Raw genomic sequence first — 56,113 nt, 5'->3', positions numbered from 1 at the left:
GGTCTGCCGCTCTTCCAATAACGTTGACGGCCTCGCGCCGCGCGGTTTCGGCGACATCGTTCTTTGCCAACCGCGCTTCTGCTGATTCTCGTTCAACCGCCATCCCTGCACGAACACGACTTGTCAAGTTAAGTTGTTTAGCCATTAGCAATCATCCCCGCATCATCTTCCGCATTCAACATTTCAACGATTTCCTCGTAGAGCGAGTTAATTTCAACTCGCGCAGGTTTTACCCCGCGCACACCGCGGACATCAAATACAGTGCGGCCGAGAGCCGCAGCCTGAGGGTAGACTTCCCGGTGGCGGACATTAGTTTTCAATAGAGAAACATTGCTTTCCTGCAGAACATCACTCATTTGCCGATGCAATAAAGTCTTAGAATTAGACTTACTTACCAGGATCGCAAATTTGCCCTGGCTGTTATGTACCCGTGTCCGCTCGATGAGCGCCATCATCCCTTCGCTGCTCCACAAATCCAGTGGAGACGCGTTAGTCGGCACAATTGTCGCGTCGGCCACAGCAAGCACACGCCCCGTTGTCAGGTCATCGATATTCGGCGGGCAATCAACGATGACAATCTCATAGTCGTCGGCCAACCGCCCAATCTCGTTACCGATATTTTTTTCAAGCTTGCGAACAGCGCCGACTCTAAACGGAAGTGGTGTAGCCGGGTCAGCGGTTGCTGCCCAACTCATGCATGACTGCTGCCCATCCGCATCGGCAACAAAAACCTTGTAACCCGCAGCACTAAAGGCGCCGGCCAGATTCATGGTCGTTGTGGTTTTCCCCACGCCGCCCTTCTGATTTGCAATTGCAATCACTAAACCCATATTGCACTCCTATGCTGAATGCATTTGTAAAGTTCCAAACTTTCCTGCTCATGGCCATTCTAGTAGGCGTTCGCGCGGAAATCTAGAAACCACTTTAACTTTTCTCGGCAATGTCCAAACGTCATCAGGCTAAATCAACCAGACTTCACCAAAACGTCTCGGGGACTCCACCGTTGCCGCTGCTACCACGTGGTAGTGGCAACGTTTGGCCCTTCAAATTACCAGCCTGAACAATATGACCTACCACGTGGTAGAGATGGCAACGACATACGAGCCCGACCGTGTCAGATATGAATACGGATTTGGGGAGGGCCTAAACGCCTTGGCAATATTGTGAGTAGCGCGGATAGAGTCTCAGAGGACGCTGCGGACTGGCGAACGATAATTGACAGTCCAGACGCCCTCTACCACGTGGTAGCCGCCCTTAGTTGGCGCTGAGTCGAGAAAAAAAGTCGTCCAAGATCTCGCAACTTAGCCTGCTTCTTTTACCGACACTTGCACGATCCGAGCATGGATTGATAGCGAAAAGAAATGGTGGCTTTAGGCATCGACACGTCGGGCGGGTACACACCTCAAACGCCTTCGAGCATCCGACTTTTTTATATATTATTTTTATCAAAGTCGGCCAGTACGCTTTAAAAAATCAACAAAACTTGCTCGTGCTAGCGGATGTGTAACATCGGGCGCGCTTCCGAGCGTGATCTTCCTAGCCTGTCGAAAGTGCTTACCCTCGGGCGAGCCCAGGAACATATCCCAGAGAGTTTGTTTTTCTTCCTGATGAAGTGAGCTCCAATACTCATCCATCTGATTGGTCTGACTCTTTCGTGCTTCGTTTCTCTTCCGCTCAATTGCCTCCTCTCGACGCTGAGCATCCTCCAATTGAGCTGCCTGTTGGCGACGTTCCCTAAAGACCGCCAGCTCCGCCTTCTCGCTGTTCGTCAATAAGTAGCGATCTTCCGTGTCACGAAGAGCGCTCTTGAACAACGACAACCAATTTTTGACCGGAGCCTTTTGCTTATTCAAGACGTAGCGGAAGAGGAGAACGTCTGCAATTGCCTCAATGCGTTCGATCGGAAAAGACTCTGCAATCTCTTTAACCTGCTTTTGATTAAGAGCAAATTCTTCTCGGAGTTCCTTGTACCTCGCAGGATCAAGATACGCGCCCTCGAGCGCCAACTGAGTCTTTGGATTTTGAACGATAACGAAGTTCAACGATGTTACGAAACGCTTTTCCCGGCCATATCTCACGGTTGCAAAGATGTCGCCCAAGGACTCAAGCTCTGTAAGGGCGGGCTGGATGACGCGCATACTCAGTCGCTTAAATTCAAGGTACTCATCGCTGGCAACACCCATACGTTCGCGAAACTCGTTGAGAGTCATGTATCCAGTCTCACCACGCCACAGATTTTCCCGCAGAAGCTCATACAAACTTAACGAGTACTTGCTTTTGAACTTCGCGTTCATGCGCATGGAAACATGGTGGTAACGATCCGGAGCCGCGTACAGTTTCAGAAGAAACGCTGGAATTTTGTAGTGAAGTGAAGTTCCTTCAATCAAAACGTCTTGGACCATCTGGGTCGAGAACCACCGATCGCCGTCCGGAATTTGCATCAGAGATTGCTGCATCTCCGTCAACGACTCTTTCAGATAGGAATAGTCGTTCACATTGTGATCGACGAGCCACGACAAATAATCTAACGACACCGAAAACACCTGCTGCGTCGTCATCGTCGGGCGAGCGACGAAAATGAGGGCGTTGTGAAGCTTACTTTGCAGTAACTTCAACGGATTAACGAAGCGGACCCTCTGGCTGACCTTTTTTAGAAGAAGTTCCTCTTTAATCTGGACAATTGGCGTTCCTTCTCGGAAGAGGTCGAGACTCTGTTGGAAGTTACGACGACCTTCTGATTCGTTACTGAGATAAAACCGCGTCATGTCGCCTGAAGAGAGTCGTTCCAGCAGCTTGGCCTCGTCCTCAGCGGTGAGCACATCGGCGACATCACCTCCAATCTGCGCAAGGGAAGACTGGTCAGAATTGTCCCAATCAACTACTTGGACAATCTCCTGCGATGTGGCCGCTACCTGAGACTCGTCCGCGCCTTCGCCCATAGAAGCCCGATTGATTTTTTTGTTTTTTGCGTTCATAGACACTCCGCCACACTATGAGCGGTAATATGCTTCGCTTTAAGCCCCATGTCAAAGAATTATCCGTAGTCTTCAACGACTCCGGCGTGAAAGGACCCCATATGGTCCCCCATAACCGTAGTCCTCTAGAGAGCGAAGATTGGATTTGGCAGCTGACAGGCTGGCTGGGTCGCCTAGATTAGCTTCGTCGAGGCGCACCCACTCCCTACAAACGTAGTCTTTGGAACCGATCGTTGTTGTTGGAAGGTGGCAACAACTGCGAGATCGACGAAATTCACGAGTCCCACCGGCGAAATGAGACTCTTCCCCGCAAAGACTACAGCTATGGGTCGATTCGGCTTTGTGGCTCTCCTGGTCTCGATCACAGAGAAGCCGCGATCTCATTCGAAAAAGGCGCGGTGTCCGCCTTGCGGCCGGTTGCCTATCCTGAAGCCCACGTCTATACGGAGAGGTAGTACGAATGTCCGTCTCAGGTCTACATTTATAGGGCGCTCCCAGAGAAAGAGCCCTATAAACGTAGTCCTTTTGCCATAAAAAGACCGGCGAGGTATGCATCTCCCCTATGAATGTGGTCTTTAGGCCGTAGAAATGTGCCCACGAGGTGTGACCAAGGGTCCGCTTGAAGGTCCACTGTCCTTGCAAGAGAGCGTAGAAGACTCAGCGGATGCTTGTCGGCAAAAATTCTGGACGATTCTAATCTAAGAGTATAAAAATCTAATCTAATCGTTAACGTCGCGTAACTGGCTGATTTTTATACGAAAATACAGTGGCAAGACTACGTTTATGGTTCACCTACGACCCATAGATGTAGTTCAGGTGCCAAAGTCTACTTTTCTAGGACAAATCAGGACCACGTCCATCCGGCCTTGAGACTACGTTCGTAAGTTGAGACCACGCCTATAGGTGTGGTCCTCAGGCCGGGTTAGCACAGGCGCTTTATCCAGAAGAGAGCTTATGTGGACCGTCGGATCCGCGAGCACGGGAATTTCGACCATCTGGCGTTTGCGGAGCAATCACCGCGGACCATCGTCGCGATAAAAAGCACGCGTGCAACTTTCAAGTCTGGCGAATCTGCCCTAATACTTTCTCTGCCCAAACGACAAGCATGTGCATCTTCACGTCAAGTTTTCCTGCGTCCGCGTCGCAGTGCAATTCAATAACGAAGCGGTCCCCAGCTTTTCGAACTTTCAGATCAACGCCATTTTTCTTCACTCCGGCGAGCCGTGCTAGAAGTTGCTTAGGTGGCAATCGGGGGATCAAATTCGTTGCTTCCTGTGCCGCCTTTTTTAGTGCTTCCTCCCCTCTGAGGGCGATTATGTGCAGCAGTTCTTGCCCAACCTTTCTTGTAAGTTGGTGATCAGCAAATAGCGCGGTCACTTCTTTGGGGAGTGCAGCGACAGCCTCTGCCTCGACAATTCTTTGTCGGGAAATGTCTAGGACGATTGCAGCCTGTCGCATTGAGGTCCACGCACCTTTAGCAAGCCCCTCTGCATAGGTCGCGTGGAGGACAAGTGGAGTAGTGCTTCTTGTTACCCTTCGCCGCGCCGCTTGATATTTTTCGGCCCTTAAGTTGGCGACTACGCACGCTGCAATTCGACGTGAACGATGGATCGCAAGCGGGTGTCAGCGCCGACGTCATCTTCAACAGGATCCAGAACGGTCTGCAGAAATATGCGATCAGCTTCGCATCGCCGACCTCGCTCGCGACGGCGGCAGGCTCAGTTGGCCTGTCGGTGCTGCGACCCGGTTCGCCGTTCGAAGGCACGAACGCGGTGATCAGCGGCATCAACACCTATGGCAAGACGGTTCAGGACAACACCCAAACCAAGATGACGCTCAATGGTCTGCCGGTTTCGGTCGGGTCGTTCGAGACGAAGGGCTATCTCGCGTCCACCACGCCCGGCACTGGATCGTTGACCGGTACATCGGGCGGTTCAGTTGGTTTGCAGCCCGGATCGGTCACGGTCGGCGACTTTGTGAACATTCTTCCGTCCGTCAACGACCACAACCAGATCATCCTTTCGTACTGGAGCGACAACTCGAAGCTCAATGGTCCGTTCCAGACGATCAGCGCGGGGTCGGGCACGAGCCTCCAGACGATTCAGTTGCCGGACATCGTGGGTAGCAAGGACGATCAGACGATCGCGCTCTCGGACGGCCAAACCATTGTGCTGTACGGCGCGGTCACGAATCACTATGACGGCGCGAGCAACAACGGCATCGCTGGCCTGTCGGGCGCATGGAACAAGGCGAAAACCTTCCAGGTGATCATGCTCACGGCCACCGTCGTGCCGTCGATGTGAGCGCTGCGATGCATTTCGAACCGATTCCGGGAGAGAAGGGCGCGCGGCTTGTATTTGGGCTCGAGTGGCGTGCCTATGCGAACAAGGGCGCTGCCGGCGAACGTCGGCGATATGCGAGCGGCTTTGCGGCTACGCACTTCGTCGAGTTGAAGTTTAAGGAAGAGACGGTCGGTGGCTTTTGTAGAGTACTGCGGCATGGGACGGTGCCCCGTGCAGCGCAATGGGCTTCGGCGATCGCATCGCGAAGCCCCTCGCCTTGAAGCAAGATGAGTTCGCCGCGATTGAGCAGCGTGAGACAGAATGACTCGTAGGTTCTTCCGGGTCGCTTGCCGTCCGGAAACGCCTTCTCGCCCCACTCTTTCACAACGCCAAACTGCGGCCGTTCGTGCCGCCTCGGCAGTGCCGCCTTTGCCACTCGCTCTAGGGAGCGAACGTCACTCTCAATCACTACCGTATGGTCGACCTGCGAACGCTGCACCTGTGACCACGTTTGTTTGCCGCGCGGAGCGTCTGCGGGTTCGCCTTCGATCGCTACCTCAGATCGCGCCGAACGAATTGCTGTCGCAATCGCATCCGTCAGCGATCCGCGGTGCTCGTGGGTGACGGCCCAGTGCGGCGAGAGAGCCGGAATCAACTTCATACCGACCGCTGTTTCACGCAGCTCAAAGTCAAACGCTGGATGAAACTGCACGACGATGTCCCCCTCGTCGCGAAACAGCGTCGCCTCGCCAGCGATGATCGTCCTGGTCGGCGCCGCGTTGCTGACGGTGCAGGGTATCAAGGAGGATATGGGGTAAGTCACCAAGCGAAAGGAGATCCGAGGAGAGCCGCGGGTCGAGTTGTGCCTCGGGCGAGGGGAACATGCCGGCCCCGGAGACGGGCCACATTGCAGGTAGACGAGACCGCAAAAATGCGAGTTGGAGTTTTCTCAATGGCATCAGTAAACAAAGTGATCCTCGTCGGCAACCTCGGCGCAGATCCTGAGACCCGTTATCTTCCGAGCGGCGACGCAGTATCCAACATCCGGCTCGCAACCACCGACCGGTACAAGGTCAAGTCGTCGGGGGAGATGAAGGAATTGACAGAATGGCACGGCGTTTCGTTCTTCGGGCGTCTCGCCGAAGTCGTAAGCAAATATCTCAATAAGGGCGCGTCGGTCTACATCGAAGGCAGAATCCGCACACGCAAGTGGACGGACCAAGCCGGGGCCGAAAAGTACTCGACCGAGATCGTTGCCGATCAGATGCAAATGTTGGGCGGCAAGCCTAGTGGTGATCGCGGCGAGCGGGGCGCCCAACGCGATGAATTCGAGTCGCATCAGCCTTCGCGGCCGTTGAATCGACCGGCCCCACAAGGGAACAAGGCGCCGACGCCTTCGGAATCGTTCGGCGGTGGCTTTTCGGAATCCGATGACATCCCGTTCTGAGATTGCGTAACCAAAAAGTGTAAAGATCAACCCCGCCTTTGTGCGGGGTTTTTCTTTGTCTATATGGATTCGAGCGACCTAAACAACCAGCAACATTGACCGTAGGTGTACCGCGGCGACCCATACTGTTTTGTTGGTATCAGTTACCGTAAATCGAAATTCTCGAAACCTCCGCCGGGGGTGGGTTTGCGGTTCTCAGGGAAGAAAAAAATGTAAACATCTTCTAGTGTTGAAGTCGAGCATTGGGGGAGGCAATCGTGCATCCGCAGTTCCATGTCGTTTTAGTTTGTCACTCAGACGGAGAACGGTTGCCGATATTGCTGGATGGATATCGACAGCCCATAGCATGGATCAACAACTATGTAATCCGTCGGTTGCGCCCACGGCTAGCTGTCAGCAGCCTTGTCAAAACGCTTTATGTACTGGGCCAGTTTTGGCAATGGGCGTGCATCGAAGCATTTCCCCTCGAGATGCGGCTTGTCTCAGGGGACGGACTCACCCCAGATGAAATTGTCAGCAGGATTTACCCGTTCCTGCGTCGCAACTTCGGCGCAGCAGATAAGGTTCGCAAACTGGTTGTCGCACCCGACACCGTAGTGTTCCGGCTCAATGTCGTACTGCGCTTCGTCGTCTGGCATCTTGAGCGCGCGATTGCATTGACGGCGCCAGGCAGCCAGGAACTCGCCGATGCTCGGGAGCGACTGGCAGTCATAAGACGGACCTTCGCAACTGCCGCGCGAACACGACTACCGACTGCCGTGCACACCGAGCCGCTCACGGATGTTCAATTGCAACGGCTGCTGCAGGTTTGTCGTCCCGACTGCAATGAAAACCCCTGGAAGAAGCCCTATTGGAATCGCAACTTCCTGATAGTGCTGATGCTCGTCACGCTCGGAATCAGGCGCGGCGAATTGCTCAAGCTTCGGCTATCTGACTGCCTTCTTTCCAGAGCAAGTCCCGAGATTCGGGTCGAGCGATCGCCCGACGATCCAGTTGATCCGCGCAGGCATGAACCACAGGTCAAAACCGAGTCGCGGCATTTGCCGTGCGACACGTCGCTTGCCCGATATCTGAACGAATACATCTGCCGCGTGCGGCGGATGATTCCTGGCGCGAACAAAAGTCCCTATCTGTTTCTGAGCCGCGACGGGCAGCCGATGAGTCTAGCGCGTGTGAATGGTCTACTGGCGCAGGTGGGGCACGTTCACTCAGAGTTCGTCGACCTGCATCCCCACTGTCTGCGAAGCACGTGTGCTACAAACTTCCGTGCAACGGCGCAGCGAAACGGCGTGGATGAAGACCGCATTGACAAGGACATGATGTATTTCTTTGGCTGGCGTTCATCTGGCTCGGTGGCGCCCTACATCGAAGCAGCGATCCGACAGGAATCGCGTGAGATCAGCCTACGCTATCAGACGTCACTCTTTGGCCAAAACGCATTGAGGAGACATAGGTGACGAACGGTGATGTCAACCACGCGCTGGCCGCGACGCTTGCCCGGTTCAACCTTCCAACGTTGCCAAATTCTGTCATTGACCGGGACGGCCGACGTATCAGCATGACTGAATCGCGCTGGAGACTCAATACCGTTACAGATCATGTGTCCATCGACTGGGCCGACTTCTCCGACGCCAATCCAATCGTGAACTACGCACTGAGGAGATGGGCCGTACATCTGCTCACCCAACAAGCAAGCGCGAGTGTTGCCAACGCGGTATCAGAGACGGCGGCAACTATAAGCGGACGTAGACGCAATACAAATGCATCGTCCGGAGAACTGCGCGCGCATTGGCAAGAGATGAAAACCATCATCGAGCCCGACAGGTTGTGTCCAGCTTTGTGCACCCTCGTAGTCAAAGCTATTCAGGTATTGCGGGCCCGCAAGGCGATGTCGAGCTTCTATCGATTGCGTCTGTGGTACTTGTGGTCGGCTGAAATGCTGCATTGCCTGGGGTTCGATCACCAATTTGCGCAAGAGCTCAACGAAATATGGGTTCCAGGCCAACCTTCGCGCCTGGCTGTAGAACTGGAAGACGAGGACTGTGGACCGCTCTGTGATACGGAGGTAACGCTATTACGCAAGGCGCTGGCCGATGACCAGTCGATGACCCGATCCAGCCTCCTACAGCGCGCGGCCATTGCACTCTGTCTGGCGCTTGGCAGAAATCCAGCAAACTTCTGCCTGCTTCGGGAGACTGACCTTCATAACATCGTCGAGGGCTATGACGTGCCGCCTCAATGGGTGCTGTCCATTCCGCGCATCAAGAAGTCTGGCATGGGACCCCGTCAGGTCTTCGTAGAGGAGCGTATCAGCGACGATCTGGCGAAGCTGCTCCGGGATCTGATTGCGAGTAACGCGTCCATTGACTGCGGAGGCTGCCCAAGGCCGATCTTCATGCGAAGGCGGCCAGACAGTTGGCTCGCCGGCACAGATATCGGCGAATACGCTTACCACATCTCAAGTCAACAGTTTGCACAACTGGTCCGATCCTTCTCGTTGAGAGCCGGACTGGTCTCACCGCGTACTTTGCGGTCGCTGCAACTGACACCACGGCGCCTGCGCTACACCTTCGCCACGACGATGGTCGAACTGGGTGTGTCCCGAAAAGTGCTCGCTGTCATGCTCGATCACTCGGATACTCAGCACGTGAGGGTCTACTACGCGCTGAAAGGAAGGCAACTGACCAGAATTCTCGATCAGGCCGCAGCGTTGAAGCTTGGGCCGCTGATGAGGTTGTTCCGGGGCACGCTGGTACCGTCTCCTAGTTGGGCTGTGAATGGCTCCGACCCGCAGAAAATTATCCGGTTCACAGGGGATGTGTCCGCGGTGCGGCCGATTGAAATCGGTGCATGCGGACAGGAGCATCTGTGCACGCTCGATCCGCCATTCTCCTGCTACTTGTGCCCAAAATTCCAGCCCTACGTAGAGGCCGATCATCAGGCGGTGTTCGACGAACTTATTGCTAGCCGCGAGCATCGTCGGATCAGGTACGGGTCGCGCGTTTCGATACAACTCGATGACGTTATCTACGCGGTAGCGCAGGTGGTCCTGGAGGTCGACGAACATGTTCGCAAGCCTCGAAAAAAAGCGTAAGTCGATGGCTGCACCCGCTTGCGCGGTTGGCGCACCGTCGGCGAACTGGTTGATCAATCAGGCTTCGCTCATTGCCGCGGCCAGGTCCGCGGTGCCCTTTGCCGGTGTAGCCTGGAGCAGTCCGGTCTGGGATGTGTCGGAGACCTATCGGCATCGTACCCGGGCGTACCAGATAGACAGGCCAATACGGAGGATAGTCTTTACCCGGCACGGTCTCGGGCCTCACTTACTAGGACCGCCCCTGCACGGCGTCTTTGCCGATGTAGTGAAGTCGCTCGTGTGTCTAAGACATCGCCAGCGGGGACAGTCAGCGAATAGCCACATGTTGTTCGTACGAGCAACGCGGTATGTGTTCGATGCGCTAGGCGACTGCGAGTACGACATCAGTGAACTGAGCGGCGATCATCTCGACGCTGCAGCCGCAAAGGTGCAAGGACGTGAAAAAGAGTCGACGGCGTATAAGGTCGTTGGACACATAGAGGAGTTTGCCGACGCGCTCGACCGAAACGGACTCTGTCGGTTGCGACTTGACTGGCGATGCAGGAATAAAGTCCGTCCGAGATGGCTGACGCCCGATCGTATCGAGCAGGATCGTCGCGACACCGGGCCAAAAAATCGCCTCCCTGACGAAGATGCCATACGCGCGCTCGGATACCTCTATCAGAACCTCCCGCGAGGTGCGCCGCCATCCGAATCGATCAGCGGCGATCGCATCATGACCTTGATTGCCACGATTATCCCTCCGTCCACATGACGTCTTGCACGATGGTGCCACGCAGAATCGTCATCATTCCGTTTGCGCCGCCGTATATGGTGGCGAATAGCACGAGCCCGACGGACCGGTCACCAGCGCACATCATGACTACCACGGACACTGGGAAAGCCGTTGTGACAAGCAATCCGACGACAGATGGTCGAAGGTTGCGTCCGACGGTGGCCCATATGATTCGTGCGAGGACCTGAGCCGGACCGATGACACCCATCGTGAGGAGAATGACGGCAGGGTGGATCTTGCGCTCGGCCATCAAGGGAACGAGATGAAAGGTCAACGCGGCGAAGGTAGCGTAATAAGCAGTAAAGCAAACTGCCAGACACCAAAAGGTGGGTGTGCGCAGCGCACGGCGGGTCGCCTCCGCGTTAATTGCCTGAACCGCCGCGACATGTGCGACGCCTGCTGCGTGTGATGCTCTGCGCTGAATGGCGAGAAATTGCAACGGTACGCAGATAACTAAGTTGAGGGCAGCGAGTACGGCTAACGCATCTCGCCATCCGAACCAGGTCACGAGGCCTTGGGTCAGCGGTATGAAGACGGTACTTGCAAATCCTGCGACCAGCGTGACGAGCGTGATCTTGCTTCGAAACGTAGCCGGAAAATCTTGGGTGATGACTGCAAAGACCGGATCGTAAAGTGTCGCGGCCATCGCGATGCCAAGCCCAATCCAAACAATGTAAAGGACATTGAGGCTGTGGGCCTGCGACCACAGAAGGAGCATCGCGCTACTGAGAAACGAGCCTGCAACCATCACGCGACGACCATATCCGTGATCGATCCATTTGCCCACTGGATAGGCCGCAAGCCCTGACACCAGAAGGCCCGTGGATAGCGCGGCATTCGTGGCCATGCGGCCCCATCCCATCGTCTGCTCCATGGGCACGACGAAAAGGGAAAACGCGTAGTAGGTCGATCCCCAGGAAACGAGTTGCGCGATTGCGAGCGCTAAGGTCGCGGCAGTGTCGCGAGCGTTACTTGTTTGATCACTGAGCTTCGCGGTCATCGATGTCTGCGTTGGCGTCCGCTTCGTGATCCATTGCAGCGGCTGAAAGCGCACTTGCTTGCTCGGGGCGCGCCTCTTTGCGCTCACTGTACCGATCCGTGAGGTAGTTGGATCGGTCGCGAACCAACAGTGTGAACTTGATGAGTTCCTCCATCACGTCGACGACGCGATCATAGTACGAGGAGGGCTTCATCCGACCGGTCTCGTCAAACTCTTGCCACGCTTTGGCTACGGACGATTGATTGGGGATAGTGACCATGCGCATCCATCGACCAAGTAGGCGAAGGGCATTGACCGCGTTGAACGATTGGGAGCCTCCGCAAACTTGCATTACAGCGAGCGTTCTGCCCTGGGTTGGCCGGACGCCAGCTGCCTCGAGCGGTAGCCAATCAATCTGATTCTTGAACACCGCAGTGAGCGTGCCGTGACGCTCGGGGCTGCACCAGACCTGTCCCTCTGACCATTGCGAGAGCTGGCGCAACTCGACCACCTTGGGATGATCGGGCTGCATCTGCTGCAGACCGGTTTTCCACTCCTACCGCGACAAGTGGCGACCTTGGTAACCGTGCCGAGCAAATTCAAAATTTACCGCATTGACGTGTTTGGTGAGGAGGCCCCACGGCTCCAACCCTCGGCTGAATAAGACGCAGTCTGGGTCGGCGATTTCGAAGTACAGCAGCACACGCCAAGCATCCAAAAAAAAAGCCCGCTCAGGGCGGGCTTGAATCCATATCGGTTGAGACATGGAGGAGACGGGATAAGTATAAACCCTATCTCATCTGAATGTCTGCATCTCGTTCGCGAACCGCTGCAAGAACGCCTCGTTCAACTCAAAGCGGTCGCGGTGAGGCACGTTCTCCGGCATCGCCTGCCGATTTATGAACCGACCGTCAGAACTCATGCAGAAGCAGCGCCCGTCAAATGCCGCTTCTTGAGCGGCCTGTTCCCAGACCGGCGTGCGCGTGTCAAAGCTCGAATCAGTCATATTCAAACGCGCCAGTCGCTCGATTAAATCGTGGCCGGCGATCGTTGCGTACGCGAGCGCGGCGATCCCGGGTCGCCGCGGCCGAACAGCGACACGATTGACGCGATTCCACACAACGCGGCAAGCGCCTCGCATATCTGGACCAGGCGCGCGCTTGCCTTCCAAGCGGAGGCACTTTCCGTCAGACTTTTCGTGTTGGCTTCGATCTTAATCTGCAGTTCGTCGGCGGACGTGAAGCCGTGGCGAAGCAAAAGAGCTTGGCCTTGGGCCACGGGCAGGCTCTGGGCGTCGCCACGAAGTTCGATCAGTCGGGCAAGATTTGACTCCTGGACCAGTGTGGCCGCCTGTTCGGTCGCGGACAGGGTGAATGCAGTGGCGAGCGCGATGACCGCCACAGGCACGAGAAACGCGGCAGTCAAAACCGCCCGGGCAAGGATTTTTCGAACTGTCATTTTGGTTACGTTTCTTGGTGGGCTACAGGCTGCGTTTGCTGTTTTCGATACCAGTCACCACGCCCTTTTTGTTGAAACGGACGTGCAGTGCCGACTCATTCATCGAGTGACCGAGCAGGTTCAATCCTGGAACGAAGCCGAGCGGGGTGGTCTGAACTCGTTGATATGACCACGTCGATCCGCCGTCGATATCTGCGCTGCGTTCTTGCGGCTCGCCAAAGCGCGTGAGCACGTCTTGCTTCGTCGAGCGGCCGACAACGATCTGAGAAATGAGCGACTGGTCGGAAACGGCCTCAGATGCGCCCGAAGCGCAGCCAGCGAGCGTTGCGATGGAGAGGGTGAAAGCGATAACTGCTGCGGAGCGTTTGAACATCATCATTTTTCCGGGTTCTGTGTTCGGGTAGTCGGTCAGGCAATGGCGCGTGAAATGTCGGTTACGTTCGATTCCGACTTTTCCGACTGCTGCGGGAGTTCTGTTGCCGAGGCGGGCGCGTCGGCGCGTTCGGCTTCGATCGTCAGCATCCGGGCGACACGTTTCAATGTGCCGTTCAGTGCGGCGCGCGGGCCGAGGCGGATCGTGCCGCAGTAAAAGATGTCACCACTTACGTGGCCATTGATTTCCAGCGTGCCGCGCGCGTGTACGTTGCCGTCGACGCGCCCGTCAATTCGGACGTGCTCTCCCTGAGCAATGCCTTGAACCAGGCCGCCTTCGCCGACGTGCAAAAGGCCCTGAGTCGAGACCATGCCGCCGTCGCAGAGACCGAAGCAGCTGATGCCGTGATCGACGATGATGTCGCCGGTGATCGTGCAGCCCGCAGAAATAAGCGTGATGTTGGGTTTCGTTTTCATGGTGGTGCGATTCCTAGAACATTTTCACTTCGGCCGAACCTGCACGGTTCGACGGCGCGGGCGTGGCCGCAGAGTCGCTGTCCGTCGCGGTCTCGGTACGCGGCCGCGAGATATGGCGGCGGACCGGATGGGCGGGCTTGCCGGATTCTTCGGCGGCGCTCGCGGACGGGCCTGATTGCATCTGCGCGGCTGGCGCGGGTTGGGCCGGTGCAGCGCTCGGTTGCGCCGGGGCGACTGTGGCGGGTGCTGCCTTCGCCACCGCCTGTGGGGCCATCGGTGTGGCCGTCTGCGCCGCTGAGATCTGCGCGGGCGCGGCTTTCGGCGCTTCACTGCGGTTGGTCGGGGTGCGTCGAATCGGCGATGCAGCTGCAAGTTGCGATTCAGACGACAGGGGTTGGGACGTCTTCGGTGCGTCGGACGCAGTCGGTGTGCGCATCGATGCCCGGAACTGTTCCGCCGTCAGCCCCAACGAAGAAGCCGATGCGAAGTCCGCGGCGCTGAGTGTCGACGCATCTGCAACCGGTTGGGCGGGCGTTGCGTCGACTTCGCGCGTGCTCGTGGGCTGCTCGATGCGGTTTGCGGGCTTCTGCGAGTTCGTCAATACAGCCGGAGCGGCGACTGCAGTAGCGCCGCTTGCATGGTCGGCCACGCGCGCGCCGACGTGCGCCTTATAGATTGAAGCGGCGCCCATTCCGGCCATGGCGACGAGCGCGGCAATGGCGACCGCAATCACACCGCGACGCGCGATCGGCCCCGCTTGTACCCAGCGTTCGCGTGCAGTCGGGGTTGCGTCGGCGGGAAAGTCGCCGGGGGCCGGCAGCGCCGCGAGTTGGCGCGGAAGGTCAATGACCATCGAATCGGGTGCAAACTGCGCATGCAGTCGCTGAATTTCATGGATATCCATTGGGAATGCCTCTTCTCGTAGTCGTGTTTCGAGCTTATCCAGCGCGCGAGCTTGTCAAGCGCTCGCCGGACGCCGTCGATCAGTGCGTGGCGTTCGGATTCGGGAGCAACACGCCTTCGGGCGCATAGCGATCGTTGTCCGGGATGCAGAGAAAGGGAAACTGCTTGAGTCGAGCTTCCGCGCTTTCGAGTGCCGCCTTGCGCTGGTGCTCCATCACGGACCGCGTAAAAAGCGCGTCCAAGGTTTTCAGGAAGAGTTGGTCGTACATCGTGAGCAGGCGCACCAAGCGACCAGAGAGGGGATGCTTGATTTCGAGTGTCACCGACTCGGACGTGATGGCGGAGCTGCGGCCGTGAAGCTGGTTGGCCCACGTCAGCGCTTTCTTGAAGAACGCCTCGGCGACGCGAAACTCGGCATCCAGTGCGACGAGTTTGCCGCCGCGCGCAATGGTCATCTTCGCCGCGCAGAAGTTGTAGTCGGAGCGGCAGAACTCCCGCGCGAAAGTGGAGTAGTAGTGGAGTTCGGTCTTGGCGAGCGTCTCCCCGTGGATGCGATCGAGTCGCGAATCGCTTGTGAGACGCTTAAGCGGGCGAAGGCCGCTGTGGTTCTCGCCGGTGGGCTGTACGATCTTGTTCCCTGGATCTGCCGCCTCGGGCGTTTCTGTGTCAAAGCCGGACATGATTGTTCTCGGATGTATGTGTTCTCTCAGACACACATTCTCATTGAACAGACATAAGTCAAGCCGGTGAAAGCTATACGAATTTCGCGAGCTTTCCAGTACACCGCAGGGCGTTTTGCCCTAATACTTCAATCCATACCCCGCGTCTCTGACGCATCGACCTCGACTCCAAGGCCGGAGTCCATCTTCTCTCTCTAAGTCGTGCCCCCTGAGCATGCTCCGACCGGTTTGCTACCGGTGTGGATATCTTCTTGTGCTGAGTTTGCTCGCTACTTACTCCCCAATTTCAGCCGTGATACTCGTACCTGGCTCGCATTCATTTGCGCCGGTACATCGTTCGAACCCAGTTCTCGGGTGTTCTCTCTCCAGAGCCTGATCTGGGTAGAACGATCGAAGTTGGCTGATCCGTGATTCCTGCGGCGGAATGTATTTTCCGAAAAGGGCTGTTGCGCGGCGTGACCATGCCGCGCGAGGACGACTTTACGTCCTCTGACTGAGCGAAACCGGTTTCCGGTCGCTCCCTGCACGCCACGTCCTCAGAAGGGACGTGGCGCGTAGGTCTCCACCTATCGATTTCACGAAGCTCGCTCCCTCACGGGGGCGGGCTTTTTTTTCGTCCGTGCGGTTCGCGGACTTTTCAAACGGGAGTGCCTATGTTGTTGGGAGACCGTCTAAACGCGCGTATCGCCGAGACGATCAAGACTCAGATCGATCAAGAGCGCATGCATTCGAATACCGAAACCGCTGAATGGCGGGCACGGTGCGAGGTCGCTCAGATCGCGATGTACAGCGATGCCGAGCGCACCACCTTTATCCATCACATCACCGAAAGACGGGGAGCCGACGCGGCCCGAGAGATTCAATCTCAGGCAACGACGCTTCCTACTTCGGCAATCTTCTTTCTCGCGGGGAAACTCCGATGAATGCACCAGTCCAGTTTCACGATTTGACACCGCGTAGCCTCGTTGAAGAACGCGCTCCTCGTCCTCCGACGATTGGCAAAATTCGCCCGGGTATCAAAGTGCTCACGCGCGCGGCGCAATCCAACGAAAAAGCGGTGAAGCTGTACGGCCAAATGGTCGCCGCCGGCGACTCCTTCGAAACTATCGGGCAGGTGATCGAAAGCCGTTGTTCGCTCCGAAACCCGCTCGTTCCGAAAAACACCTCCTATTTCACCTGTCGTCGATCGGACTTCTCGAATCCCGACACTGCCGACGAAATCCTCAAGCTGTATGGCGAGGACCACGAAGGCGGCAGAAAGCTTTTTCGCTTTCCGGTGATGTTCGCGTTCGACGACTGGCTCCGCAACGTCCCGAACCAGATGGCCGTCTATGGCACCTCCGGCCGGCAGTACTTCTCGGAGTACGGGGCGGACGGCAGACGCTATTGCAAGATGTACGCACCCGTCGAGCGTGATCCACGCGCGCAACGCGCACGGCGTTCATTCGGCGGCAGAATGGTTATTCACCGCCAGGACGACGACATACCGGATGGCATCTGCGATCCGCATGCGTGTCCGCAGTATCAAGATCGAAAGTGCAATCTGTCGGCAAACTTTGTCTTCGTCATTCCGGAGATCAAAGGGCTGGGGCTGATCGAGCTACCGACTAACTCCATCTACGTCCTGCAAAAAGCCTACTCGGCCATGCAGACGGTGTCGCTCGCGCGTGGCCGACTCACCGGCACGCGATTCTGGCTCTCGAAACGAGAGTTCGACATCACGCGAATTGACGAGACGGGGCAGCCGAAACGGCAAAAGCAGATGCTGACGGTGCTCGATGCGGATATCGACCTGAGCGCATTGCTTGACGGTGCGGACGACTCGGTTCCGGCGCTCGAAGCCGCGAACAAGGTCGTCGCGATGCTGGAACCGACTGGCGCGGCACATGCCATGGACGTCGAGGACGGCGCTGGCAGCGAAGACGATCCGGCGGCCGAAGCGGGCTCTAACAGTGACGAATCGTTCACTCCTGACCCGAACGAGCCACTCGAAGACAAACGCCATCGCATGTCGGATCTGTTGCAGCGGCTGGGCCTGAACGTAGAGGACCGGCAGTTGGCTGTCAAAGCGTACGGCTACGTTCAGTTCGGCAACGGCTGGCCGACCCGTCCCGACGATGTTGACCGCATGAATCAGCGCCTGACCGCCGGGCTGAACGATCCCGCTGCGCTCGATCGAGAACTCGACCAGGCACTTCGAGAGGTGAGTCCCGCATAACTAAAATCTGTCTGAACGCCACACTTCGCCAGCCCCTCGGGGCTGGTTCTTTTTCGATCGGAATGAGAGTTTTTGAGCAAGCATGACTTCCTCAAACGCTTTCGACCGCACACTACGTGCATCGAATCACGTCCGCTTCGGCGGCCCATCTTTTAGTTTCCCGCATAGGGTTTCCTCATGCGAAAAGTAGGCAACTTTACTTTCTTCTTCGGGGCAGACGACGCCCTGAGCAACTGGCATCCGTGCCGGTTCTCCTATCACGGTGTGGATTTCACGACGGTCGAGCAGTTCATGATGTTCTCGAAGGCGAAGCTGTTTGCTGACGAGGACGCCGCGGCTGCGATACTCGACACCCGCTTTCCGAAGGAGCAGAAGGCGCTCGGCCGGAAACGGGATGCAATTCTCTCCGCTGCCACGCAACGTGACGCTATCCAGATCCAACTCGCTCGCGAGGAGGAGAAGGTCGACCCGCTGCAGAAGCTGATCGCTAATTTGGAAGCAAAGCAACTTTCGCTGACAGATCTGCGCGCATCGTTGAAGGGCTTGGAAACCGAAGGGGCGGCGAAAGCGGCGCACTTGAAAGGGCTATCGGAGCAAGCGGCTGTTGTTGGGTCTGTTCCGTGCGCTGGGCATTCGATGCACGCGACCTGTCCGCTGTTGGCACAGGCGCACGCAGCAAAGGCCGAAGCGGAAGTTCAGCGCGTCTCGGTCGTCGATCTTCGAGCTAAATATCGCGAGAAGAAAGAGCAAGCAGAGGCGCTCAACACAGCCGTCGTTCAATTGTCCGAGCGGCGTGCTGAGTTCAAGGCGCTGGCCGACGCAATCGCTCGGAATCGTCGTGCGCTGCAGTCAGCAATCGAGTTGGGAGCACGAAAACCCCTCCTCGACGCCGCGAGCGCTGCGGTGGCCGCCGCGTGCACTGATCTCAAGATCCTGACCGAAGAAGAGGACGCGCGAGTGGCCCTCTTCAAGGCGGATACCGATCGGTTGGGTGCGATGTTGACCGAAGTTCAGGCGGAGGTTCAGCGTCTGGCTGCGGTGGATGTCACAGCGGAGATTGCGGCGGTAGATCGCCAGCTTTCTGCCAATCGAGAGGCGGTCGTAGCGTTGGAGGCCCGCATCGAATCATTGATTCGGTCTCAAACAACGGCGCAGGCGCAAGCCGAAGCGTTCGCGAAAGAGTTGGAAGGGTTGTCTGCCACGGAACATCGTGCGCAGCGGCTGTCCGACGAAATCGCGCCTTGGAAGCTCCTCGCGAAATGCTTGGGCAACGATGGGGTTGTCGCGCTGACGATTGACGATGCTGGGCCGGCCCTGACCAATACGGTGAACGAGCTGCTTCTGGCTTGTTACGGAATGAGGTTCACGGTCGAGATTCGAACCCAGCGTGCGCTCGCCACAGGTGAGATGCGCGAGGGGTTCGAGATCATCGTTCATGACGCTGACAACGACAGCAGTAAGTCCGTCACGGTGATGTCGGGTGGCCAAAAGGTCTGGATCAACGAGTGTTTGACGCGGGGCATCGCGTTGTACCTCGCGCAGAACACCGGTCAGCCGTATCAGACCCTGTTCAGCGACGAATCGGATGGTCCGCTCGACGAGCAACGAAAGGTCCAGTTCATGCGCATGAAGCGTGAAGTGCTGCGCCAGGGTGGGTATCAGCGAGAGTTCTTCATCTCGCAGACGCCGGACCTTGTCGCGCTGGCCGATGCTGTTATTGACGTTCAGGCGCTTGCTGCCTGATTCCAAAACTCTCTTGTACCGGGCCCCGCTTTCCGAAAGGAAGCGGGGCTTTGGGAGTAAACCTTTCCCTGGAGTGTGTCTATGAAGTTTCGTATTTCCGTGATTTCCGCCGCGCTGGTCGGCGCGCTTTTCTTTTCTGCTGCAGCTCCGGCGGTCGCGGCAGATGACGTGCAGGTTGCTTTCTCGCCGAATGGCGGTGCCGAAGCGTTGGTCTTGAAAACGATCAATAGCGCACGGTCGTCGATTCGAGTCCTTGCGTATTCGTTCACCGCGGCGCCGGTCGTTAAGGCGTTGTTGGCCGCAAAGCATCGCGGAGTCGACGTTGCGGTGACGGTGGACTACAAGAACAACATCGAACAGGACCGCGGCGGCAAGGCGGCTGCGGCACTGAACGCGTTGTCCTATGCAGGCGTGCCGGTGCGTGTTGTACGGGTCTTTCCCATTCAACATTCCAAGCTGATTGTGATCGACCAGGCGACCGTTGAGACCGGGTCCTATAACTTTTCTCAAGCGGCCGCTCGGGTGAATTCTGAAAATGTCCTGGTGATCTCGAATCGCCCGGACATCGCACGCGCTTACCTGGCCAACTGGTCGGAAGTGATGGCGCTCGGTGAGCCCTACCGCGCACCGTGACCTTCGGAACGTAACTTCGTCGATGTTCACGCGGCGCATTCCGGCCGTGCATTGATGTTCTCTCTCAACCCATGCGGGCAAGCAGCCCGTATGGGGCTGCTCCGCATTTCAAATGTGGAGTTTTTATGTTCGAAGCAGCAATTGTTGGTGCCCCCGCGAAGCAGATCGAAACGCTGGAGGAAGCGCTGCAATACATCGCAGATACGCCGGTGTGTGAAAACAATGTTCGGCCGTGGGTGCGCAAGATCGACCGCGCGCCCGGCGAACTGGAATTCTTGATCATCGCGGGCAGAGCGAAAAAGCCGCGGGGGGTGCAGTCATGACCTCCAGCGTGTCCATGCCGAGTTGGCTCGGAGACTATGCGAGCGGTAAGAAGCTTGGATGGTCGCAGGCTGTGATCGCGTACGCCGACTACTATGGGGTCGACGGGTCCGCCGATGACAACCCAGAGATCGAGGAGCGACTGATCATGCATCGTCCGCCAATGGTGGGCTATGCGAGCCGGACTGGCACGCAACGCAACCTGAAAGCACTACAGGATGCGCAGTGGCGGCTCCTTGTGTCGGCGAAAGGCGAGTTGCGGACAGAAGGCATGCGATACGCACTCGACAACGGTGCGTGGTCTGCCTTCCAGCAAGGCGATCCGCTCGATGAAACCGCGTTCCTCGTAGCCGTCGAAAAGCTAGGGGAGCGCGCCGACTGGATCGTTCTTCCCGACATCGTTCAGGGCGGACTCGCCTCGCTCAATTACTCGTTGCTGTGGAAGGAGCGTTTGCGCGGCATTCCCACGCAGTTGCTCATCGCGGTTCAGGATGGGATGCAGCTTGAGGACGTGGCGGGCTTTCTGTCGCCAGTCGTCGGCATCTTCGTTGGCGGTTCGACCGAGTGGAAGGAAGCAACCGCTGAAGCGTGGGGATTACTCGCCCGTCGGCGCAACTGCCATTTGCATGTTGGTCGCGTCAATTCTGCCCGACGGATCCGCATCTGCGCGGCCGCCGGCGCGGATAGCTTCGACGGCAGCGGTCCGAGCCGCTACGCGAAAGCGTTGCCGCGCCTCGACCGCGCATCACGTCAGCCGGATATGTTTGCCGCTGCTGATCAATCACTCGAAGGTGCCCGACGCGCGAGCGCCGGTCTCTGTCTTTAGTAACCCAGAAGCGGCGTAAGTCGCGACTTACATGTTTAAAAGCCCCCGGTCGTCACAGACCCGGGGCATTTTTTTTGCCCGCGGTTACATTGCTAACCGGTTCGGCGGTATGACGGCGCTTGATGGGGAGTGCGACTGAGCGTGGCACCTATTCAGGTTTTCTCCTCTATCGGTTCATTGAACGTTGGTTCGTTGTTGCCGACTTTGTTCACAGCGGTGCTAACGCGAAACCACTGGAAGTTTTCCGGGCGCGTAACGGCATTGTTCGCGAGGTGCGTTGCTGTCTCGTACGGCGTCGCTGGGTCGAGCCACTGCCGGGCTTCGTCCGGTGAGAGCGCCAACGGACGCCGGTCATGCACGTCAAGCATGCCCCCTGCCGAAGCGTCGGTGACGATCACGAACCCGTAGGTTTCGCCCTCTCGTGGCTCCATACCAAACGTCGTACTGGTCAGGCCCGCGAAGAAAAGGGGTTGTCCGTCGATTGGCTGAATGTAGTAGGGCTGTTTTTTCCCTTCCTCAACAACCCACTCGTACCATCCGTCGGCAGGCACGAGCACGCGGCCCTTCTTCCACATTGATTTCCACGCAGAAGATCCGGCCTTGTCCAGCCGGGCGTTCACCATCAAAGGCGTTTTCCGGGCGACGGCCCAACCTGGCCTATATCCCCATGCCTCTATCCGGGCGCCGTCGGGCCCCAGGATTGGCTGTTTCGTGCTGGGAGCGACGTTCCAGCTCGGTCGGAAAAGCTCCTCATCCAGCTTGATCCGCGGGTCGGCGGCATCTGTCATCAACGGCTCAACGTAGTCCAAGCCTCTTTGTCGTCCTCGACTGTATCGACCGCACATCGGAACCTCTCCTGTTAGAACTCGTACATGGAGGGTACCCGATGCCGACTTCATTGGGCGGGCGCGACCGGGGCTGCAAGCGAACAGCCCGCCCGAATGGAGGCATGTCTATTGCACAATAGGATGATCGGACCTCAACGAGACCCTCATGAGACGGAAGCGATTGACGCCTGACCCGCCCGCGCGCGTCGCTGACGCGTGTCCCGATGCGATCGCGCCGCAATTAGCAACACTCGCCAAAGCACCCCCCGCCACCGGCGATTGGCGCTACGAGATCAAATTCGACGGCTATCGCTTGATGTGTCGGATCCAAAACGCGGCCGTTAAGCTCATCACGAAGGGCGGGCATAACTGGGCTGATCGAATGCCCGTGCTTGCGCGGGAGATGGCGACGTTGCCGGTCGACTCGGCATGGTTTGATGGGGAGGTCGTGGTGTTGACCGAAGGCGGTGTTCCCGATTTCAACGCGCTGCAAAATGCGTTTGATCGGCGAAGCACCGCGCAACTGACCTATTTCGCCTTCGACTTGTTGTATCTGAACGGTTTAGACATGCGCGAAGCGCCGCTGCGGGAACGTCAAAATGCTCTCGCTGCGATCATCAGCGACGTGCCCAACGAGCACGTCCGGCTTAGTGAATCCTTCTCGGAAGACCCCGCTTCGCTCTTGGCGTCTGCCTGCCGGATGCGTCTCGAAGGGATCATGGGCAAGCGCGCGGACGCGCCTTACCGTTCAGGCCGGTCTAACGATTGGATCAAGCTCAAGTGCCTGTCTAGGCAGGAGTTTGTCGTAGGGGGCTTCACCCGAACGGCCGGTGCCAAATCCGGCATTCGCTCGTTGATGATCGGGGTACATGAGCGGGACGGATCGCTGCGCTTTGCCGGAACAGTCAAAGCGGAATTGCGTCCCCGCCAGATCGCCGAACTGCAAAAACAGACTGAGGCGCTGATCCAATCGCAATCGCCGTTCTACAACCCACCGGCAGCCGAGCGGGCGCGCGATTTCCTCTGGCTAAAACCGGAATTGGTTGTCGAAACCTCTTTCCTGGAATGGACGCCAAATGGTGAGGTGCGTCATCCGATCTTTCACGGTATGCGCGCGGACAAACCGGCCGACGAGATAGTCGAGGAAAAGGAGGTTGATGTTGACGCGTCGGCGCCAGCATCGAGGAAATCCGCCACCGCGCGCCCGGCGTCGAAGCGGGCGGAAACGAATGTGATTGCCGGCCAGAAAGTCTCGAACGCAGAGCGCGTGATCGACGAGACTACGGGACTGCGAAAAATCGATCTGGTGCGGTACTACGACGAAATAGCCGAATTCGCGCTGCCATATCTTTCGGACCGGCCCGTATCCCTCGTGCGCGCGCCTTCTGGAATTCAAGGCGAGCTTTTTTTCCAGAAGCATGAGGAGCGAATGGGCATTCCTGGCATAACGCGTCTCCCGGCAGACCTTCACCCCAATCATCCGCCGCTGCTTGCCATCGACACTCACGAGGCGATGATCGGGCTGGCTCAACGGAATGTTGTCGAGCTGCATAGTTGGAATGCAGTCCAACCCGACCTGGACCATCCCGATCGCTTTGTGCTGGATCTCGATCCCGATCCAAGTCTGCCGTGGCAGATGATGACCGACGCGGCGTCGCTCGCCAAAGTCCTGCTCGATGAAATCGGCCTAAAGAGCTTCATCAAGACAAGCGGAGGGAAGGGTTATCACATTGTTGTTCCCGTTACGCGTCGCCAGAGCTGGGCGGATGTGAAGGGTTTCTCGCAGGCTGTCGCGCGGCATATGGCTCGCATCATGCCGGAGCGATTTTCAGCGGTCCTCGGACCAAAGAATCGTATTAACAAGATCTTCATCGACTATCTTCGGAACGGAAAAAGCGCGAGCACTGCTTCGGTTTTCTCAGCTCGAGCGAGACCGGGCATGGGAGTGTCGATGCCGATAGCGTGGGACGAGCTGAAGGACGTCCGTGCAGCGGATCAGTGGTCAATTACGAACGCTGTGCAGAGACAGCGATCGCTTGGTGCTGATCCGTGGGCCGGATACTTTCAATGCCGACAAGGCATCACGGTGGCAATGCGGCGGGCAGTTGGTTTGAAATAAGTCTAACCATCAGAAAACGGGAGATTTCAATGAGCGAACAAGATGGGATCGAGCGGCGGGCGCTACTTCTTCATTTCGGAGACGTAGTTGAATCAATCGGGTGCGTACTGAAATGCGCGGCAAGGTACAACACTATTGGCGAAGCGGCCGCTCAAGAGGAGTCGTTGGCGGGATTCGCTATCCTGGCGCGGGTTGATGCTGAGTGGACGCCATACGAATACGCCGCGCGGGCCGCGACTGCGTTTTTTCTTTGGTCCAAGGAATTGCTCGAGCCGCAGCTGAACCGAAAGCTCCTTGCGTACACCATCCAGCATGATCTTTTCGCTGGCCATCAGCCTGGTTGGGACGCTTATGTTGCAATGCTTCGCACTGAGGTGCCGTGGTTTGGAGCGGAATTGGGTCCGGTTCCAGACCCTGATGCAGACACGGTCACGAGCGAAGGTTGGCCTGTCAGAGGGGGAGAGTCCTCGACGATTCAGTAAGGTAAGTTGCCAACGAGGAATGCGATGCTGCTTTCAATCAGCGGGTCAAAAAATCCTCGACACCGTCGCCGGTGCTCACTGAGGGATGTCGCGCAGTCCCCGTTGCTGAAGCAGGCCAGTCCCGTGAGACAGGACCCGGCCAGTTCCGGTCGTTTGCCGGTTCAGGGGAGCGGTCATTCGATGGGCCGGTCGTCTCCGGAACCAGCCGGACAGGCGGATGATGACTGCCCCTCATCGGCAGCGATCAGGCCGGTAGCCGCGCGCGGGCGCGAGCTTATCGCTGGTTGCTTTAAACCGTGAGTCGGGTAAGACTATCTCGCATCGGCGATCAAGCGTTCTGGCTGACGTAGGACCGCTTGAGCGTACGAGGAATTTGCAGAAACTCACGGACGGTTACCATGGAAAGTTCCTCCACTGGTTTTGAACTTGGCCAAAGTTTGATCGACAATGACATCATCGAAGCTTTAGCGACTTTGTGTGGATATTCCGACTCGGAACTTTGCCCTGACGATCTTCCGTTGATTGAACGAGGTCTTCGCGCTTTTATTACCGGCCGGCGATTAATTGCCACGCGGTTCAACGTTACCCCACACGAAAAAAACGTAGACCTTGAACTCGCCGCGAAGGGCGACGTCCTTAAGTTCAATATGCCGTTTCGTGATCATCTACTTGATTATGAATTTATCCCGCCGGAAGCACCACAAACGATTGAACAATTAAGCCTAGCGGAAAGCGAATTTCTGGAAAATTTTGTTGAGAAAACCTTGCGCGACGTTGCTGCCTCTTGTCTGCCGAAGTGGATCACGTTGACTGTAGAGGAGAATGCGTTTTACGAGGCCTGGTATCAAGGATGGGACTTGGCGAGTTGTGAAAAATTCGCACGAGAGGCGGAATATTGGAAAAAGGCGGCAGAATATGACGACGGTGATTATGACGTCGACGAGGAAGAAGAAAAAGAGAGGCGAGAATTCTTAACGAAATGGGCAGCGTTTCACGGAGATGAAGACAAATTCATAATAAACCGAGAAATCCCTCCGATCACGAGCGTTGCGATCGACCATGCACGATATCTGGTAAGTTGTCAGAGATCCGGTGCTGTAATCTATTCGCAGTCCAGAATCGCAACTATTTGCGAGAAACACATCTTTACTGCATGGCCCGAGCATCTATTTACTGCCCTTGACGAGGAATATCGCGCGAGCGCAAACCTGCTAAGGGCTCCAGGGATATTTTTTGTTATTCCGCCCCTGACGAAATTGGTAATGTCAAGGGCATCGATGCGCCATTACATACCGCAAGCAATATTGGAATTGCGAGAAGAATATACGCGTGCACGCGAAGATTTATGGGGGATTATCAACGAGGTGTACTTCGCCAATAGTGAGGCAGAACAGAGAAGACATTTGGCCAAGCTGGAGCAGGCGGGTAAGAATATGTTTGGAGCGATATATCCTGAAAAATTTGATGCTCTTTCCTTGGCCCTAACTGTCGCACCATTGACGCCATCGGCCATCGTATCTGCCGGCAAATTAATGATGGAGCACGATAAACCGCACGCACGCGTGGCGTCCGTATCTTTCGCGAAAAAATTGACAAGGGATTTGCGCTCGGATCTCTTGAACTCGCGAACGCTAATTAAGCGGCATTTTTCAAAAAGCGAGCAACAGAGATTTGGATTTATTTAAAAATTAAATAAAAATGATATACCTCGACGGCTACTGCCAATTGTCGATGCTCATTTAGTCTGTCAACTGGAACTACAGTGAGATCGGGTGCAGGGACAAGGCTTGACAACGCGGCGCCAACGAATCGAGCGCTGCTATCGTATACAGCCCGTCCGTGGCCGCGCAAGCAACATCTTGGTCAGATCGGCGGCGGTGCCCTGCGGCGAGCAGTGGTAGCAATCACAAATATGCAGACCGTTCCGGGCTGCAAACTCAGAAGGAGTCGCCCCAACGGCTCTCTTGCTAAAGCTTTCTGGTACCGATGGGCGCGCCTGGTCCATGCAGGGTCAGTAAATGCATCGTTGAAGAGCCGCACACTGGACTCGTCGTTGCCGAGGTGCGAACGGCGGGAAAGCAACGGGGAGCCGCCTCGCTAGCGTTCCAAAGAATGACAGTTGTACTTCAAAACCCGACGCAGCACTGCGATGTGTCGACCGGCCGGACAGGGTCGGCTTCAGCCGTTCACGCCATTCGTGCGCTTACTCCGGGAATTCGCAGTGTTGGTCGAGCCGATGAGCCGAAGCAGTTCTTCGCGCATCTCCGAAATATCGAGGACATGCTGCGCACGTGTGACCGCGACGTAGAGCAGCCTCATTTCGTCGTCGTCGAGAGTGAGGCGTCCTTCGTCGAACTTGAAGCGGAAGTCATTCGTTACCTTCACACGTTTCCACTGCAACCCTTTTGCGCGGTGCACCGTTGAGATGACATAGTCCGCATGTTGAGGCGGCGTCACACGACGCGCTAAGTTGCGGAGGTAGTCCGTACCGCATTCCTCGACGATGCGCACGACGGGGAGCAAGTCGGCACCCACTGCACTCCGGGCAAACGCCTGCGCATCCTCCCAATTCTCGAATAACGAGAATGCCGTCGGGCGGAAGGCGCGCTTTCCCGCGAGTAGTAGGTCCGCGCCGTCCGCGAACGCTTCAATTTCGGACGGGCTCATGCGAATCGCTGGCTTGTAGCCGCTCTCGAGGCCCGCAGCAAGATGCCAAATAGCTGTCACGTTCTTGCGGCAAAGGACCGCGTCAACCGGTGGCTGAATGCTGGGATCCTCAACCATGATTGAACCGATCGAGCTTTGGCCACGGATCGGGGTGCGCTCGTGAAGTAGACCGAGAAGACGACTGGCAAGGGCCGCGAAGGTGTCTCCGAAACGGAATGATTCAGTCAGACCCAGTTCGGGAGCCTGAATCGTGGACATGGCGTTCACCGCGCCACGCCACTCGTAGATTTGCTGATAAGGGTCGCCCACGTAGATGGTCTGCGCATGCCGTTGCTGCGCGAGCACCGACAGCATTACGCCATCACTATCCTGCGCTTCATCGAAGAGAATGAAATCCGCACTGATTCTGGGATTCGATTGCGCCCAGACTTTGAGGTATACGTCGGGTGCGATCGCGCTTTGGCCGCGTGGATGAATGCTTTCTCGCCACAGACGCTGGATTGACGGAAGTAGGGTAGAACGCAGCCATGCAGCTGCATCGGCTTGAACCTTTTCATCAACCGGAATATGAGACGCCTCTGGGGTGGGGTCAGCGGATCGGCAGTACATCCCCAGTCCGTCGATGACCATCCGCCCGAGTTCGAACGACGTGATTTCGACCGTCTTTCCGGTGATCGTCGGCACCTCGACCGGCCAGAGGCCGTAGCGGCTGGCCAGTTCGTGCGGTGGCTCCTGCGGTAGATTCACACGCGAGGATAGCGCGGCAGGGACCGATGCATACGCCAACGAATGTACGGTGCGCGCAGTGACATTCGAGGGAAATCCGCGGCGCGCGTGGTCAGCAATCTCCTTATTGAACGCCAAAAAGGCCCCGCGTTTGTCGGAGAGCTGCTCCGCGATGAGACGAAGGGTGGAAGTTTTCCCTGCACCGGCGTATGCCTTGATCTTCAAATCGGCCCCGCCCAAGACAGCTTCGAGGACCGCGAGCTGTTCTGAGGTCGGCATGAAAGCGTGAGGCATGGCACCGAGGGTAGGTGATTGCGAATGCGACAGTGTGCCGGAAAAATAGGTTGCACCGCGCCTTTCTCGGCGAATGCTTACTTGTTGTGTCCGATGCCTGATTTGCTCGTGGCACGGCGGGGTCCGCGTCGCACCGGTGCGCTTCGTCCTTTCAGATCTGGGTGTGCGCTCCAGTGAACAACATGACCCGAAACGGAATTTTCCTCCTCAGCGAAAGTGGTTGCGGCAGCGACCGCTTCGGACGAGCCGACTTGCCGCGCGATATCTTCGGGCAACTCGCCCACCGCCACCAATACGGCCTTGCCCGCAAATTCCCATGACTTCGGATGGCCATGGCACTCGAATCGAAAGCTGAACCGGTCTGCGGCCTCCTCGTCCAGCGCGTCGCCTTCGGCAACCACCATATCGACTGACGAATCGGGATCAAACGTACCGCTCCACAGGGTTTTCATTTCGATCGGCTCGGTCCCGATGAGTTCTGCGGCTCGATCGAATCCGTCGTGAACGGCCTCGACTGCATGGGTGACTGGATCGATCAGATAAAAGCGGAACATTCTCGGCTCCTTCAGTCTCGCTGCAGTTTCCGGTAATGATTGAGATGACGAATCGCTTTGGTGGCTTCGCCAAGTTCTTCGTGAATCCGCGCTGCATTGAAATGGGCGTCGGCGAAATCGTCGGACAGCGCGATGCAAGCCTGATACGCGTCGAGGGCTTCTCGAAGGTGCCCCGCGTCCTCCAGCGCTACGCCAAGATTGAAGTGCAGGACTGGGTCCTCGTTGCAATGCTCGAGCGCGGCCCCATAGACGTCGATCGCTTCATCGTACCGCTCTGCGTCCATGAGGATGCACCCAAGGTTCAACGAGGCGTCTGTGTAGTCTGGCGCCTGATCAAGCGCCGCGCGGTAGGCTCGTTCCGCGGCCGCCGGATCGTCGTCTTCCAGTTGCTGGCCCTCTTCAAAGAGCTCAACGGCCGCGTTCTGAGCGCGTCGCGTTCTAGCTGGGGAAGGGTCGTCCAACGAAGCGACCGATCCGCATTCGGGCTTGGGTTCAAAGTCGATCAGCAACTGACCGGACTCGGCGTCCCACTGGCGACTTTGCGGGTCACGGACCGCGATGTTGTTTCCGATCGCGGAGATACTCAGGCTCGTCAGCCCACCGCTTTTCGCCCAGTTCCGACGCAAATGGGTGAGTGCCCGGACAATTTTGTGGGGCGACACGCCCGCCGCGCGTAGTGAGTTGGCCGTGCGCAGCATCACGACATCCTGGAAATTGAAACGGCGCTCACGCCTGTCGCCTTGTTGGGGCGAGACGAACCCTGCTGTGATCAGCCTTTCGACGACGCTTCGGGACACCCCAAGCATCCGCTGAACGTCGCGCAGGCTGTATCCATCGCCCTTACGCATCGTCACTTCTTCGTTGCAGTACGACGGGTGGGGGTCGGCGCGGCCACGGGTGCGACTGTGGCTTTGCGCACCCCTTTACGAGTCTTGGCGGCCGGCGCGGGAGTTTCTTGCTCTTTCGCTTTCGCAAACGGCGCGCGCGCGGGCTTCTCTTTGATGGCTGCCAGCGGCCGTTTCTGCAGGCTCGCACGAAGCGCCTCAACCAGATCAATGACCGCTCCCCCGGTCTGCTGCACTTCTGGCGCAGCGACGATTTTCTTCCCGGCAATCTTCTGGTCGATTGCGGCGAGGATGCGCTCCTTCTCTTCGTCGGAATAGGCAGACGGGTCGTATCCATCGACGCGGTATTGCTCGATCAACTGCTGCGCAAGTTTCAGTTCAGTTGCTTGGACCTCTGGATGCTCGATATCGAGCGCGGCCTGCGAGCGCACCTCATCGCCGTAGAGCAACTGCTGCATGACAATCCCGTCCTGGCCAGCGCGGACCTGGACGATATGAGTTTTCCCTCTGGATACCCATTTGGCCAGCGCGCAGGTACCACTTTCACGCATCGCCTTATACAGAAGCTCGTAGGGCTTTCCGCCGCGCTTATCCGGCGCGAGATAGTAGGCTTTGTCGAGATAGATCGGGTCGATCGCCTCCGTGGGCATAAACGAGACGATGTCGACAGTGTGGCTTGCGCTGGCTTCCAGTGCCTCAAGTTCGGAAGGCTCAAAAATCACATACTTGTCTTTCTCGAACTCGTAGCCTTTCACCATATCGGCGCGCTCGACTACTTTTCCGTCGGCGGGGCAAACGTATTGCTGTTTTAGCCTTGTCCCGCAGCCCTTATGCATCAGATTGAAGCCGACGCCCGACTTACTTTCGGTCGCTGTGAACAATTTAATAGGGACAGACACGAGGCCGAAACTCAGTGTGAGCGATGCCAAGGAACGGGGAGCCATGTGGTCTCCTTCAGTGGTGGGCCGCTGATCGTTCACTGGAGCGGCGGGGGATCCGTAACGACAGCAAAAAACTGACCACGTCTCGATTTATCATAGACCGAACTTCCGGAGTTTTTTCTACGAGCCGAATTATGAAACCGGTAAGCCGGTTCGCTGGCGCATCGGACTTGAGTCCGGCGAGCCGTGTTCGTGCCGGGCGCCGAGCACGAGGCATGGCTTGCGAGCCGAACGACCGATGAGGCTTTGTCGTTTTTGCGTCTGTTCCCGGCCGACCAGATGCACGCGGAGCCGTATCCTTTGCCCCCGCGCACGGCAAAAGCAGGCGGGACTGCGAAGAGAGAGCCGGACGCGAGCGTAGCTGATGCTCAGGGCTCATAGCTCGCAGACGACTCAAAGCCGGCGGCGCTTGCCGATTTTTGGAATTGGCCCGCGATGGTGGCATCATGCAAAGCGCACTCAAGACCCGTTGCCTCGTGCACGAATACCATCCACAACTAATCTCGTAGGGAAGCTGATGGCGTTATATGAGATGACCGCAGATAGTTTGAAAGCGATCGACCCGGAGACTTTTACCAAGCTGGGCCTGCTGGAAAGGCAGAATATTCAGCGAGCGATTCGGACGCATATTGCGGCTATTACCCCGAATGTTAAAACGATGGTGCTCGCTGAGGAATTTGGAGACTGGGTTGGGGCCAACAGACGAATAGACTTGCTCTGCCTAGATGACCAGGCAAATCTCGTCGTCGTTGAGCTAAAGCGCGACGATGCTGCACACATGGAGCTGCAAGCGATCCGATATGCCGCCATGGTCTCCACAATGCGTTTTGAGCAAGCCGTCGAAGCGCATCGTAAATACTTGCTCACTATAGGGCGGTCGGACGAAGATGCGGAGCAGGCGATAAGGGACTTTCTGGACAAAGAGGAAAGTGAAGTGGTGGCCTTGTCCGATAACGTGCGAATTGTTCTCGCGTCAGCAGAATTTTCACCTGAACTTACGACTGCGGTTTTGTGGCTCAACAAACGAGGACTCGATGTGCGCTGCGTGCAGATGCGTCCTCATCAGATTGCGAACCGGGTGTTGCTCGACATTCAACAAGTGATTCCTCTACCGCAGGTTGAGCAATACACGGTCGCTGTGCGTGAAAAAGCGGTGGAGCAAGATGCAGCGCGCGTTCAAGACCGTGATCTGACAAGATATGATCTTTCCATCAGGGAGGACATTTATCCGAATCTCCCAAAGCGGCGACTCATCCTCGGCGTGGTTACCGAGGCGCTGCAACAGGGGCTGTCCATAGATGACATAGAGTCCGCAGCGAAGTGGCGGGGAAACATGTTTCTCTCGGCGCCAGGCAATCTCACTGAAACGCAATTTAAACTTGCGTTTGGCGGCAAGCCACTTCGTTATTTTACGAAAGCCGACGAGCTTTTTCATATCGATCAGCAAACCTACGCGTTGTCCAAAATGTGGGGCGACCGAACGCTTGAGGCCGTAGAAAATCTACTATCTCAGATGCCAAATCGAGAGCAAGTCTCTTACTCGCCGACTTCTGCCATAGTCGATGAAGCAACCATCGGGAATTTGACTCTGCGGAGGCGCGAAAGCGGGGCTATCGATCTAGACAGAGACGGGGTGCAACTTGTACCAGTCCTCCCCGTCTTGCGGGAGCTCGCGACGCAACTTAGCGTCGCAGTCGTAAATAGCAACGGAAACGCTTTAAATACAAGGCAGCTTGGCGCCACCCTCATCGACGCTATCCGCGCGCAGTAGGACGCGTATGCCTCTAAGTTTTTCGTCAACTGACAGTCATGTGAGTTCGGTCTTCGCTGTCTACGCTAATTTGCCGGCGGCTGACCAGACGACAGGATCGTGCTCAATTTCGTGCCTCCGATCGATTCGCAAGTCGTTGGCTTCGGGTCGGTCCATTGCACGGCGGTCCCACGCACAACCGGTCTGACGACGCGCCACGGCCAAAAGCCAAAGCGCTGTGAACCGGTGTACTCGATAATGGCGTCGGCTCCGCGCATCTGCGCGTATTCGGCCAGCTTGGGAAGGATGGTCGTGACACTGCCGTACGAATTTTTCCCGATACTCACATCCTTGATGATCTTGTATTTCTGACTGGCGGGAGGGAGGTTCGCGAAAAAACAGAAATCACTTAGTGATCGAAGCTGATCCGCAGGTGGGTGCACTTGGTTGTTTGCTTTGATTTCCGGCTCTGGCTGAGACGGCGCGTCGGTCTGAGACTCAGTCGCGAGTACTGCGTGCGATGCTAGGCTCGCGACAATCAATGTCGCAATTAAGGAAATTTCGATGTTTCTTTTCTTGTTCATCGTTTCATCGACTACGCGCGCCAGATGACGCGAGCATCTGTTCGTAATTGGATAGTAAGCGGTTGGAGGCCAGCTCGAACCGAGTGCAGTTTTTAGACCGGCCCGTTGCTCTTCGCGTGGCAGCTCCGGTCAGCCGCGCGCAGCAAGAGCGCGTTCAATTTTTTGATCGGTCTTGTATTGGCTCAGTGCGTAGACAGACCATATTGCGGCCGGAATCCAGCCAACGATCGTGATCTGCAAAAGAAAGCAGACAATACCGGCAATAGGGCGGCCGATCGTAAAAAACTGGAGCCATGGGACGATGATGGCAAGAAGGAGGCGCATGTTGGTTTCCTTGATAGTACGGTGAGATCGTTATAACGGCTTACTTAAACGAATTCTTTAAACGTTGCGTTGACTTTCCGTCAGGGCCGCGGCGTTTGCAAGAAGGTTCTTCGAGTTCGGTACTACACCGGCTCGCTCCAGCGAGCCGGATCCTGCGTGCGTTTAGGGAGGTGTCGGCCGCCGTCTGGAGCCGGGGGGAGAGGCGCCGGGGTGGTACGTGCCGAGAGATTTGGCGTCGCGATGACGTACGCACCAACTCGCACGGCGATATCAACGTTACCAGCCGAGAAACGACGATAGGGCTGGAAAGAGACGTCTTTTTGATGCCCTTTCCATCTTTTTTGACCCTTCGCGAAGATGTGCATCACGAAGACTTACTGATTGGAGCGGTGGCCACCTCGGGAGCGCAATCAAAGCTGGTCTGCTCGCCGCGGACCACTTCCACGTCAGCGCGGTTCGCCCGCACGAGAACGTTTCGAGATGCCGCCGTCTCGTCGAAAAGCCGGACATAGGAGCTTCCGCCGACACCATGCCAGACCGCGCGGGCGTCGCGGGTCCCCCACTTGTCTGTGCCCGGGAGCTTGCAGAATTGCACCTTCACGCCGCTGGCCGTTGCGACGGCCGCCAACTGCGTGTGCTCGGAGTCGGAGAAGAGCACGACCTGGCCGGGCGCGGAGCGAACACCAAGATTGACCATCGCCAAATTCAGCAAGGCCGGACGAGTTGCGACCAGAGCGCGCGCGCCGAAGACGGCCATCGCGAGAAAACCTACCGTGAAGCGAATATCGGATTGCTGCGCCTTGGCGGGAACGATCAGCAGGAGGATCGCCGTGATCGCGCCGACAGCCGCAAAGAACATCAGCGTCGCGTGCATGCGCGCGTCGGGCGCTTGATCCCTCACAAAAATCAAAAGATAGGCGAGGGGAAGCGCAACGAGGAACGACATGAAGACCATCGACCCGCTATCGACTGCCCGATGCAACGTGGCCGCCGGTGGCTCGCCGCGCCGCTTGAGCCGGAAGTTATTTGCGACGACGAGAAGCTTGAGCACCCACAACATCGAAAAGGCACCGAAGCCGAGTCCGACGACAGCGATGCACGTGAAAGAGAACGCGGCGGACGCAAGGAAGAACGCATCGCCAAGCGAAAGGCTCTCGGGCACGATGCTTTCAAAGTAGCAATAAGCGACCAAGATCAGGCCGCCAAGTAGGAGGACCGCTTTCCATGCGGCCGTGAATGCAGCCTGGATGACGTCGATGAGCGACTTGATCGTGTCGACAGGTTCTTTCTTTATCGGTTCCATGTGTATCTCGCTTGGATGAAGATTGCGACGCGGATTCATCCGCGTCATCAAACAGGCTATCGATCACGCTGCGAAGTCAAGGAAGGTCGCCGTGGTTGCACCTGAGAAAAGAGATGTGCCCGTAGTAAAGCGGTCCGGCGTCGCTTTGATTTCGCTTGGAAGCGGATTGTCCGGACGCCCGCGCTCGCGCGGGATGCATCACGTACCGGGTTGCGGTCGTCGAGGATCGGTCGAAGGTCGCGCTCGTTTCGGTCGGATGGTCCTTACTGAACTAACGGCGGGCGAACTCCTCGGGTAGCCGCTTTCGCCGTCGCGTCGCTCGGGCTAGCCGTAGTGAACGACCATGTCAGGTCGATCGGATGCGCCGGCGTGCCCGTTTCAAACGGATCCGTCAGTACGCCCACTGCATGCACCGTGTAGGTAGAACTGGCAGCGAACGGCGCGAACGGAATGCACATCGCACCAGACGTTAGGTGGGAGTCGTTCTCGGGCGTCTGCAGTTGGCACAAGACACTGTTGCCGCCGCTGTCAGTTATGGTGATGTTCACCGAACTCAACTTCGAAAACAGCTTCCCTTGGATCGTGACCGGATAACCGGTGTAGGTTTGCCTGTACTGCGGCGCGGAAGCAAACGGGTCAGGGTCTTCATACGCGTACCAACTCGTAGGTACACCTGTTTGACCAGCGTAGGGATACGCAACGGCTTGCGACGAGCTCAAGTTGGTCGTCCGATCTCCGAAGTCGATGTTGAAGGCGCTCCATGTCGCGCCTGTCATGCTGCCTACACCCATGCGTGCGTAGTCCGCCAGCATCCCCATTCGGTGATACGGAGCGTCGAATATCAATTGGACCGCCGTCAGCGAGCTATAGAACGCGTGCACATCGCCCGCGACTGTCACTTCCGAAGCGATGTTAGGAAATCCCACGGCCGCAATGCGATCGAACGGTGATGCACCCGTATAGCCCGGCAGGCCGGCGGTTTCGTAATGACCGGTCGTCGAGTTCGCGACCAGGTAGGCTGCGTGATTTTGGGATGACGTGGTTAGACCGTTGTCGACGGCGATGGCCGTCGGATAGCCGACGTTGTGGCGAACCGCATTCATGAATGCAATGCCGTCCGCCTTCGGGTCGCCGGTGGGAGAAACTGCCTGCGGAGCGGATGCGGGTGGCAGGAACGTCACTTTTTGCGAGATCGCTCTTTGGCTAGCGGCGCTCGTATTCTCTGAGGAACCGGAGCCCCCGCCGCACGCAGTTAGCGCGGCGATCGCCAACGTTGCCAAAGCGGTTAGGCGAAAGGAGGGAGAAGCAACCGACGATAAATTCAATTCAAACCTCGTTGTGTTGATGGACACCTGCGCGGGCGATTTGATCGCGTGCCGTAACCGCGAACTCGCTTACGGCACGAGGCGGTAAAGTCCAGTCTTGCGTAATAACCGCTGTGTCAAGGCGCGACGGTCCTGCTGTAGCCCGAAAAACCGACAAAGGGTCCGTCGTGCATGACGTACGCGTAGCACTAAGATGGTGAATAGAAAATGGAGCTGCGCGGAGCGGAATGACGCGCGTTTTTGAGCATCTTTCGTTTTTGCTGCAACGAAGGTGCGGGGGGAATAGGGCGATTTTCCGGGTGATTCAGCGCATGTCGTGGCCCGCCGCCGAGTTTCCTAACGTTCCCGCGCTTGGCGCAAGTTAATGGAAATTCCGGCTTGCCGTTGTGAGGCTACCCAAAAGGTGCGTCAGATCGACGAGCCGGTTCGCGACAAGATGTTTCACCTCGCCTTCCCGCTGCCATACACCGAAGATGCCAAGCAGCGATGCCCCGAGCGCCTCTCTTCTGAATTTCTCAACGAGTGATGGCCAGACGATGACATTGACCTGGCCGGTCTCGTCCTCCAACGTTAGGAACAGCACTCCATTTGCGGTTCCCGGTCGTTGCCTCACGGTCACGATGCCGCACGCGCGGGCAAGACGTCCGTTGGGATAGGTCCCCAGCTTCGCGGCGCTGTAAATTTTTTTTGCATCGAGCCGATCACGCAGTAACGAGAGGGGATGCCGGTTGAGTGTCAGGCCAGTCGAACGATAGTCGCCGATAATTTCTTCCCCTTCACTTGGCGCTGCCAGCATTGGAGTCTCTTCCTCGCGCGAGGTCGCTCGGAGCAGATCACGGTCCGGAACAGCCGCCACCGCTTGCCAGAGAGCCTGACGGCGGTTGCCGGCCAGCGAGTGCAGCGCGTTTGCATCGGCGAGCACTTGCAGGTCGTGCCGGTCGAGCTGCGCACGGTTCGCAAGGTCGTTGACGTCCGCGAACGGCCGCACCGCGCGTGCTGACTCGATACGCGCGGCGGATTCGTCACGCATACCGCGAACAAGCGAGAGCCCGAGCCGCACCGGTGCCATCGAGCCGTCGCCTTCGAGCGCCGAATCCCAGTTGCTGATGGTCACGTCAACCGGCAAAACGCGCACCTTGTGGCGCTTCGCGTCCTGAACAAGCTGCGAGGGCGAGTAAAAGCCCATCGGCTGGCTGTTGAGCATCGCGCATAGGAAGGCGGCCGGTTCGTGGCACTTGAGCCAACTGCTGGCGTAGACGAGGAGGGCAAAGCTTGCCGAATGACTCTCTGGAAAACCGTACTCCGCAAACCCTTTTATCTGCTCAAAAATCCCTTCGGCGAAGTCCGTCTCATAGCCACGTTCCGTCATGCCATTGACGATGCGATCGTAGTACTGTTGCAGACCACCCTTGCGCTTCCAGGCGGCCATGGCTCTTCGAAGTTGATCTGCTTCACCCGGTGTGAATCCAGCCGCGAGAATCGCGACTTGCATCACCTGCTCCTGGAAGATGGGTACGCCGAGCGTGCGCCCGAGCGCAACTTTTAGGGCATCGCTGGGATACGTGACTGTCTCGAAACCCTGACGGCGGCGCAAATATGGATGCACGGCCCCGCCTTGAATCGGGCCGGGCCTTACAAGGGCGACCTCGATCACGAGGTCATAGAACGTCCGCGGCTGAAGGCGCGGCAGCATGCTCATTTGCGCGCGCGATTCGATCTGGAAGACGCCGACGGTGTCTGCGCGACAAATCATCTCGTAGGTGGCCGGATCCTCCGGCGGTATGTCCTGTATCTCGAACGGCTCGCCGCGCTGCTGCGACACGAGATCGAGCGTACGGCGGATCGCCGACAGCATGCCGAGCGCGAGTACGTCGATCTTCAATAGACCGAGTGCTTCCAAGTCGTCCTTATCCCACTGGATCACGGTGCGATCGACCATTGACGCGTTCTCAATGGGCACGAGCCGGGAAAGCTTGCCGCGCGCGATCACGAAGCCGCCCGTGTGTTGAGAAAGGTGTCGCGGAAAACCGAGCAGCTGAGAGGCGAGTGTGGCCCACTGCTGGATCATCGGCGCTTCCGGATCAAGGCCGGATTCGACGAAGCGATTGAGAAGGTCTGCGCTGGAATCGAACCATTGGTGTGCTTTTGCGACCTTGTCGACGATCGCCGGGTCGATCCCCAGCGCCTTGCCCGAATCACGCAGCGCGCTCTTAGGCCGGTAGGTCGTGACGGCGGCCGCGAGCGCGGCGCGCGTGCGCGTGTACTTGCGATAGATGTACTGGATCACCTCTTCCCGGCGCTGGTGCTCGAAGTCCACGTCGATGTCAGGCGGCTCGGCACGCTCTTTCGAGATGAACCGCTCAAATAGCATGCTACTGCGCGCGGGATCGACCTCGGTCACGCCAAGGCAATAGCAGACAGCGGAGTTGGCCGCGGACCCTCTTCCCTGACACAAGATGCCTTCGTTGCGAGCGAAGCGCACAAGGTCATAGACGGTCAGGAAGTAAGGCTCATATTTCAGGTCAGCGATCAACGCCAGTTCGTGCTCGATCTGCTTTTGTACCGCGTGCGGAATGCCTGCAGGGAAGCGTCGGTGCGCACCGATGTACGTTTCCTGGCGGAGATAGTTCGTCGGTGTCACGCCGGCTGGCACCAGTTCGTCGGGGTATTCGTATCGGAGTTCGTCCAAACGAAACGAGCATCGGTTGGCTACGTTCAGCGTCTCCGTAAGCGCGCGTTCCGGATAGAGGTTCGCAAGTCGCAACTTCGATCTCAGATGCTGTTCCGCGTTCTGTGCGAGTTCGAATCCACATTCGGCGATCGAGCGATTCAGGCGGATTGCCGTGAGAGAGTCCTGCAAAGGCTTGCGAGAACGCACGTGCATCGTCACGCCGCCGGTGGCCACGACCGGCACGTCATGCTTATCCGCAACGTATTCGACAATCCCTCGATGGATATCGTCCATTGCACGCGCGTGCAACGTGAGCGCTACCCAACAACGGTCTTCGAAAGTTGCGGCAAGCCACTCTACCTGCGCATCAAGACGTGTTTCGGTCGCCGGAAACTCAGGCGACAGAATAACGAGGCAGTCAGGCAGACCACGAAGATGCGAGTAGGGCGCGTCGGGCCGCGCGAGGTCGTTCGGCGTGAGGAGGTACGTGCCTTTTGATGTTCGGGTGCGTGCGAGCGTGATCAGTTCGCTCAGGTTGCCGTATCCGTCGCGATTCTGCGCCAGTGCCGTGAAGGCGAGGGCGGGCGTACCGTCCGGGTTCGTCACCTGAAAATGCGCACCAACGATCAACCGGACATTTGCCTCCTTCGCAGCGACGTGTGCGCGTACGACGCCGGCGAGCGAGCACTCATCTGTGATGGCGATGGCAAGATATCCGAGCCGCTCGGCGCGCTCGATCAGATCCTCGGCGTGCGACGCGCCGCGTAGAAACGTGAAATTGGAAAAGCACTGCAACTCGGCATAGCCGGGCAGGCCGATGGGAACGGACGACATGGTCTTATCCGAAAAGCCCGTGCAGGAACCATCGCGGATCCTCTTCGTCGCGGCTGCCGACGCGTTCGCGGTAGATCCAGTAGCAGGTCCGGTCGTCGGCCTCGGCGACGAAGTAGTCACGCGTCACGAGTTCGCCATCCCACCAGCCACCTTCGACGCGCTCGCCCGGCGACACCGTGCGCAGCGGACTGCCGTAGAACGGGCGATGCTGGCGCGTCATCAGCTGGACGGGCGTCTCCAGCAACCATGACGGCCGCGGCCGATCGGCCGGCAAAGCGCATCCTTTTGCATCACTGGTCACTGAGACCCAATTTGCGATCACTTCTGGCCGGTGGTCGGCAATCGGGGCAGCCCGCAAGACGTTTTCGGGGCCGAGGCGCGCGACCAATAATTCCATCAGCCGGTTGTGGTCTTCGGCGTTGCCGCCTGGTTCCGGAAAGAGCGTGTCGGACGGCGGAGCAGCCGCTTCCACCTCATTGACTTCGAGCCGTATCGCAATGACGGCGGCGACGAGCTCGATCCGGCCAAGGCGCTCTTTAAGCAGGCGCGTCAGATGTTCTTCGTGCCATGTCGGTTCGGCGAGCGCGATCTCGATGGCCGTCGGCGGCAATGCAGCGCGCCCACGTTCGTGTTCGAGTCGTACTGTGAAGCGACTCAGCGCGAGTTGTTTGCTCGCGAGCCATCCGGTGAGTTGCACGATCAGACGGCGGGCGGCGAAGAGGACGGCCTCGGCGTGCTCGACCCGATCCGGCAATTCGAGCCGCGCGCTGAATGACGGCGGTGTCTGAACCCATTCGAACAATTCCGGAGCCTCCCCTACAGCACGGTCAAGGGTGTCGAGCAGCGCCGTGCCGCACCGTTTTTTGAGCCCCGCGCGCGGCAAGCGCCGCAGATCCGCAATCGAAGTACAGCCCAACCCGGTGAACCAGTCGGCGAAACGCCGCGCCTCCGGCACCAAAAGGGCCGGCAAGCGATGAAGTTGTCGTTCGAACGACGCAATGGTCAGCCGCTGGCCGCCACGATATCGCGCCATCAACCATGCTGCTTGCCCCGTTGGAGCAGTGCTGGTTTGGACGGTAAAACCGAAGGCGGCAAGCGCGCTCCTGATGAGGCGAAGGATCGACCGGATGCCCCCGAACAAACGGAGGCTCGCCGATACGTCGACAAGGACCGTTTGCTCCTCGGCGATCGCGACTTGCGGGCTGAACTGCATGAGGGCGGTGGCCGCGTCGGACACGGCATGTTGTTCGCGAAGTTCGTCGCGCTCGTGAAGTTTCGCATCGGGGGCCAGCGTCAGTACGCCGCCTCGCCGCATCCCTGCGCGAATGCCCGCGTCGTGCGCGGGCTCGTCAAAGGAAATGACCCGTTCGTGGTCGAGCACGACGAGTCCCGCTCCAGTATTAGGAGACCAGTTCGGCCGGAAGACTTCGCGGCTGAGGTGCGGCAGGTACACGCCGATCCAGACTTGCATGACGACTCAACAGGATGGGCGAATGAGAGAGTTGGACTATCAGCGGTTCGTCGCGAGCGGGGCCACGTCGCTTCACGAACTCAACGGCGACGCTGTCGCGCCCGGGCCGCACGGCGAGGCGCAGCGGGGCCGGCGACGTGTCGCTGGCATTCGCCAACGGACGCACCATGAAAAACAGCGTTTCCGAAGTCTGCGCGGCGAGGTGTAGTCTCCGTAGCGATTCAGGCCGGACATGGGTTTGCCAAAAGATCAGCGCGCCGAAACTACCTGCGCGCAAAATCTGCTCCGCGGACCAGAGCGCATCGGCCGTCTTGCTGGCTCGAATGACGTTAAGTGCCGTCTCCGGCAATCCCCAATATGCCGCCGCTTCCGGATGAAATCGGTGCGGCGCCTGGAGCAATCCAATGGGGCGTCGCGCGACCGCGCGCAATGCCGGAAGCAGCAGGCGCATTTCTCCGATCCCCGGCTGACTCACCATCAGGTCGGTCAGAGCGCTCTTCGGCCAACCTCCACCGGGTAGTTCCGCCGCGAGATTTTCAAATCCGCACGGGACGACGTTGGTCCGCGCGGCCGCCAGCTGCGTACCTCGCCAAAGCGATGCGTGAATTGTTTCTGGCGCGGGCGAGGCCACGAGCGCTATCCCTATTACTGTATATATGTACAGTATTCTAGTCTATTTTCGTAGCGGCACGAATGCTAACTAGGGGAAAGGAGAAAAAGGAGCCAGTCAAAAACCGCGTAGAGGCAGAACCGCACCCGTTGCCCCGGGGCAACGACCAAACCCATCATGTATTTGCGAACGATCGTGCTTTTATGGCGTTGATAAAATCGGACCACTACTTTTTACGCATCGATTTATGCCTACCGCCAAAAAACAACGACCGCCTCGAAAGATACTCAGTCGCGATAGCAAAGTGCTGTTGCTACCGATGCCGCGCGCGGACGCGGAGGCGCTGGCGTTGCAATGCCGACTCGCGTTCGAAGCGATCCGAAACAAACGCGGCACGCGCGCACATGCAACTTGCATGGCCCAGACGGTCCTTCTCACGAGTTTCCTGACGGAGATGGGTCATGGTCTGCTCGACCTTGAGTACATTCGTCTGGCCGAGGAAGAGGTGCTCGCGGCGCTAGATCGGCCGAAAGACGATTTTCCGAGCGAGCTTCTTCAACGGCTGGTGGACATCGTCAACGAACACGACCGACAACTGCGAGAGGTGCGGTTTGGAGCAGTACTTGAGGCCAGCAAGCGTCTCGACCGACTGATTGAGAAGATGAAGACAGCAGAATAATTGCGCCGACATTTTGTCGGATCTAGCCGTCGTTTGGCGGTTCCCGGCGATAAAAGCCGTTCGTTTATTCCCGTCGAGATGTTCAGGTGTCCCTTTTCGCTTTAAAACGGTTGTATCGGATTACGTAGATCGCTGTCGAGAAAGCTACCTTTTCCGCCAATAAGTCTAAAATGAGCACCTCAGTGCTACTTGGCAGAATCATGGATATTGTCGGCTTGCAAACCAACCTAGCGCGCGTTCGTGAAGATCTGGACAACGGACAAGGCCCAGTGCCTATCTCAGTGCGAGAACTGCTCCGTTGGGGGGGAGCCGAACGGCGAGGAGCCAACGTCGTCTATGAGATTGACCAAGCGCTGCAGCGAAATGGGATTGATACCGACCCATACTTCAATCACTCAAGCCTCGATGCTGCGCTGGTGTTTCGTTTGCACCAAGAGCCTGCTGTGGAAGCGGAACCTCACGGCGCGGAAGAGATTGTCGGCGAAGCGAATGTAATCGCGGGAAATGCTGTCGTTGCGGCGGAAGGTGTCGTTGCGCCACCCTTATATCTCGGTGGCGCCATGACGGAACCCGCTTTTCGGGTGAGTCGCTTGGAGGCAGCGATCCGGCCGCCAGTTACCGTCGCTCCTGATTGCACACTGGAGGAAGCAATGACGGTCATGATGATGCGAGATTTTTCGCAGCTTCCCGTCGTTAGCGGACGAGAGTTGAAAGGCGTCGTTACGTGGTCTTCGATTGCCTGGCATCTCATGTTCGACAACCCCAAGCCGACGGCAGTGCGACAGTGCCAGAAGCAGGCCGTGGAGGTGAAGCATTCGGACTCACTGTTCGATGTAATCCGAGTGATTGCCGCAGAGTCGTATGTTTTGGTTCGCGGCATTGACAACAGCATCTCAGGCATCGTGACATCGACGGACCTGAACCTCCAATTCCAGCAATTGTCTGAGCCTTTCCTTCTGTTAGGTGAGATCGAGAATTTCATTCGCTTTCTGATCGGCGGTAAATTCACGGAAGAACAGCTTCGGGAAATCCGAAACCCAGAAGATCAAGGTCGTGAAGTTGCGTCAGTTGCCGACTTGACGCTCGGCGAGACGATCCGACTTTTACAGGAGCCTGAGCGCTGGAAAAGGGTGGGTCTACAGATTGACCGTGTCTCGTTTATCAACGAACTGGATCGAGTTCGATTGATTCGCAATGACGTAATGCACTTCGATCCTGATCCTATTTCCAAGGAGGATCATGACGCATTGCGCGCTTTCGTTCGCTTCCTGCATCAAGTGCATCGTTTGAAACACTAGGTCGGAGACTTGAGTCGTGGTGGTGGCTCCCCACATCGTCAGCGGGGTGGAGTTCACGCCAGTGGATTTATCCCGTGAATGACCGACCTACTCTCCGATGCGTCACAAGCATCGCACAACGCGAAGGTCAACAGCGGATCGACAAGCGTCGTTTCGCTGCATAGGTTTGCGGAGTGGGTGAGGCGCCTGCTATCACGATTGCCGCGAATCTTGCCGGCCGGTCGCTCGAACCTTTTGGTCAACACCTTCGTCAGGGAATTCGTCGCTTGGCCAAGCCCAAGCCTGAAAAGCCCATGCCGGTATTTCGTCACAAATCGTAAATTTGAAATCCGCAGGGTTGTCGAATATTTCAGAGAACGTTTCATCGAGAATCTGCTGCATGTAGGCGACGTGCTCGAGTCGCATCGGAGTCCAACTTCGACTCCGACTGTCTTGACCTGCCAGAACAGTTTTTGTAACGAGATCCAAGACGATCCGATGGCTCGTGTGAGGTTCGCTCGCCCACAAGGATTTCCACCGCCCAACCGCGTAACGCGCGATCATATTAAATTCTCGTAGTGGCAACTGGCTCGGCGGCTGCCGCTGAGCGAAGCGCGTTTAACGCAGCATTTGCGCGAGCGACTCGTCAACCTCGCTTGCACCTTGTCGGTCAACGAAGAATGCGACCGAACCGCCGACAACGTCATGGGAGCGAATGTGAATCGCCTTCTTTTTCCCCGTACCTATCTCCGAGACGGGGTTGCCGCGCTTTTGGAATTCGACGGCGTTAAAGTTGATCGGGTACTGCATCAGTTTCGGCCCAGTCTGAACGACGAGCGTGATGCGGTCGAGGCGAATGCCCTGCAATTCGCGCGCTATAACCCGATCAAGCAGCAGATCGAGCGTCGGCTCAAGCGGCGAATGATAGGCGAGAGCAAGGTCGTCGTCTTGCGTGAACTGAATGATTGCGGAGATAACGTGCGTCGGCGCTGTGGTGAGCACGACACGATACCGAGTAACCCGCGGCTCCCGACTCGATTCGGGATAAATGATGTCTTTGAAACTGCTTTTATAGACCATGCCATACCTCGCTGTTACGCGCCAAAGTCATTTCCGACGCACGACAAAGCTTATTGAGGGCGAGAAGAAGTCAAGTCATCGACAAGGGTGAAGACGGCGAAAGCGCCCGTGATTGAGCGCAACACCCGTGGATGGGAAAAAGTCGCTTTTAACTCAGTCGGTAAGGCCAGCAGGTATTGGCGGGTCAAAAGCAAAGCGGACAGCGCTAGCCGTCAAAAATATACGTATCGTCCGTTTTAGTATCCGCCCGCTCGGCTCATTGGGATGAAAGGGCATGGAACCGTGTGAGCCCTTGTCATACGCTGCCTTATATCGTGCGGGGGGTGCTGACGGTCTCGACAGTAGTGCCGTTACGCCGAACGGGTATGGCCTACCAGCGCTTTTTAGGCTTCCGACAGAGGCGCATCAAACCCGAATAGCCGGTCATCCGTAATGTGGATATGATTTTGCTCTACACTGAGCCGAAATTTGTTCTTGTGAGGAATTTCAATGGATTCTGTTACCCAAGCTCTCTTTAGGGATTTTGTTGAGAGCAATGCACTCACTGACCTACCCAAAGACAAACAGTTTGAGCACTTTGCTGCCTACAGTGTCGTTTCGTCACACTATACCGAGGAGTTCGATACGACCGATTTAGTTGCCGGCGACGGTCAAGACCTTAATGTTGACGCTTTCGCCGTCAAGGTCAATGGACGAGTCGCAAGCGACGCCGAATACGTCGACGATGTTCTGGCGCTAAACGGCTATCTGGATGTGGAATTCATTATTATTCAGGCGAAATCGTCGTCTAGTTTCGATGGGGCGGCCATTATCGCGCTAGGGGACAACCTCGTGAATGAGGTTTTCTCTACAAGTCAGAAACTACCTGTGAATATTGATGTTAAGCGTCTTATTCAAATAAAAGAGCGCATCCTTCAGAATGCCTCTCGGCTAAAAGATAATCCCGTGTGTCGCGTATATTACGTTTGCACGGGAAACTGGTCAGACGACGCTTACCTTGTAGAAGCTATCAAGCGAAAGCGACAGGATCTATTAGATACGAACCTGTTTTCCGAGGTTACATTTGAGCCGATTGGCGCGCGCCAGCTTCAGGCCCGTTATCGGGCAACGAAGAAAAGCATTTCGCGCGAGGTGATATTTGAAAAGCTCATTACGCTACCAACCATCGATGGGGTGAGCGCATCATATCTGGGTGTTCTCCCAGTCAATGAATTCCTAAAATTATTGACCGATGATAGCGGAGATATAATCAAGTCCGTTTTCATTGATAACGTTCGAGATTTTCAAGGCGAAAATCCTGTCAATGCAGATATCGCAAAGACCATCACTGATAAACTGTTCGATCAATTTGTCTTGCGCAACAACGGTATTACAATCGTTGCACGGAACATAAAAGTTACCTCAAATCAGTATGTTCTCGAAGACTATCAAATTGTAAATGGCTGCCAAACAAGCCACGTAATATTTTCTAACCGGCACCAAATCACCGGGGACCTCTTCGTTCCAGTCAAATTAATCCACACCGTCAGTGAAGATGTTGCCCAAAGCATAATAAAGTCGACAAACAAACAGACGAACGTAGAGGAAAACGACCTCCTCGCTCTTACACAGTTCCAAAGGGACTTGGAGGATTATTACTCGGGTATAGAAGGAGAATCGAAGCTCTATTACGAAAGAAGGGCAAAGCAATACGCGAGTGATAGCGGCATTGAAAAAGGACGGATCGTGACAATTGGCAGTCAGCTGAAGTGCTTTGCCTCTATGTTTTTGGATTCCCCCAACCAAGCCAGTCGATATCAAGGCACGTTGCTAAAAACTGTAAAAGAGCGGGTTTTCCAGTCAACGCACAAACCCGAGCCATATTTCGTATCTGCCTTGGCAGCTTATCGATTTGAGTTCGCCCTCCGCAAGCTGACGAACGAAGAGCGCAATATTCGGCCATTCAAATATTTTTTGCTCTTCGCATTCCGAGTGCGCTACGAGACTGATGAGTTCCCTGGGGCAGGCAACAAGAATAATGCTACTTATTGCAACAAACTCCGAACTTGTTTAGTCGACGCCACCATGGCTAAGGCCGCGTTCGACGAAAGCGTCCTTATTGTTCGTGAAGCACTTGAGAAGCTAGAGTTACCCGTTGCTCGTGATAGCGCTAAGTCCCGGCCTTTGATAGACGAGGTCCGGAGAATAGCAATCGCTCGGCGCCTGCTGTTTGCACCCCATGCATACGGTGGGTAGCTGCTACGTTGACTAGCGCTCCGCCGTCAGGACGCACTCACGCTGGACCGACGTTCATCGTCTCCCGCAGCCGAGTGACTGTACGATGACTCGACAATCCGAGTAGGTTGCTTACCTGTTCGTTGGTCTTGCCTGCGTTGAGATGTCGGCGGGCGTACGTGTTGCGCAGCAACCGCGGGCTCTCGTCGACGGCCAAGGTACCGGCGCTGTGAATCGCGGCGCGCACACATGCCCCGAGCGTGTCGGGCTTCATCGGTTTCCCTCCGGCGGTCGCGACAAAGAGCCAACTGGTCGCGCACTGCATCTCTTCTCTAACGCCGTGATAGGCGCGCAATACAGCCGCCGCAAAGTCGTCGATCGGAACCCTGCGAGCGATCCGCGGCCCGTGTTTCGGCACATAAATCGTGGGGCGAACCTCGTCAACGTCAAGGTCATCGAGCTGCGCGGTCCGGAGTTCGGCCGCCGTTATTCCTGACGCCAGAAAGAGCGCGACGATCGCGGCGTTTCGCAAGGCTTTGAACGACTCATACTCCGTTGATCGCAAAGAGTCCTGCAGACGCAAGTCGTCGGCCTCGGACAGATACGCGGGTATCGGCTCGTCCTCCGGCCAGCTTTCTCGCACCAGCATCTGCTCGGCGGGATTGTCCTTACGCATATCGAGCGCGATCAAATGGCGCGTGAATCGATCGATAAGCTTGAGGTAGCGCAAGCGGGTTGTGGTTCCGGTTGCCCAGTCTCGTTCCGACGTTGCGAAGAAGCCCTCCACGTGATCTGCACCGAAGGTGGCCACGGTCAACCGGTGGGCGATCAGGTAGTCGTTGAAGCGGGAAAACATCGCGCAGTGCTGGATTACGGACTGATCTGAGAACGCGCGCCGATCCGCACCTGTCGCTTCGGCGCGCTGCCATTGAAGGTACGCTTCCTCGGGAGAAGCGAGCCAAACTTCCGAACCGGTAAAACTCGATATACTGAAATCGCGCATCCCCAATCCCCACGAAGCTAACGCTTCGCCAAACCCGTCATCAAAGGGAGGGCGCTTTCCGACGCCCACGCAGCCCTTATCGCATCAAGACACTCAGCCGGCCCGCCGACGATGATCTGGGTCGAAGTCGAAATCATAACGTTGACGCTCCCGCTGAAGTCTTCGATGAGATAGCCGCCGGCGCAAAGCGAGACGTTGCCCGCCGACGGCAGCCGCGGAAACCGCTCAATCAGAGGTTCAGCGCTCGTCCGATACCCGAATACGGGCTTTCCGAGCGCGGCGGCAAAACCTATTTCGAAAGCGGTCCCGCTATCCGGTTCACCTGGGCCACGAAAATCGTTGATATTGGCCATGATGATATCCGCGGACCGAATCGCGTCGATGTTGGCGCGGTAGGTCCAACGAGCGGCTTCTTCGGGTCCGAGAGAAACGGGCACGTCTCTATCCAGCGGATACAGACCCACGAACCCGCGTTCCCGACAGAGGTGCTTTAGATGTTCGCCGTGGGTTTTGGCGTCCGTGCGAAACACGTCGAAGCCAGCCAGATAGATTCGAGGCTCGCGAGCAGCGAGTTCGATGGGCAGCGGCGAGGGCGCGAGCTTCCCTTCGCGCACGCGCTTTTTGATCCGCGCGACCTGGCGCCGTGCCGCAAGGACGCTCTTTCCAAGCCGTGCCGCCACTTCCTCAATCGAATACCCACGGTCGAGTTGCTCCAATAGTTTCGCCTGTGATTGAGTCGGCCGCCGCATGTACTTTTGAGTCCTTTTCGGTTGAGTGCCCAATCGACAGGCGAGGAACAAACTCCATTGTGCCGGGGTAATGCGTGTGTCAAGGCTAGCGGCCGCCCAACCTTCCAACGCCCGGGCGCGAGATGTTAGAGCGGCAGCTCCCCTTGCGCGAGCGCGAGGTTAATCGCTTCGTTTTGCTCCGGCGACAAGACCCGCGCGTCGACGCTTTCCGCGCCTTCGAAAATGAGCGTCCCGTACACATCTGCGAGAACACGGGCGCGAGGACAGAGCGCTGCGTCCTCGCCTGCCTGTTGCCGTGCTCGCCAATAGTTGATTGCTTCCTCGACTTGGTGGATTTCGTAGCGACTCATGTTCTTTCCTTTGGGGATCTCGCGCCTTTCTCGCCCGGCGCCTCGCGAATCAGCTTGTGCAGCTTCGCGCGGCTAAACTCAGGATCGCGCCATTTGGCATCAATTGCCATTTGCACCACTTCGTCCGAGCAGACGACGAGCATGGATATTTCTCCGATTCCGAAAAGTTGGCTGAGTTCGTTACGGAATGGGGAATCTCGGAAGCGCCTGTACATTCGCACCTTCAGTCGGATGGCCGGCACTGCCAGATGCCTTTCGGCGCTTGCCTCAGCAAGACAGCCAAAGAACTCTCGTGGCGTCTGGAAGTTGGCGCATCAGGGCGAAGTGCCGCCAGGCGCTGCGGGGGCCGGCGCGATGAACAGCCGCGGGTCGAACTTGAACGGGTGGCGCTCGATGTGGAGGGTGACGGTGGCGTACGCCGGGTGCGCGGGGTTGAGTAGCACGTTCCGCTCGCCGGGCTCAATGTAGGACGGCACCCATAGCCCCAGGCTCGCGCCCGAGGCAACCCAGGTGTTGCCGATGGTCTGGGTGGGCGTCTCGTCGTCGCGCCAGTCCGCGGGCAGGCCCAGCGTCTCGACGTCGATCAGGGAAGCGTCCGGGGGAATCTCCAACCGCATGAGCGCCTGGTTCTTGGGGTTGGCGCCGTTGGCGTGCACGCGCTTTTCGAGCTGGCACAGTGCCCGGCTCGAGCCGCAGTAGACGACCTGGTTGGGCCCCTTGGTGTGCCAGCGGCCGTTGCCCTGCGTCGAGCCATAGCCCAGACTCATGAGCAGGACGTTGAGCGCCGGTGCCGGCGTGTCGCAGTAGCCGATGCGGTAGACCGTGATCAAACGACGCCACCGTACTTGACGGCGTTGAGGATGTCCTTGACGCGTTCGGCGCCAAAGCCGGACTTGGCGCAGTCCAGCGGCGTCTCCCCGTCGAGCATCGGGTGTGGCTGGCGCAGCCACGCAGCCGCTTCTTCATCAGTCTCAAAGGTGTCGCGAGCCATCGCGTCGAGCTCGAGCAGGCGAAGCATGCTCTCGGCCGCGTAGGTCGGAAGCACGTCGTCCTTGGCCACCTTGCGGTTGGCCGTGGCGCGGTCCATTCCCAGGACACCCGCGGCCGCGCCCTTGCCGATGCCCAAGTGGTCGCTCAGCGGCTCCAGGCTGCGGCTAGGGATGCCCAACTTGACGATGACGTAGGCTTGCTTGGCCGACAGGTGGTCAGGGATCGTGAAGAGCCCGACAGCAGACTTGCGGTGCACGTGCGCGTGCCGACCAAGCTTGGAGTCGATCTTGAGCGCCCTAACGACGCCCTTGACGTAATTCGGGTCGCCCTTGGCGGCAGCCTTGCCACCCGCCCGCGGCGCCGGGCCAACCTCGTTGTTCGTGATGACGAAGTTGTCGCCGAGCTCGATGTGGGCACCGCCGACCTTGGACAGGACAATCGACCAGAGGTTGTGCAGCGGGGAAGCGGCGGTCGAGGACATGAGGAGCTCCGATGTTGCGTTCATTTGCAACATCAGTTTAGCGCAATTGCATCAACTTGTCCATGAGCCGTCCGGGCGCCAGTAGGGGCTAAGGCCGCCCAATGCCCTGCTCGCGTCGACGCGCGGAGGCCGAGAGAATGCCATTCGTCGCGTTCCCGGCGACGTGCATCAAACTTACGTCCCCGCATGCAGCGCCGGCGGAGTGTTTAAATGCCCTCTACTTCTCTTTTCGTTAATTAGGGTCAGCGGTCGGAAACGAGGGTCTGACAGGCCCTACTAACCAACGCTCTTCGCTCCGCCGAGTCTTCCGATAAATTGGGGTCCGATTGATAACTTTAGTTATGTAAAGCCATGGCAGCCTAAAGCGTATGCTCGGTGACTTGTTGAGTCGCGCGCAAGTGTGCTCTTTATCGACATTGCGCAACGTCAACCGCGTTCATTTGCTGGTTGAATTGAGTGGGATCGGATTTTTATCTTGTGTCGATGCTAGCTCGTTCTCGCTAGCCAAATGCTGATGCTGCTCACGCTTATCATCTGATGCGACCGGATCCGGCGATTCGACACCAAGGATGCGCTTCGCTTGCTCCCAAAAGTCTTCCGCTCTTCCGTCTGGGCTACCTTCTTTTTCCCAAAGTTCGTATGCAAGCCGACGAATTCGCTCTTCTGTCTTTTCATCTGACATTTCGGATCACCAGAAGTTTGTGTCGAATATGCAGTGGCGGCACCTGTCGAGGTGCCGGTCCGTTTGTTGTAATGTAGTTCAAAGTCTGCGTTCTGCGTCTTACACTCGCCTCGGAACAATATTAGTGCAAGAAAGCGAAAATCGAGTAATCCATCGGACCCACCGCGGCCACTTCAGACCGGGCAGGCGTTCCCTGGAAATTGGCGCTGCAAATCGGCGGTCTCCCGGGGCGCACTCACCGGTCAACAGTGCGTTGTAAAACAACAAACTCGCGATTGCGGACTCTGTCAAATATGCCGCGTGCTTAACCGGGCGCGCTACGGCTGATTTCGCGCAGGAGCGCGTCTGTGCTCATGGGCACATGTCGGCGAAGGCTCGAAGGCCGTCGATGCGAGCATCATCTTCAGAAGCGAATGTCTCATCACTATAGGCAATTACTTTGAAACCGCCTCCTGCAGCCCGCGGAACCGTGAGCGCCCAAAGCCACCCTCCTACGTCCGCGAAGACATGCAAAGTTAAGCCCTCAGTCACATAGCGTTCTCTCAACATGGTCAATCCCCTGACACCAACACATCCTCGGGTAAATCAGGCGTGCTGCAATGCAGCATGAGAACTCTAGTGATTTCGTGATGATTTGTCGAATGCTTGCATTCGAGTTCATGCTCTTCATCGGTCGCGACGGCTTTCGTCATACTTGGCATCAATCCCGCCCAATTCGGTCGGCGCCGCGTATCGTTGGCTAGTTCAGAGCAAGGAAATTCGATCTATCACAGGGACCAGCGATGATCACCAGGCCGATTTGAACAACGAAAAGGCAGGTTCTAGGCACCATCATTGCTCGCATCAACCGCGTCAATTCGATTACCTCGTGGAGGCCAAAAATGAATCCCGAACCATCTGATCCAGTTGAGCGGGCTGATAAGCGGAAAGAAATGCTCGGCACGGGAGACGTGACTGAAAAGCCAGACGGCACGATTGAGCAAAAAGAACACGGAAGTATGGATGCGTCTCTCGTGCCAAAGGGAAAGGACCATCCGGAGCTTGGACCCTACGTGCCCGAGCACGACCACAAAGATCCCGACGTCGAGCCGGAGCATTAGCCTCTCGATCACACATAAGCGGGACCATAATCTGTCTTTCTAGGCCTTGAAATTCCGAAACAAGTTCATAGAATGTGCTCGACAGACGCACGTGGAACCTCCTCGTGCATTTCACGTTAATCATTTTTTGAGAGGTGTGAAATGAGCTTGGACTTGAGCAAATGGAACCCATTTCGTTTTCTGCGCAAAAACAAAAGCAACGGTGATGATCCTGGAAAGCAGCACGCTACGGCTGCTCACTCGGGTGAAGATTGGCCCGATGAGGGTTTTAGCCCGCCAATCTTCCACAGCCGCATCCGCACCGCAGGAGGCTTGAGAAGTGATCCCCTTATGGCCTTATCGGGCCTGCGGCAGTGGTTCGGCGATTTCAGCGCGCCATGGTTTCGGCCAAATATGGATGTCGTAGATGATGGAGAGGTGCTGCGTGTCACCGCAGAATTGCCCGGGGTAGACCGTAAAGACGTCACCGTCGCAATTGAGAATGGCGCGTTAGTCGTGCGCGGCGTGAAGAAGCAGGATGTCCGTAGAGAGGAAAACGGCTGCTACCGACTTGAACGTTCGTACGGCTCATTCGTCCGCACGATTCTCTTACCGGATGAAGTTGACTTTGACAAAATTCAAGCGAAGTTTGAAAACGGCGTGCTGACGGTCCAGATAAAGAAAAAAGCTTCTGCGCATCAGTCAGTCCGGCGGGTTGCGATTACCTAAAAACGCGGACTACGCGGGCAGGATCGGCGCTATCATTCTGCCCGCTGAACACTGACCTTGCTCACAAACCTCGGGCCGACCGCCGCCTAATAAGGGGGGCGTGAAAGCCCGGTCCAACTTGCAGGAAAGATCACATGATCGGTATTGGATTTAAACGAGCGGTAAGCGGACTGTGAAAGTCGAGCCGCGTCCCAGTCCTTCACTGTGCGCCTCTACCGAACCTCCGTGAAGCACGACGATGTGCTTAACCAGCCATAAGCCGAGACCCAGGCCACCTTTTCGTCCACTCGCTTCTGGCGCAATTTGTCGGAACCGCTCAAACACAGCTGGCAACGCGTCGCGTGTGATCCCTCGACCAGTGTCTTGGATCTTAAGGATGGCATGGGGGCCAGTTGTTGTGACCGAAAGTTCAATGAAGCCCGCCTCCGTGAACTTAACAGCGTTCGAAAGCAAGTTCCAAATAACCTGCCCGATTCGATTCTCGTCTGCCGAAATGATGCACGGCAAGATATGCGACGCCCGTAGCTCAATCTGCTTGTGTTCCGCTTGTCTGCGAATGTCTTCGCTAACGCCCAATGCTAACGCGCCGAGATCGATCGGCCTTAGGCTGACCGTTAGCTTACCGGTCGTAATTGCACCGCTATCAAGGAGGTCATCCACCATTCGTGACAATTGTCGACCGTTCCGGCGAATGGCTTCCCCTGCCCGGGTAATATGAGCGGGCTCTGCTGCAAGCTGTAATATGTCGGCCCAGGCAACAAGCGCATTTAGAGGCGATCGCAATTCATGACTGACGCTCGCGATGAACTCATCCATCGTGCGCGCGAGCATGTCACTGCGTCTCCGTGCATCTCGTTCCGCATCCGCCTCGGCGCTAAGTTGTAACTCATGCTTTTTGCGCAACGTGATGTCGAACGTGAACCCGACGATTGCCTCCATCGCTCCTTCGGCGTTGAAGCGCCCCGTCCCGCGGACTAGTATCCAGTGCTCTCCCGAGCTGGATTCATTTCTCCGCTCAAATTCAAATGATTCGTGTCTTCGGAGCGCCGCATCACGATTCGCACTAGCACTTCCGTCGCCACCGAGCAACATATCGCGTGTGACCATCTGCGGCGAAACCTGGCAAAGGTGCTTGACACATTGCTCATTGCAGGAGATTTCTCCGGTGCTCACATTGACCTCCCAAGAGCCCAAGCCGGCGATTGCTAACGCATGCTCGAAGCGCGTGAGCTGGTCGTCGAGATGTTTGCGAGCTTCTTTTACGAGGACGCGTTGCAATCTTTCGTGCGAAGTGAGCCTCGCTCTTTCGTTCCGTTCGCGCGCCTCCCAAGCCGTGCGCCCTGTGACATCTTCAAAGCGAATCGCAAAACATGATCCTTCCTTTGCTGTCGCTGGCAAGAAGGAAACATGCATTTGCCAATAGCGAAACGTCGCCTCGGAACAATCGTTGTCGCCAAGAACGTGGATCCTGATTGGCCTCGATACCTTAACCTCGCCTAGCCGCATATCCCTGACGAGTTGTTTAACGAGCGGATTTTCGCAGAGACAACGGTGCGTCGTGTCGCATGTTACGCATAGTTGCGCCACATGGTCGTTATCGAAACGAGAACGAAACGAGGCATTTCGACCAACTACGAACAGGTCAGGATCTAGTACTAGATATGGATCCGGCAAGCGCTCAAAGAGAGATGCGCAGAGTGCAGAAGTGATAAGGGGATCGTTTGGGGGTGTTGCGGCGGGAAAATCCATCACTTTGCCCCAACGCGATAGAAGGAGCATGCCGGTGGATGCGAGACCAACTTTTTGAATGTCATTGACGGATCAATCTCTCGACTGTCGCGAGGAAGTCCTGCATTCTCGCGGGTTTGCGAAGAAAGGCGTCCCACAGGGGCGAGTCGGCTTTGACGCCGTCAGGATGAGCGGAAGAGTGAACAATTATAGGTAGCGAAGTCCACTCCTGCCGCGCTCTCAGCGCTCTGCACAGCGCGACCCCGTCCATACCCGGCATCATTAGGTCGGTCACGATCAGTTGGACCGGAGCGTTCTCCAAGAAAGCCATCGCTACTCGTCCATCGCGGGCGGTCGAAACTTCGTAGCCGACATATGTCAACGCAAAACTCCATGCGTCGAGTAGTTCTGGTTCGTCATCAACAAGGAGAACTCGCGTCATTACGGAATCAGAATTGGCATCGAACACCTAGCGACCTAGGCCCGTTGGTCTATGCGCATCGGAAATGAAAGCGCGCGGTACGTTACTTTGGATCGTCACCTCGCGCAGAGTCCAAACTGAGGCGTATGGTTTCGAGCAACTGCGCTGGCGCGTAGGGCTTATGCAATACCGCTGCAAAAAGCCCTCGTTCTCCTTCGGCGAGCGCCCCGGGCGCTGCTGTGCAAAGGATTATCGACACATTAGCCAGCGCAGTGTCTCGCCGTACCGCTGTCACAAATTCCAATCCTGACATCACCGGCATCATGAGATCCGTGATGATGAGATTCGGCCGCCTCCGCTCGATGAGACTAAGCGCCGCAGCGCCGTCGCGAGCAGCGAGAACCTCGTAACCCTCTCGCTCTAACAAGAAGGTCAGGAAGTCGGTCACAAGAGACTCGTCGTCCACGACAAGTATCAAAGCCATATTACGGCCCACACCTATCGACCATCGTCAGCGTCGTCACCGCCCGCGGTTCCGAATGGCATCGTGCCCGTAACCTCGAGCCCGACTCCGACGCCCGCAATCTCAAACTCAGCTATCGAAGACTCAAAAGCGCTGTCGCGAACTTTCAACACTGTCATCGCACGACGCAGTTCCCCGTCTCGCAGGGAGTGCTTCAGGCTGATCAAATTGTCGATCTGACTGAGAACTTCCGGAGAGGGGTTGTTGAGCCAAGATCCCGAAAGCTCCTTCGTCTCCCAGGTACAAACAGTCGTCACACCGATGGCTCTGAGTTCATTGGTGAGCGCGGCGAAAAACTCGATCATGCGATGCGGGTTCACCGTCGCTCGTTCGAACCCTGCCAGACCATCGATAAAAAGGCGCTCTGCGCGAGTCTCACGTACTGCGCTGAGCAGCTCTTGCGCAAGCTTATCAAGTAAGTTTTCGGTAAGAGGGCGCCACAATATCGATAGAGCCCCGGATGTAATCATTGCGGGAATATCGATCCCGAGCGCAGCCGCCTTGGTAGCTAATCGCGTGGGTGTTTCATAAAACCCAAAATGAATCGCAGGCTTTTCAGGCGTCGCCATCCGTAGAAAGCCAAGTCCAAAAGTGGTTTTCCCACTTCCCGACGGTCCA

At 57.1% G+C, this 56,113-nt stretch carries 56 protein-coding genes and 2 pseudogenes (2 of these 58 only partly in view); 20 read left to right on the top strand and 38 right to left on the bottom strand.

Annotated features, from left to right (window positions below):
- From AC3D25_RS30730 to AC3D25_RS30715, 4 genes are all read right to left on the bottom strand, one after another.
- Positions 1-145, bottom strand: the beginning of a protein-coding gene (locus AC3D25_RS30730; protein WP_488892298.1) for a ParB/RepB/Spo0J family partition protein. 845 nt of this gene lie to the left of the window's left edge; only the first 145 of its 990 coding nucleotides appear in the window; the start codon lies at positions 143-145; the stop codon falls past the left edge of the window.
- The gene (locus AC3D25_RS30725; protein WP_488892297.1) at positions 138-830 is read right to left on the bottom strand and encodes an AAA family ATPase; all 693 of its coding nucleotides are present in this window, start codon (positions 828-830) and stop codon (positions 138-140) included. Before AC3D25_RS30725 ends, AC3D25_RS30730 begins: the two co-directional genes overlap by 8 nt.
- 615 nt (positions 831-1,445) lie before the next feature.
- Positions 1,446-2,975 carry a replication initiation protein gene (locus AC3D25_RS30720; RefSeq protein WP_488892296.1) on the bottom strand — a complete coding sequence of 510 codons (1,530 nt, stop codon included), beginning with the start codon at positions 2,973-2,975 and terminating at the stop codon, positions 1,446-1,448.
- A 1,056-nt stretch (positions 2,976-4,031) separates the two neighbouring features.
- Positions 4,032-4,433: a hypothetical protein gene (locus AC3D25_RS30715; protein ID WP_488892295.1), complete on the bottom strand. Its 402-nt coding sequence runs from the start codon at positions 4,431-4,433 to the stop codon at positions 4,032-4,034.
- A 101-nt stretch (positions 4,434-4,534) separates the two neighbouring features.
- Between AC3D25_RS30715 and AC3D25_RS30710 the strand changes: the two are divergent.
- A pseudogene (locus tag AC3D25_RS30710) lies at positions 4,535-5,278 on the top strand (type II secretory pathway protein); the annotation flags it as partial.
- A 73-nt stretch (positions 5,279-5,351) separates the two neighbouring features.
- Here AC3D25_RS30710 and AC3D25_RS30705 read toward each other — a convergent pair.
- Entirely contained in the window at positions 5,352-6,080 is a 729-nt protein-coding gene (locus AC3D25_RS30705; protein ID WP_488892312.1) for a hypothetical protein, read from the bottom strand.
- Positions 6,081-6,209: 129 nt separating this feature from the next.
- Here AC3D25_RS30705 and ssb point away from each other — a divergent pair, with 129 nt between their 5' ends.
- From ssb to AC3D25_RS30685, 4 genes are all read left to right on the top strand, one after another.
- Positions 6,210-6,704: a single-stranded DNA-binding protein gene (gene ssb / locus AC3D25_RS30700; RefSeq protein ID WP_488892294.1), complete on the top strand. Its 495-nt coding sequence runs from the start codon at positions 6,210-6,212 to the stop codon at positions 6,702-6,704.
- Positions 6,705-6,961: 257 nt separating this feature from the next.
- Positions 6,962-8,161, top strand: coding sequence for a tyrosine-type recombinase/integrase (locus AC3D25_RS30695; protein ID WP_488892293.1), 1,200 nt, complete (start codon positions 6,962-6,964; stop codon positions 8,159-8,161).
- A complete protein-coding gene (locus tag AC3D25_RS30690; protein WP_488892292.1) occupies positions 8,158-9,798 on the top strand; it encodes a tyrosine-type recombinase/integrase in 1,641 nt (546 codons plus the stop codon). The genes AC3D25_RS30695 and AC3D25_RS30690 overlap by 4 nt, the downstream gene beginning before the upstream one ends.
- Positions 9,799-10,120: 322 nt before the next feature.
- Entirely contained in the window at positions 10,121-10,552 is a 432-nt protein-coding gene (locus AC3D25_RS30685; RefSeq protein WP_488892291.1) for a hypothetical protein, read from the top strand.
- Here the strand turns inward: AC3D25_RS30685 and AC3D25_RS30680 are convergent.
- From AC3D25_RS30680 to AC3D25_RS30645, 8 genes and pseudogenes are all read right to left on the bottom strand, one after another.
- Positions 10,533-11,573 carry an MFS transporter gene (locus tag AC3D25_RS30680; protein ID WP_488892290.1) on the bottom strand — a complete coding sequence of 347 codons (1,041 nt, stop codon included), beginning with the start codon at positions 11,571-11,573 and terminating at the stop codon, positions 10,533-10,535. The genes AC3D25_RS30685 and AC3D25_RS30680 overlap by 20 nt on opposite strands.
- Positions 11,554-12,084, bottom strand: a pseudogene (arsH, locus tag AC3D25_RS30675) (arsenical resistance protein ArsH); the annotation flags it as partial. The gene AC3D25_RS30680 and the pseudogene arsH, both read right to left, overlap by 20 nt.
- A 264-nt stretch (positions 12,085-12,348) precedes the next feature.
- On the bottom strand, positions 12,349-12,558 hold the full coding sequence (locus tag AC3D25_RS30670) for a hypothetical protein (RefSeq protein WP_488892289.1): 210 nt from the start codon (positions 12,556-12,558) through the stop codon (positions 12,349-12,351).
- Positions 12,559-12,581: 23 nt separating this feature from the next.
- Positions 12,582-13,010, bottom strand: coding sequence for a hypothetical protein (locus AC3D25_RS30665; RefSeq protein WP_488892288.1), 429 nt, complete (start codon positions 13,008-13,010; stop codon positions 12,582-12,584).
- Between the two features lie 22 nt (positions 13,011-13,032).
- Positions 13,033-13,389 (bottom strand): outer membrane protein assembly factor BamE domain-containing protein, encoded by a 357-nt coding sequence (gene bamE, locus AC3D25_RS30660; protein ID WP_488892287.1) that lies wholly within the window; start codon positions 13,387-13,389, stop codon positions 13,033-13,035.
- Between the two features lie 29 nt (positions 13,390-13,418).
- Entirely contained in the window at positions 13,419-13,859 is a 441-nt protein-coding gene (locus tag AC3D25_RS30655; protein WP_488892286.1) for a bactofilin family protein, read from the bottom strand.
- Between the two features lie 13 nt (positions 13,860-13,872).
- Positions 13,873-14,763 (bottom strand): hypothetical protein, encoded by an 891-nt coding sequence (locus tag AC3D25_RS30650; protein WP_488892285.1) that lies wholly within the window; start codon positions 14,761-14,763, stop codon positions 13,873-13,875.
- A 79-nt stretch (positions 14,764-14,842) separates the two neighbouring features.
- Positions 14,843-15,442 carry a DUF1845 domain-containing protein gene (locus AC3D25_RS30645; protein ID WP_488892284.1) on the bottom strand — a complete coding sequence of 200 codons (600 nt, stop codon included), beginning with the start codon at positions 15,440-15,442 and terminating at the stop codon, positions 14,843-14,845.
- Between the two features lie 653 nt (positions 15,443-16,095).
- Here AC3D25_RS30645 and AC3D25_RS30640 point away from each other — a divergent pair.
- The 6 genes from AC3D25_RS30640 to AC3D25_RS30615 all read left to right on the top strand — a co-directional run bounded on the left by AC3D25_RS30640 (position 16,096) and on the right by AC3D25_RS30615 (position 21,183).
- Positions 16,096-16,365: a DUF7696 family protein gene (locus AC3D25_RS30640; protein ID WP_488892283.1), complete on the top strand. Its 270-nt coding sequence runs from the start codon at positions 16,096-16,098 to the stop codon at positions 16,363-16,365.
- Positions 16,362-17,660: a recombination directionality factor gene (locus tag AC3D25_RS30635; RefSeq protein WP_488892282.1), complete on the top strand. Its 1,299-nt coding sequence runs from the start codon at positions 16,362-16,364 to the stop codon at positions 17,658-17,660. The genes AC3D25_RS30640 and AC3D25_RS30635 overlap by 4 nt, the downstream gene beginning before the upstream one ends.
- Before the next feature lie 177 nt (positions 17,661-17,837).
- Positions 17,838-19,403, top strand: a complete 1,566-nt coding sequence (locus AC3D25_RS30630; RefSeq protein WP_488892281.1) for an NADAR family protein — start codon at positions 17,838-17,840, stop codon at positions 19,401-19,403.
- 81 nt (positions 19,404-19,484) lie between these two features.
- Positions 19,485-20,036, top strand: a complete 552-nt coding sequence (locus tag AC3D25_RS30625; protein ID WP_488892280.1) for a phospholipase D family nuclease — start codon at positions 19,485-19,487, stop codon at positions 20,034-20,036.
- 125 nt (positions 20,037-20,161) lie between these two features.
- Entirely contained in the window at positions 20,162-20,359 is a 198-nt protein-coding gene (locus tag AC3D25_RS30620; protein ID WP_488892279.1) for a hypothetical protein, read from the top strand.
- Positions 20,356-21,183 carry a hypothetical protein gene (locus AC3D25_RS30615; protein ID WP_488892278.1) on the top strand — a complete coding sequence of 276 codons (828 nt, stop codon included), beginning with the start codon at positions 20,356-20,358 and terminating at the stop codon, positions 21,181-21,183. The genes AC3D25_RS30620 and AC3D25_RS30615 overlap by 4 nt, the downstream gene beginning before the upstream one ends.
- Positions 21,184-21,335: 152 nt before the next feature.
- Here the strand turns inward: AC3D25_RS30615 and AC3D25_RS30610 are convergent, their stop codons facing one another.
- Positions 21,336-22,028: an SOS response-associated peptidase gene (locus tag AC3D25_RS30610; RefSeq protein WP_488892277.1), complete on the bottom strand. Its 693-nt coding sequence runs from the start codon at positions 22,026-22,028 to the stop codon at positions 21,336-21,338.
- 148 nt (positions 22,029-22,176) lie between these two features.
- Here AC3D25_RS30610 and ligD point away from each other — a divergent pair, with 148 nt between their 5' ends.
- The 3 genes from ligD (at position 22,177) to AC3D25_RS30595 (ending at position 26,296) form a co-directional block, all read left to right on the top strand.
- A complete protein-coding gene (gene ligD / locus AC3D25_RS30605) occupies positions 22,177-24,129 on the top strand; it encodes a DNA ligase D (protein ID WP_488892276.1) in 1,953 nt (650 codons plus the stop codon).
- A gap of 29 nt (positions 24,130-24,158) precedes the next feature.
- On the top strand, positions 24,159-24,611 hold the full coding sequence (locus AC3D25_RS30600; RefSeq protein ID WP_488892275.1) for a hypothetical protein: 453 nt from the start codon (positions 24,159-24,161) through the stop codon (positions 24,609-24,611).
- Positions 24,612-25,009: 398 nt separating this feature from the next.
- On the top strand, positions 25,010-26,296 hold the full coding sequence (locus tag AC3D25_RS30595) for a hypothetical protein (RefSeq protein WP_488892274.1): 1,287 nt from the start codon (positions 25,010-25,012) through the stop codon (positions 26,294-26,296).
- 493 nt (positions 26,297-26,789) lie between these two features.
- On the opposite strand, the gene AC3D25_RS30590 is transcribed toward AC3D25_RS30595, so the two are convergent.
- From AC3D25_RS30590 to ku, 4 genes are all read right to left on the bottom strand, one after another.
- Positions 26,790-28,298 (bottom strand): ATP-binding domain-containing protein, encoded by a 1,509-nt coding sequence (locus AC3D25_RS30590; protein WP_488892273.1) that lies wholly within the window; start codon positions 28,296-28,298, stop codon positions 26,790-26,792.
- 77 nt (positions 28,299-28,375) lie between these two features.
- Complete coding sequence (locus tag AC3D25_RS30585) at positions 28,376-28,852, bottom strand: hypothetical protein (protein ID WP_488892272.1); 477 nt, start codon at positions 28,850-28,852, stop codon at positions 28,376-28,378.
- Between the two features lie 11 nt (positions 28,853-28,863).
- Positions 28,864-29,700 (bottom strand): tetratricopeptide repeat protein, encoded by an 837-nt coding sequence (locus AC3D25_RS30580; RefSeq protein WP_488892271.1) that lies wholly within the window; start codon positions 29,698-29,700, stop codon positions 28,864-28,866.
- A 2-nt stretch (positions 29,701-29,702) separates the two neighbouring features.
- Positions 29,703-30,641 carry a non-homologous end joining protein Ku gene (gene ku, locus AC3D25_RS30575; protein WP_488892270.1) on the bottom strand — a complete coding sequence of 313 codons (939 nt, stop codon included), beginning with the start codon at positions 30,639-30,641 and terminating at the stop codon, positions 29,703-29,705.
- A gap of 529 nt (positions 30,642-31,170) precedes the next feature.
- On the opposite strand from ku, the gene AC3D25_RS30570 reads away from it, so the two are divergent.
- Complete coding sequence (locus tag AC3D25_RS30570) at positions 31,171-32,409, top strand: hypothetical protein (protein ID WP_488892269.1); 1,239 nt, start codon at positions 31,171-31,173, stop codon at positions 32,407-32,409.
- 65 nt (positions 32,410-32,474) lie between these two features.
- Here AC3D25_RS30570 and AC3D25_RS30565 read toward each other — a convergent pair whose 3' ends face one another.
- From AC3D25_RS30565 to imuA, 7 genes are all read right to left on the bottom strand, one after another.
- Complete coding sequence (locus tag AC3D25_RS30565; protein WP_488892268.1) at positions 32,475-32,972, bottom strand: hypothetical protein; 498 nt, start codon at positions 32,970-32,972, stop codon at positions 32,475-32,477.
- Positions 32,973-33,101: 129 nt separating this feature from the next.
- Positions 33,102-33,296 (bottom strand): YqaE/Pmp3 family membrane protein, encoded by a 195-nt coding sequence (locus tag AC3D25_RS30560; RefSeq protein WP_488892267.1) that lies wholly within the window; start codon positions 33,294-33,296, stop codon positions 33,102-33,104.
- A gap of 364 nt (positions 33,297-33,660) precedes the next feature.
- Complete coding sequence (locus AC3D25_RS30555; protein WP_488892266.1) at positions 33,661-34,599, bottom strand: hypothetical protein; 939 nt, start codon at positions 34,597-34,599, stop codon at positions 33,661-33,663.
- A 263-nt stretch (positions 34,600-34,862) separates the two neighbouring features.
- Positions 34,863-35,924: a CAP domain-containing protein gene (locus AC3D25_RS30550; protein ID WP_488892265.1), complete on the bottom strand. Its 1,062-nt coding sequence runs from the start codon at positions 35,922-35,924 to the stop codon at positions 34,863-34,865.
- A 361-nt stretch (positions 35,925-36,285) separates the two neighbouring features.
- Positions 36,286-39,429 (bottom strand): error-prone DNA polymerase, encoded by a 3,144-nt coding sequence (locus AC3D25_RS30545; RefSeq protein WP_488892264.1) that lies wholly within the window; start codon positions 39,427-39,429, stop codon positions 36,286-36,288.
- Positions 39,430-39,433: 4 nt separating this feature from the next.
- A complete protein-coding gene (locus AC3D25_RS30540; protein WP_488892263.1) occupies positions 39,434-40,900 on the bottom strand; it encodes a Y-family DNA polymerase in 1,467 nt (488 codons plus the stop codon).
- Positions 40,830-41,531: a translesion DNA synthesis-associated protein ImuA gene (imuA, locus tag AC3D25_RS30535; RefSeq protein ID WP_488892262.1), complete on the bottom strand. Its 702-nt coding sequence runs from the start codon at positions 41,529-41,531 to the stop codon at positions 40,830-40,832. Before imuA ends, AC3D25_RS30540 begins: the two co-directional genes overlap by 71 nt.
- Before the next feature lie 226 nt (positions 41,532-41,757).
- Here imuA and AC3D25_RS30530 point away from each other — a divergent pair, with 226 nt between their 5' ends.
- The gene (locus AC3D25_RS30530; RefSeq protein ID WP_488892261.1) at positions 41,758-42,189 is read left to right on the top strand and encodes a transcriptional regulator fis family protein; all 432 of its coding nucleotides are present in this window, start codon (positions 41,758-41,760) and stop codon (positions 42,187-42,189) included.
- Positions 42,190-42,389: 200 nt separating this feature from the next.
- Entirely contained in the window at positions 42,390-43,487 is a 1,098-nt protein-coding gene (locus AC3D25_RS30525; RefSeq protein ID WP_488892260.1) for a CBS domain-containing anti-phage protein, read from the top strand.
- Between the two features lie 192 nt (positions 43,488-43,679).
- On the opposite strand, the gene AC3D25_RS30520 is transcribed toward AC3D25_RS30525, so the two are convergent.
- Together AC3D25_RS30520 and AC3D25_RS30515 are read right to left on the bottom strand one after the other, a co-directional pair.
- Positions 43,680-43,868, bottom strand: coding sequence for a hypothetical protein (locus AC3D25_RS30520; RefSeq protein ID WP_488892259.1), 189 nt, complete (start codon positions 43,866-43,868; stop codon positions 43,680-43,682).
- Between the two features lie 216 nt (positions 43,869-44,084).
- Positions 44,085-44,546 (bottom strand): hypothetical protein, encoded by a 462-nt coding sequence (locus AC3D25_RS30515; protein WP_488892258.1) that lies wholly within the window; start codon positions 44,544-44,546, stop codon positions 44,085-44,087.
- Positions 44,547-45,035: 489 nt separating this feature from the next.
- Here AC3D25_RS30515 and AC3D25_RS30510 point away from each other — a divergent pair, with 489 nt between their 5' ends.
- Positions 45,036-46,781 carry an AIPR family protein gene (locus AC3D25_RS30510; RefSeq protein ID WP_488892257.1) on the top strand — a complete coding sequence of 582 codons (1,746 nt, stop codon included), beginning with the start codon at positions 45,036-45,038 and terminating at the stop codon, positions 46,779-46,781.
- Between the two features lie 37 nt (positions 46,782-46,818).
- Here the strand turns inward: AC3D25_RS30510 and AC3D25_RS30505 are convergent, their stop codons facing one another.
- From AC3D25_RS30505 to AC3D25_RS30475, 7 genes are all read right to left on the bottom strand, one after another.
- Positions 46,819-47,763, bottom strand: coding sequence for a tyrosine-type recombinase/integrase (locus AC3D25_RS30505; protein WP_488892256.1), 945 nt, complete (start codon positions 47,761-47,763; stop codon positions 46,819-46,821).
- Positions 47,764-47,780: 17 nt separating this feature from the next.
- The gene (locus AC3D25_RS30500) at positions 47,781-48,479 is read right to left on the bottom strand and encodes a nucleoside 2-deoxyribosyltransferase (RefSeq protein WP_488892255.1); all 699 of its coding nucleotides are present in this window, start codon (positions 48,477-48,479) and stop codon (positions 47,781-47,783) included.
- Between the two features lie 158 nt (positions 48,480-48,637).
- Complete coding sequence (locus tag AC3D25_RS30495; protein ID WP_488892254.1) at positions 48,638-48,862, bottom strand: DUF3717 domain-containing protein; 225 nt, start codon at positions 48,860-48,862, stop codon at positions 48,638-48,640.
- Positions 48,859-49,005 carry a hypothetical protein gene (locus AC3D25_RS30490; RefSeq protein WP_488892253.1) on the bottom strand — a complete coding sequence of 49 codons (147 nt, stop codon included), beginning with the start codon at positions 49,003-49,005 and terminating at the stop codon, positions 48,859-48,861. The genes AC3D25_RS30495 and AC3D25_RS30490 overlap by 4 nt, the downstream gene beginning before the upstream one ends.
- A 171-nt stretch (positions 49,006-49,176) precedes the next feature.
- Positions 49,177-49,692, bottom strand: coding sequence for an RES family NAD+ phosphorylase (locus AC3D25_RS30485; protein ID WP_488892252.1), 516 nt, complete (start codon positions 49,690-49,692; stop codon positions 49,177-49,179).
- Positions 49,689-50,333, bottom strand: coding sequence for an Xre family toxin-antitoxin system antitoxin (locus AC3D25_RS30480; protein ID WP_488892251.1), 645 nt, complete (start codon positions 50,331-50,333; stop codon positions 49,689-49,691). Before AC3D25_RS30480 ends, AC3D25_RS30485 begins: the two co-directional genes overlap by 4 nt.
- Positions 50,334-50,769: 436 nt before the next feature.
- Positions 50,770-51,015: a DUF2934 domain-containing protein gene (locus tag AC3D25_RS30475; protein ID WP_488892250.1), complete on the bottom strand. Its 246-nt coding sequence runs from the start codon at positions 51,013-51,015 to the stop codon at positions 50,770-50,772.
- 881 nt (positions 51,016-51,896) lie between these two features.
- On the opposite strand from AC3D25_RS30475, the gene AC3D25_RS30470 reads away from it, so the two are divergent.
- Together AC3D25_RS30470 and AC3D25_RS30465 are read left to right on the top strand one after the other, a co-directional pair.
- Positions 51,897-52,115, top strand: coding sequence for a hypothetical protein (locus AC3D25_RS30470; protein ID WP_488892249.1), 219 nt, complete (start codon positions 51,897-51,899; stop codon positions 52,113-52,115).
- Positions 52,116-52,268: 153 nt separating this feature from the next.
- A complete protein-coding gene (locus tag AC3D25_RS30465) occupies positions 52,269-52,823 on the top strand; it encodes an Hsp20/alpha crystallin family protein (protein ID WP_488892248.1) in 555 nt (184 codons plus the stop codon).
- Between the two features lie 150 nt (positions 52,824-52,973).
- On the opposite strand, the gene AC3D25_RS30460 is transcribed toward AC3D25_RS30465, so the two are convergent.
- The 4 genes from AC3D25_RS30460 to AC3D25_RS30445 all read right to left on the bottom strand — a co-directional run.
- The gene (locus AC3D25_RS30460; RefSeq protein ID WP_488892247.1) at positions 52,974-54,236 is read right to left on the bottom strand and encodes a PAS domain-containing sensor histidine kinase; all 1,263 of its coding nucleotides are present in this window, start codon (positions 54,234-54,236) and stop codon (positions 52,974-52,976) included.
- 397 nt (positions 54,237-54,633) lie between these two features.
- The gene (locus tag AC3D25_RS30455) at positions 54,634-54,993 is read right to left on the bottom strand and encodes a response regulator (protein WP_488892311.1); all 360 of its coding nucleotides are present in this window, start codon (positions 54,991-54,993) and stop codon (positions 54,634-54,636) included.
- A gap of 82 nt (positions 54,994-55,075) precedes the next feature.
- Positions 55,076-55,456, bottom strand: coding sequence for a response regulator (locus AC3D25_RS30450; RefSeq protein WP_488892246.1), 381 nt, complete (start codon positions 55,454-55,456; stop codon positions 55,076-55,078).
- Positions 55,457-55,470: 14 nt separating this feature from the next.
- A protein-coding gene (locus AC3D25_RS30445; RefSeq protein ID WP_488892245.1) for an RAD55 family ATPase crosses the window boundary here: on the bottom strand, positions 55,471-56,113 show its end. It continues 800 nt past the right edge of the window; the window shows 643 of its 1,443 coding nt (coding positions 801-1,443); its start codon lies beyond the right edge, outside the window; it ends in the stop codon at positions 55,471-55,473.

This window comes from Caballeronia sp. SL1002 (assembly GCF_057814995.1).
This window is presented reverse-complemented; position numbering and strand designations above follow the sequence as displayed.

What these genes read in the sequence shown, in the direction of transcription:
- AC3D25_RS30600 (WP_488892275.1), top strand. Translation starts at nt 24,159, where the DNA reads ATGAGCGAACAAGATGGGATCGAGCGGCGGGCGCTACTTCTTCATTTC.
- AC3D25_RS30640 (WP_488892283.1), top strand. Translation starts at nt 16,096, where the DNA reads ATGTTGTTGGGAGACCGTCTAAACGCGCGTATCGCCGAGACGATCAAG.
- AC3D25_RS30685 (WP_488892291.1), top strand. Translation starts at nt 10,121, where the DNA reads ATGTTGTTCGTACGAGCAACGCGGTATGTGTTCGATGCGCTAGGCGAC.
- AC3D25_RS30505 (WP_488892256.1), bottom strand. Translation starts at nt 47,763, where the DNA reads ATGCGCGATTTCAGTATATCGAGTTTTACCGGTTCGGAAGTTTGGCTC.
- AC3D25_RS30520 (WP_488892259.1), bottom strand. Translation starts at nt 43,868, where the DNA reads ATGCAGCAGATTCTCGATGAAACGTTCTCTGAAATATTCGACAACCCT.
- AC3D25_RS30530 (WP_488892261.1), top strand. Translation starts at nt 41,758, where the DNA reads ATGCCTACCGCCAAAAAACAACGACCGCCTCGAAAGATACTCAGTCGC.
- AC3D25_RS30615 (WP_488892278.1), top strand. Translation starts at nt 20,356, where the DNA reads ATGACCTCCAGCGTGTCCATGCCGAGTTGGCTCGGAGACTATGCGAGC.
- AC3D25_RS30725 (WP_488892297.1), bottom strand. Translation starts at nt 830, where the DNA reads ATGGGTTTAGTGATTGCAATTGCAAATCAGAAGGGCGGCGTGGGGAAA.
- AC3D25_RS30590 (WP_488892273.1), bottom strand. Translation starts at nt 28,298, where the DNA reads ATGCCTCACGCTTTCATGCCGACCTCAGAACAGCTCGCGGTCCTCGAA.
- AC3D25_RS30565 (WP_488892268.1), bottom strand. Translation starts at nt 32,972, where the DNA reads ATGAACAAGAAAAGAAACATCGAAATTTCCTTAATTGCGACATTGATT.
- AC3D25_RS30585 (WP_488892272.1), bottom strand. Translation starts at nt 28,852, where the DNA reads ATGTTCCGCTTTTATCTGATCGATCCAGTCACCCATGCAGTCGAGGCC.
- AC3D25_RS30655 (WP_488892286.1), bottom strand. Translation starts at nt 13,859, where the DNA reads ATGAAAACGAAACCCAACATCACGCTTATTTCTGCGGGCTGCACGATC.
- AC3D25_RS30460 (WP_488892247.1), bottom strand. Translation starts at nt 54,236, where the DNA reads ATGCATGTTTCCTTCTTGCCAGCGACAGCAAAGGAAGGATCATGTTTT.
- ku (WP_488892270.1), bottom strand. Translation starts at nt 30,641, where the DNA reads ATGGCTCCCCGTTCCTTGGCATCGCTCACACTGAGTTTCGGCCTCGTG.
- AC3D25_RS30610 (WP_488892277.1), bottom strand. Translation starts at nt 22,028, where the DNA reads ATGTGCGGTCGATACAGTCGAGGACGACAAAGAGGCTTGGACTACGTT.
- AC3D25_RS30630 (WP_488892281.1), top strand. Translation starts at nt 17,838, where the DNA reads ATGCGAAAAGTAGGCAACTTTACTTTCTTCTTCGGGGCAGACGACGCC.
- AC3D25_RS30715 (WP_488892295.1), bottom strand. Translation starts at nt 4,433, where the DNA reads ATGCGACAGGCTGCAATCGTCCTAGACATTTCCCGACAAAGAATTGTC.
- AC3D25_RS30525 (WP_488892260.1), top strand. Translation starts at nt 42,390, where the DNA reads ATGGATATTGTCGGCTTGCAAACCAACCTAGCGCGCGTTCGTGAAGAT.
- AC3D25_RS30455 (WP_488892311.1), bottom strand. Translation starts at nt 54,993, where the DNA reads ATGACGCGAGTTCTCCTTGTTGATGACGAACCAGAACTACTCGACGCA.
- AC3D25_RS30720 (WP_488892296.1), bottom strand. Translation starts at nt 2,975, where the DNA reads ATGAACGCAAAAAACAAAAAAATCAATCGGGCTTCTATGGGCGAAGGC.
- AC3D25_RS30450 (WP_488892246.1), bottom strand. Translation starts at nt 55,456, where the DNA reads ATGGCTTTGATACTTGTCGTGGACGACGAGTCTCTTGTGACCGACTTC.
- AC3D25_RS30560 (WP_488892267.1), bottom strand. Translation starts at nt 33,296, where the DNA reads ATGCGCCTCCTTCTTGCCATCATCGTCCCATGGCTCCAGTTTTTTACG.
- bamE (WP_488892287.1), bottom strand. Translation starts at nt 13,389, where the DNA reads ATGATGATGTTCAAACGCTCCGCAGCAGTTATCGCTTTCACCCTCTCC.
- AC3D25_RS30680 (WP_488892290.1), bottom strand. Translation starts at nt 11,573, where the DNA reads ATGACCGCGAAGCTCAGTGATCAAACAAGTAACGCTCGCGACACTGCC.
- AC3D25_RS30475 (WP_488892250.1), bottom strand. Translation starts at nt 51,015, where the DNA reads ATGTCAGATGAAAAGACAGAAGAGCGAATTCGTCGGCTTGCATACGAA.
- AC3D25_RS30635 (WP_488892282.1), top strand. Translation starts at nt 16,362, where the DNA reads ATGAATGCACCAGTCCAGTTTCACGATTTGACACCGCGTAGCCTCGTT.
- AC3D25_RS30665 (WP_488892288.1), bottom strand. Translation starts at nt 13,010, where the DNA reads ATGACAGTTCGAAAAATCCTTGCCCGGGCGGTTTTGACTGCCGCGTTT.
- AC3D25_RS30670 (WP_488892289.1), bottom strand. Translation starts at nt 12,558, where the DNA reads ATGACTGATTCGAGCTTTGACACGCGCACGCCGGTCTGGGAACAGGCC.
- AC3D25_RS30580 (WP_488892271.1), bottom strand. Translation starts at nt 29,700, where the DNA reads ATGCGTAAGGGCGATGGATACAGCCTGCGCGACGTTCAGCGGATGCTT.
- AC3D25_RS30510 (WP_488892257.1), top strand. Translation starts at nt 45,036, where the DNA reads ATGGATTCTGTTACCCAAGCTCTCTTTAGGGATTTTGTTGAGAGCAAT.
- AC3D25_RS30650 (WP_488892285.1), bottom strand. Translation starts at nt 14,763, where the DNA reads ATGGATATCCATGAAATTCAGCGACTGCATGCGCAGTTTGCACCCGAT.
- AC3D25_RS30515 (WP_488892258.1), bottom strand. Translation starts at nt 44,546, where the DNA reads ATGGTCTATAAAAGCAGTTTCAAAGACATCATTTATCCCGAATCGAGT.
- AC3D25_RS30495 (WP_488892254.1), bottom strand. Translation starts at nt 48,862, where the DNA reads ATGAGTCGCTACGAAATCCACCAAGTCGAGGAAGCAATCAACTATTGG.
- AC3D25_RS30490 (WP_488892253.1), bottom strand. Translation starts at nt 49,005, where the DNA reads ATGCTCGTCGTCTGCTCGGACGAAGTGGTGCAAATGGCAATTGATGCC.
- AC3D25_RS30645 (WP_488892284.1), bottom strand. Translation starts at nt 15,442, where the DNA reads ATGTCCGGCTTTGACACAGAAACGCCCGAGGCGGCAGATCCAGGGAAC.
- ligD (WP_488892276.1), top strand. Translation starts at nt 22,177, where the DNA reads ATGAGACGGAAGCGATTGACGCCTGACCCGCCCGCGCGCGTCGCTGAC.
- AC3D25_RS30480 (WP_488892251.1), bottom strand. Translation starts at nt 50,333, where the DNA reads ATGTCCTCGACCGCCGCTTCCCCGCTGCACAACCTCTGGTCGATTGTC.
- ssb (WP_488892294.1), top strand. Translation starts at nt 6,210, where the DNA reads ATGGCATCAGTAAACAAAGTGATCCTCGTCGGCAACCTCGGCGCAGAT.
- AC3D25_RS30625 (WP_488892280.1), top strand. Translation starts at nt 19,485, where the DNA reads ATGAAGTTTCGTATTTCCGTGATTTCCGCCGCGCTGGTCGGCGCGCTT.
- AC3D25_RS30470 (WP_488892249.1), top strand. Translation starts at nt 51,897, where the DNA reads ATGAATCCCGAACCATCTGATCCAGTTGAGCGGGCTGATAAGCGGAAA.
- AC3D25_RS30545 (WP_488892264.1), bottom strand. Translation starts at nt 39,429, where the DNA reads ATGTCGTCCGTTCCCATCGGCCTGCCCGGCTATGCCGAGTTGCAGTGC.
- AC3D25_RS30540 (WP_488892263.1), bottom strand. Translation starts at nt 40,900, where the DNA reads ATGCAAGTCTGGATCGGCGTGTACCTGCCGCACCTCAGCCGCGAAGTC.
- AC3D25_RS30555 (WP_488892266.1), bottom strand. Translation starts at nt 34,599, where the DNA reads ATGGAACCGATAAAGAAAGAACCTGTCGACACGATCAAGTCGCTCATC.
- AC3D25_RS30570 (WP_488892269.1), top strand. Translation starts at nt 31,171, where the DNA reads ATGACCGCAGATAGTTTGAAAGCGATCGACCCGGAGACTTTTACCAAG.
- AC3D25_RS30620 (WP_488892279.1), top strand. Translation starts at nt 20,162, where the DNA reads ATGTTCGAAGCAGCAATTGTTGGTGCCCCCGCGAAGCAGATCGAAACG.
- AC3D25_RS30595 (WP_488892274.1), top strand. Translation starts at nt 25,010, where the DNA reads ATGGAAAGTTCCTCCACTGGTTTTGAACTTGGCCAAAGTTTGATCGAC.